This is a genomic window from Streptococcus sp. 79 (assembly GCF_013277425.1).
In the GTDB taxonomy this organism is placed as follows: Bacteria; Bacillota; Bacilli; order Lactobacillales; family Streptococcaceae; genus Streptococcus; species Streptococcus pseudopneumoniae.
On sequence record NZ_VMMW01000044.1, the window covers coordinates 1 to 40,962 of the forward strand.

At 40.7% G+C, this 40,962-nt stretch carries 41 protein-coding genes and 4 pseudogenes; 41 read left to right on the top strand and 4 right to left on the bottom strand.

The window, feature by feature from the left end; translation table 11 throughout:
* A pseudogene (locus HT729_RS07285) lies at positions 1-127 on the top strand (IS630 family transposase); the annotation flags it as partial.
* Between the two features lie 179 nt (positions 128-306).
* Here HT729_RS07285 and HT729_RS07290 read toward each other — a convergent pair.
* Positions 307-1,119 carry a Cof-type HAD-IIB family hydrolase gene (locus HT729_RS07290; protein WP_172931851.1) on the bottom strand — a complete coding sequence of 271 codons (813 nt, stop codon included), beginning with the start codon at positions 1,117-1,119 and terminating at the stop codon, positions 307-309.
* Positions 1,120-1,308: 189 nt separating this feature from the next.
* Between HT729_RS07290 and HT729_RS07295 the strand changes: the two genes are divergently transcribed.
* The 6 genes and pseudogenes from HT729_RS07295 (at position 1,309) to folK (ending at position 7,549) form a co-directional block, all read left to right on the top strand.
* Positions 1,309-2,727, top strand: coding sequence for an NCS2 family permease (locus HT729_RS07295; RefSeq protein ID WP_000359286.1), 1,419 nt, complete (start codon positions 1,309-1,311; stop codon positions 2,725-2,727).
* A gap of 58 nt (positions 2,728-2,785) precedes the next feature.
* A pseudogene (locus HT729_RS07300) lies at positions 2,786-3,494 on the top strand (lysostaphin resistance A-like protein).
* A 244-nt stretch (positions 3,495-3,738) separates the two neighbouring features.
* The gene (gene folP, locus HT729_RS07305) at positions 3,739-4,719 is read left to right on the top strand and encodes a dihydropteroate synthase (RefSeq protein ID WP_172931852.1); all 981 of its coding nucleotides are present in this window, start codon (positions 3,739-3,741) and stop codon (positions 4,717-4,719) included.
* A gap of 1 nt (position 4,720) precedes the next feature.
* On the top strand, positions 4,721-6,043 hold the full coding sequence (locus tag HT729_RS07310) for a folylpolyglutamate synthase/dihydrofolate synthase family protein (protein WP_172931853.1): 1,323 nt from the start codon (positions 4,721-4,723) through the stop codon (positions 6,041-6,043).
* Positions 6,024-6,578: a GTP cyclohydrolase I FolE gene (folE, locus tag HT729_RS07315; RefSeq protein WP_000380916.1), complete on the top strand. Its 555-nt coding sequence runs from the start codon at positions 6,024-6,026 to the stop codon at positions 6,576-6,578. The genes HT729_RS07310 and folE overlap by 20 nt, the downstream gene beginning before the upstream one ends.
* Positions 6,579-6,736: 158 nt before the next feature.
* Complete coding sequence (gene folK / locus HT729_RS07320; protein WP_172931854.1) at positions 6,737-7,549, top strand: 2-amino-4-hydroxy-6-hydroxymethyldihydropteridine diphosphokinase; 813 nt, start codon at positions 6,737-6,739, stop codon at positions 7,547-7,549.
* 77 nt (positions 7,550-7,626) lie between these two features.
* Here the strand turns inward: folK and HT729_RS12435 are convergent, their stop codons facing one another.
* Positions 7,627-7,749: a hypothetical protein gene (locus HT729_RS12435; RefSeq protein ID WP_258953693.1), complete on the bottom strand. Its 123-nt coding sequence runs from the start codon at positions 7,747-7,749 to the stop codon at positions 7,627-7,629.
* A gap of 6 nt (positions 7,750-7,755) precedes the next feature.
* A complete protein-coding gene (locus tag HT729_RS07325) occupies positions 7,756-8,073 on the bottom strand; it encodes a DUF960 domain-containing protein (protein ID WP_000886027.1) in 318 nt (105 codons plus the stop codon).
* Positions 8,074-8,417: 344 nt separating this feature from the next.
* Here HT729_RS07325 and rplM point away from each other — a divergent pair, with 344 nt between their 5' ends.
* From rplM to HT729_RS07460, 27 genes and pseudogenes are all read left to right on the top strand, one after another.
* Positions 8,418-8,864, top strand: coding sequence for a 50S ribosomal protein L13 (gene rplM / locus HT729_RS07330; RefSeq protein ID WP_016397194.1), 447 nt, complete (start codon positions 8,418-8,420; stop codon positions 8,862-8,864).
* A gap of 18 nt (positions 8,865-8,882) precedes the next feature.
* Entirely contained in the window at positions 8,883-9,275 is a 393-nt protein-coding gene (gene rpsI / locus HT729_RS07335; RefSeq protein ID WP_000075973.1) for a 30S ribosomal protein S9, read from the top strand.
* Between the two features lie 317 nt (positions 9,276-9,592).
* Complete coding sequence (locus HT729_RS07340) at positions 9,593-10,213, top strand: hypothetical protein (RefSeq protein ID WP_100104637.1); 621 nt, start codon at positions 9,593-9,595, stop codon at positions 10,211-10,213.
* A gap of 198 nt (positions 10,214-10,411) precedes the next feature.
* Positions 10,412-10,855 (top strand): tRNA (adenosine(37)-N6)-threonylcarbamoyltransferase complex ATPase subunit type 1 TsaE, encoded by a 444-nt coding sequence (gene tsaE, locus HT729_RS07345; RefSeq protein WP_050243134.1) that lies wholly within the window; start codon positions 10,412-10,414, stop codon positions 10,853-10,855.
* Positions 10,845-11,363, top strand: coding sequence for a GNAT family N-acetyltransferase (locus tag HT729_RS07350; protein ID WP_000455532.1), 519 nt, complete (start codon positions 10,845-10,847; stop codon positions 11,361-11,363). The genes tsaE and HT729_RS07350 overlap by 11 nt, the downstream gene beginning before the upstream one ends.
* 7 nt (positions 11,364-11,370) lie before the next feature.
* Positions 11,371-12,387, top strand: coding sequence for an LCP family protein (locus tag HT729_RS07355; RefSeq protein ID WP_000239274.1), 1,017 nt, complete (start codon positions 11,371-11,373; stop codon positions 12,385-12,387).
* 83 nt (positions 12,388-12,470) lie between these two features.
* Positions 12,471-13,727 carry a competence/damage-inducible protein A gene (locus tag HT729_RS07360; protein ID WP_000642684.1) on the top strand — a complete coding sequence of 419 codons (1,257 nt, stop codon included), beginning with the start codon at positions 12,471-12,473 and terminating at the stop codon, positions 13,725-13,727.
* Positions 13,728-13,781: 54 nt separating this feature from the next.
* On the top strand, positions 13,782-14,948 hold the full coding sequence (recA, locus tag HT729_RS07365; RefSeq protein ID WP_001085465.1) for a recombinase RecA: 1,167 nt from the start codon (positions 13,782-13,784) through the stop codon (positions 14,946-14,948).
* A 114-nt stretch (positions 14,949-15,062) separates the two neighbouring features.
* On the top strand, positions 15,063-16,433 hold the full coding sequence (locus tag HT729_RS07370) for an MATE family efflux transporter (protein WP_001036247.1): 1,371 nt from the start codon (positions 15,063-15,065) through the stop codon (positions 16,431-16,433).
* 374 nt (positions 16,434-16,807) lie between these two features.
* Entirely contained in the window at positions 16,808-17,758 is a 951-nt protein-coding gene (locus HT729_RS07375) for an N-acetylmuramoyl-L-alanine amidase family protein (protein ID WP_000401884.1), read from the top strand.
* 370 nt (positions 17,759-18,128) lie between these two features.
* Positions 18,129-18,473, top strand: coding sequence for a helix-turn-helix transcriptional regulator (locus tag HT729_RS12440; protein WP_001056000.1), 345 nt, complete (start codon positions 18,129-18,131; stop codon positions 18,471-18,473).
* Between the two features lie 12 nt (positions 18,474-18,485).
* Complete coding sequence (locus HT729_RS07385) at positions 18,486-19,232, top strand: ImmA/IrrE family metallo-endopeptidase (protein WP_306345051.1); 747 nt, start codon at positions 18,486-18,488, stop codon at positions 19,230-19,232.
* Positions 19,225-19,650: a hypothetical protein gene (locus tag HT729_RS07390; RefSeq protein WP_000204075.1), complete on the top strand. Its 426-nt coding sequence runs from the start codon at positions 19,225-19,227 to the stop codon at positions 19,648-19,650. Before HT729_RS07385 ends, HT729_RS07390 begins: the two co-directional genes overlap by 8 nt.
* Before the next feature lie 710 nt (positions 19,651-20,360).
* Positions 20,361-20,915 (top strand): PBECR4 domain-containing protein, encoded by a 555-nt coding sequence (locus tag HT729_RS07395; RefSeq protein ID WP_311141307.1) that lies wholly within the window; start codon positions 20,361-20,363, stop codon positions 20,913-20,915.
* A gap of 789 nt (positions 20,916-21,704) precedes the next feature.
* Positions 21,705-24,788 carry a YSIRK-type signal peptide-containing protein gene (locus HT729_RS07400; RefSeq protein ID WP_166731240.1) on the top strand — a complete coding sequence of 1,028 codons (3,084 nt, stop codon included), beginning with the start codon at positions 21,705-21,707 and terminating at the stop codon, positions 24,786-24,788.
* Positions 24,789-25,098: 310 nt separating this feature from the next.
* The gene (locus HT729_RS07405; protein ID WP_100104869.1) at positions 25,099-25,557 is read left to right on the top strand and encodes a DUF4231 domain-containing protein; all 459 of its coding nucleotides are present in this window, start codon (positions 25,099-25,101) and stop codon (positions 25,555-25,557) included.
* Between the two features lie 12 nt (positions 25,558-25,569).
* On the top strand, positions 25,570-26,178 hold the full coding sequence (locus HT729_RS07410) for a hypothetical protein (RefSeq protein ID WP_100104870.1): 609 nt from the start codon (positions 25,570-25,572) through the stop codon (positions 26,176-26,178).
* Positions 26,171-26,581 carry a hypothetical protein gene (locus HT729_RS07415; RefSeq protein WP_000595751.1) on the top strand — a complete coding sequence of 137 codons (411 nt, stop codon included), beginning with the start codon at positions 26,171-26,173 and terminating at the stop codon, positions 26,579-26,581. The genes HT729_RS07410 and HT729_RS07415 overlap by 8 nt, the downstream gene beginning before the upstream one ends.
* 10 nt (positions 26,582-26,591) lie before the next feature.
* Positions 26,592-28,007, top strand: coding sequence for a cholesterol-dependent cytolysin pneumolysin (gene ply / locus HT729_RS07420; RefSeq protein WP_100104871.1), 1,416 nt, complete (start codon positions 26,592-26,594; stop codon positions 28,005-28,007).
* Positions 28,008-28,583: 576 nt separating this feature from the next.
* The gene (locus tag HT729_RS07425; protein WP_000532877.1) at positions 28,584-29,300 is read left to right on the top strand and encodes a YebC/PmpR family DNA-binding transcriptional regulator; all 717 of its coding nucleotides are present in this window, start codon (positions 28,584-28,586) and stop codon (positions 29,298-29,300) included.
* Positions 29,301-29,476: 176 nt separating this feature from the next.
* Positions 29,477-29,947, top strand: a complete 471-nt coding sequence (locus HT729_RS07430; RefSeq protein ID WP_050223005.1) for a MarR family winged helix-turn-helix transcriptional regulator — start codon at positions 29,477-29,479, stop codon at positions 29,945-29,947.
* A gap of 16 nt (positions 29,948-29,963) precedes the next feature.
* A complete protein-coding gene (locus HT729_RS07435; protein WP_240164424.1) occupies positions 29,964-31,691 on the top strand; it encodes an ABC transporter ATP-binding protein in 1,728 nt (575 codons plus the stop codon).
* Positions 31,681-33,441: pseudogene (locus HT729_RS07440) on the top strand (ABC transporter ATP-binding protein). The gene HT729_RS07435 and the pseudogene HT729_RS07440 overlap by 11 nt, the downstream one beginning before the upstream one ends.
* Positions 33,442-33,675: 234 nt before the next feature.
* Positions 33,676-34,179, top strand: a complete 504-nt coding sequence (locus HT729_RS07445) for a phosphatase PAP2 family protein (protein ID WP_000800906.1) — start codon at positions 33,676-33,678, stop codon at positions 34,177-34,179.
* Between the two features lie 219 nt (positions 34,180-34,398).
* Positions 34,399-34,845 (top strand): LytTR family DNA-binding domain-containing protein, encoded by a 447-nt coding sequence (locus HT729_RS07450; protein ID WP_172931855.1) that lies wholly within the window; start codon positions 34,399-34,401, stop codon positions 34,843-34,845.
* 4 nt (positions 34,846-34,849) lie between these two features.
* Complete coding sequence (locus tag HT729_RS07455) at positions 34,850-35,524, top strand: membrane protein (RefSeq protein WP_000725711.1); 675 nt, start codon at positions 34,850-34,852, stop codon at positions 35,522-35,524.
* Positions 35,525-35,765: 241 nt separating this feature from the next.
* Positions 35,766-35,963 (top strand): annotated as a pseudogene (locus HT729_RS07460) (N-acetylmuramoyl-L-alanine amidase family protein); the annotation flags it as partial.
* Positions 35,964-35,987: 24 nt separating this feature from the next.
* On the opposite strand, the gene HT729_RS12445 reads toward HT729_RS07460, so the two are convergent.
* On the bottom strand, positions 35,988-36,119 hold the full coding sequence (locus tag HT729_RS12445) for a hypothetical protein (protein ID WP_264175841.1): 132 nt from the start codon (positions 36,117-36,119) through the stop codon (positions 35,988-35,990).
* A 93-nt stretch (positions 36,120-36,212) separates the two neighbouring features.
* Here HT729_RS12445 and HT729_RS07465 point away from each other — a divergent pair, with 93 nt between their 5' ends.
* The 7 genes from HT729_RS07465 (at position 36,213) to groL (ending at position 40,821) form a co-directional block, all read left to right on the top strand.
* Positions 36,213-36,512, top strand: a complete 300-nt coding sequence (locus HT729_RS07465) for a DUF4651 domain-containing protein (protein WP_001013971.1) — start codon at positions 36,213-36,215, stop codon at positions 36,510-36,512.
* A complete protein-coding gene (locus tag HT729_RS07470) occupies positions 36,509-36,826 on the top strand; it encodes a thioredoxin family protein (RefSeq protein WP_138699797.1) in 318 nt (105 codons plus the stop codon). The genes HT729_RS07465 and HT729_RS07470 overlap by 4 nt, the downstream gene beginning before the upstream one ends.
* Positions 36,827-36,841: 15 nt before the next feature.
* Positions 36,842-37,468: a YtpR family tRNA-binding protein gene (gene ytpR / locus HT729_RS07475; protein WP_138699796.1), complete on the top strand. Its 627-nt coding sequence runs from the start codon at positions 36,842-36,844 to the stop codon at positions 37,466-37,468.
* Between the two features lie 41 nt (positions 37,469-37,509).
* Complete coding sequence (locus HT729_RS07480) at positions 37,510-38,271, top strand: SDR family NAD(P)-dependent oxidoreductase (RefSeq protein ID WP_138699795.1); 762 nt, start codon at positions 37,510-37,512, stop codon at positions 38,269-38,271.
* 76 nt (positions 38,272-38,347) lie between these two features.
* On the top strand, positions 38,348-38,743 hold the full coding sequence (locus HT729_RS07485; RefSeq protein ID WP_000282467.1) for a single-stranded DNA-binding protein: 396 nt from the start codon (positions 38,348-38,350) through the stop codon (positions 38,741-38,743).
* Positions 38,744-38,898: 155 nt separating this feature from the next.
* The gene (gene groES, locus HT729_RS07490) at positions 38,899-39,183 is read left to right on the top strand and encodes a co-chaperone GroES (protein ID WP_000917330.1); all 285 of its coding nucleotides are present in this window, start codon (positions 38,899-38,901) and stop codon (positions 39,181-39,183) included.
* A gap of 15 nt (positions 39,184-39,198) precedes the next feature.
* The gene (gene groL, locus HT729_RS07495; RefSeq protein WP_138699794.1) at positions 39,199-40,821 is read left to right on the top strand and encodes a chaperonin GroEL; all 1,623 of its coding nucleotides are present in this window, start codon (positions 39,199-39,201) and stop codon (positions 40,819-40,821) included.
* Positions 40,822-40,962: the final 141 nt, after the last annotated feature.

Here is a 40,962-nt window from a genome sequence, read left to right on the forward strand (position 1 = left end):
TAAAGCCTTTCGAACTTTGGAAGATGTCATGAATCAACTTCAAGATGTTATACAAGGACTGGAGAAGGAGGTGATAACGTCCATCGTTAATCGGAGATGGACTAGAATGCTTTTTGAAAGTAGATGAGTATAACTGGTTGATGAGACTGTGAAAAGAGCATAAAGACCAGCTTGCAAGCTGGTCATACTCTTCGAAAATCTCTTCAAACCACGTCAGCTTCATCTACAACCTCAAAGCAGTGCTTTGAGCAACCTACGGCTAGCTTCCTAGTTTGCTCTTTGATTCTCATTGAGTATCAGTATAGGTTATAAGAATAAGTCTTGCAGGGTTTTGGCAACCCCATCTTGGTCGTTGGTAAGGGAAATTTGTTCATCTGCATAGGGGAGTAGCTCTGGATTGGCATTTTTCATGGCATAACCCTTCCCAGCAAAAGCAAGCATTTCGGTATCATTGTGCTCATCTCCAAAAGCAATCAAATCTTTTTTGTCACGGTTCATTACCTTGAGCAAGTAGTCCAAAGCAAAGGCTTTGTTGACACCTTTTGGGGTACACTCAAGGATATTGAGCGGACCTCCCCAGGTATTGATAGACAGTTGATGCTGGTAGAAGGCGTTCATGTCTTTTGCCAAGGCATATTTGTCACTGGCTCTGGTCTGCAAGAGGATACAGTTAGGGTCCTTGGTCACCAATTCAGGCTTGAATTGATCTTCAGGCTGGAAAGCTTCTACACCAAATAGTTTGGGATTAGCAATTTCTTCATTGGGATTTGTAATGTAAAATTTTTTACGATATTCTCCAGCGATAAAATCGGCTTGAATGTCCTCTGAACGTCGAACCATATCTAAAAGATATTTTTTGTCTACAGTCAAACACTTTTCAAAATCCCAAACTTGGTCTGGTAAATGAGTAAGGGAGCCGTTGAAATTAATCATAGGAGTGTTTAAGCCTAGTTCACGGTAGAAATCTTTTGACATGCGGTAAGGGCGCCCTGTCGTAATAATAACCTGATGGCCTTTTTCAGCAACTTTTTTGATGGTTTTTTTGGTAAAGTCAGAAATTTGACTGTCTGAGTTGAGTAGGGTTCCATCCAGATCTAGTGCAATAATTTTTTTCGTCATAGGGACCTTTCTAGTGTCTTTTCAGATAAGATGTCTACTATTATAACAAAAAGCAGGCAGAAAAGCAGATTCCAAACAAAAAATGAAATTGAATCAATTTCTTAAATAAATTAAACAAAGATATTGAAAAAGTGAATGATAAATGATATAATTCTATTATTGTTCGTAAAAATTAAAAGGAGATTGATAATGGACAAATTATTTAAACTAAAAGAGAACGGTACAGACGTTCGTACAGAGGTTCTCGCTGGTTTAACGACTTTCTTCGCAATGAGTTATATTCTCTTTGTAAACCCACAAATTCTTTCGCAAACAGGAATGCCTGCTCAGGGTGTATTCCTCGCAACGATTATCGGTGCAGTTGCTGGTACCCTGATGATGGCCTTCTACGCCAACTTACCATATGCTCAAGCGCCAGGTATGGGACTCAATGCCTTCTTTACCTTTACAGTTGTATTTGGGCTCGGTTATTCTTGGCAAGAAGCCCTAGCTATGGTCTTCATCTGTGGGATTATTTCATTGATTATTACCTTGACAAATGTTCGTAAAATGATCATTGAATCGATTCCCAATGCTCTTCGCTCAGCTATTTCAGCTGGTATCGGTGTCTTCCTTGCCTATGTAGGGATTAAGAATGCTGGACTTTTGAAATTCACGATTGATCCAGGCAACTATACTGTTGTAGGAGAAGGGGCTGACAAAGCTCAAGCAACGATTGCAGCAAACTCTTCAGCAGTTCCAGGATTGGTCAGCTTTAATAATCCAGCTGTTTTAGTGGCTCTTGCAGGACTTGCTATCACAATTTTCTTTGTTATCAAAGGAATTAAAGGGGGAATTATCCTCTCTATCTTGACAACAACTGTTCTTGCTATCGCAGTTGGTTTGGTAGATTTGTCTAGTATCGATTTTGCTAATAACCATGTTGGTGCAGCCTTTGAAGACTTGAAAACAGTCTTTGGTGCAGCTCTTGGTTCAGAAGGTTTGGGAGCTTTGATTTCAGATACTGCTCGATTGCCTGAAACCCTGATGGCTATTCTTGCCTTCTCATTGACAGATATTTTTGATACAATTGGTACCTTAATCGGTACAGGTGAAAAAGTTGGTATTGTAGCGACAAATGGTGAAAATCACCAATCAGCTAAGTTGGACAAGGCTCTTTACTCTGACTTGATTGGTACTTCAATTGGTGCCATCGCTGGTACTTCGAACGTAACGACTTATGTTGAGTCTGCTGCTGGTATCGGTGCAGGTGGACGTACTGGTTTGACAGCCTTGGTCGTGGCAATCTGTTTTGCGATCTCAAGCTTCTTTAGCCCACTTCTAGCGATTGTACCAACAGCCGCTACAGCTCCAATCTTGATTATCGTTGGGATTATGATGTTGGCTAGCTTGAAAAATATCCATTGGGATGATATGTCTGAAGCAGTTCCTGCTTTCTTCACATCTATCTTTATGGGATTCAGCTACTCTATCACTCAAGGGATTGCAGTTGGTTTCTTGACTTACACTTTGACTAAGCTTGTCAAAGGTCAAGCTAAAGATGTTCATGTCATGATTTGGATTTTGGATGCCTTGTTTATCCTGAACTACATCAGCATGGCCTTATAGTAGAATGACCCAGGGGGGATTTCCCCCTTTTTTTAATACAAAGTCTAGGAGATGAATGATGGAAGAGAAAAGTATGTGGAAAGAATTGTTGAATCGTGCAGGCTGGATTTTGGTCTTTTTGCTAGCGACAATTTTATATCAGGTTCCTTTAGGGGTTACTGCTATTTTAACTTTAAATGCAGTACCACTGTTACAGTCAGGACTGATAGTCGCTGGTATTTCAATTGTGGTTTTAGCGTTATTTATTATTGGAGCTCGTAAAACGCAATTAGCAAGTTTTAATTTTTCTTTTTTTTAGAGCTAAGGATTTGGCACGTTTGGGCTTGAGTTATTTAGTCATTATCTGTTCAAATATACTTGGTTCTATCTTGTTACAACTGTCAAATGAGAAGACAACAAGTAACCAGTCTCAGATTAATGATATGGTTCAAAATAGTTCTTTGATTTCTAGCTTTTTCTTGCTAGCATTGCTTGCTCCAATTTGTGAGGAAATCTTGTGCCGTGGGATTGTTCCTAAAAAGATTTTCAGAGGCAAGGAGAACTTGGGATTTGTAGTCGGTACGATTGTGTTTGCTTTATTGCATCAACCAAGTAATTTACCTTCTTTATTGATTTATGGAGGTATGTCGATCGTTCTATCTTGGACGGCTTACAAGACCCAGCGTTTGGAAATGTCTATCTTACTTCACATGATTGTGAATGGGGTTGCTTTCTGTTTGTTGGCTCTTGTGGTGATCATGAGTCGGATTTTAGGAATTTCTGTTTAATACTCAATGAAAATCAAAGAGCAAACTAGGAAACTAGCCGCAGGCTGCTCAAAACACTGTTTTGAGGTTGTAGATAAGACTGACGAAGTCAGTCACATATATACGGCAAGGCGACGTTGACGCGGTTTGAAGAGATTTTCGAAGAGTATAAAATTTTTGACAATTGCTTACTTGTTTCTACTGGGAAAAAGATGAATGCAATCGTGTCCATCTTTTTCTTTTTATGGTAAAATAGAGAAATAATATGATGAAAAGCCTTGAGGGAGTGACCGATATGTCAAGTAAAGCCAATCATGCAAAGACAGCTATTTGCGGAATTATCAATGTAACCCCAGATTCTTTTTCGGATGGTGGTCAATTTTTTGCTCTTGAGCAGGCACTCCAGCAGGCTCGTAAATTGATAGCAGAAGGTGCTAGTATGCTAGATATCGGCGGAGAATCGACTCGGCCGGGGCTGGGAAGCAGCTATGTTGAGATAGAAGAGGAAATCCAGCGTGTTGTTCCAGTGATTAAAGCGATTCGCAAGGAAAGCGATGTCCTTATCTCCATTGATACTTGGAAGAGTCAGGTGGCAGAGGCTGCTTTGGCTGCTGGTGCTAATCTAGTTAATGATATCACTGGTCTCATGGGTGATGAAAAAATGGCCCATGTAGTTGCAAAGGCTGGAGCGAAAGTAGTCATTATGTTTAATCCAGTCATGGCGCGACCTCAGCACCCTAGCTCGCTCATCTTCCCTCATTTTGGATTTGGACAAGCTTTTACAGAGGAAGAGTTAGCTGACTTTGAAACGTCGCCAATCGAAGAGTTGATGGAGGCTTTCTTTGAACGAGCCCTAGCGAGAGCAGAGGAAGCTGGGATTGCACAAGAAAATATTCTGTTGGATTCAGGAATTGGCTTTGGTCTGACCAAGAAAGAAAATCTGCTCCTTTTACGGGACTTAGATAAACTACATCAGAAGGGCTATCCAATCTTTCTTGGAGTGTCGCGCAAGCGATTTGTCATCAATATTCTTGAAGAAAATGGCTTTGAAGTCGATCCTGAGACAGAACATGGTTTCCGCAATCGGGACACGGCTTCGGCTCATGTAACCAGTATCGCTGCGAGACAGGGTGTGGAAGTGGTGCGCGTGCATGACGTAGCCAGTCACAAGATGGCAGTTGAAATTGCATCAGCCATTCGATTGGCTGATGAAGCGGAAAATTTAGATTTAAAACAATATAAATAAGATGAAAGAATTTGAAAATAATCAGTGGATTGCTAACTATCGGACGGATCAACCGCATTTTGGCTTGGAACGAATGGTGGAACTGTTAGCTTTGCGTGGCAATCCCCATCTCAAACTCAAGGTCATCCATATCGGAGGGACTAATGGCAAGGGCTCGACCATTGCTTTTTTGAAAAATATGCTAGAAAAGATGGGGCTGAGAGTTGGGGTGTTCAACTCGCCCTATCTCATTCATTATACAGACCAGATTAGCATCAATGGGGAATCCATTCCAGTGTCTAGGCTAGAAGCCCTCATGGCAGACTATCAGTCTTTACTGGAAGGGGAATCGGCTGCCAATTTGCAGGGGACAACCGAGTTTGAGATTATCACAGCTATAGCCTATGATTACTTTGCCGCAGAGCAAGTAGATGTGGCCATCATGGAAGTGGGCATGGGTGGACTTTTAGATAGTACCAATATTTGCCAGCCTATTCTAACAGGCATCACGACTATTGGATTGGACCATGTAGCCCTACTTGGTGACACCTTGGAAGCCATAGCAGAGCAGAAAGCTGGTATTATCAAACAAGGTATTCCCTTGGTGACAGGTCGTATTGCTCCAGAAGCTTTGGCTGTGATTGACCGCATTGCGGAAGGGAAAGATGCGCCGAGAATTGCCTATGGGAAAGATTATCAAGTTTGTCATCAAGAGAGTGTGGTGACAGGGGAAGTCTTTGACTATACCAGTTCTGTCAGACAAGGGCGCTTCCAGACAGGTTTACTTGGTTTGCACCAGATAGAGAATGCTGGGATGGCCATAGCTTTACTTGATACTTTTTGTCAAGAAGATGGTCGAGAGCTACCAGCTAATATCTTGATTGCTCAAGCCTTGGAAGAAACAAGTTGGCCAGGGCGTTTGGAAGTTGTGTCGAGAGACCCCCTGATGATTTTGGACGGAGCCCACAATCCCCATGCTATCAAGGCCTTATTGGCAACCTTGCAAGAACGCTTTGCGGATTATCATAAGGAAATCCTCTTTACTTGCATCAAAACCAAGGCCTTGGAGGATATGTTGGACTTGCTGGAAGAAATCCCAGATACCGAGCTTACACTGACACATTTTGACGATAGTCGGGCGACTGATGAAAGCGTGCTGGAAGAGGCAGCTAAGTCTAGAAATCTCAGCTACCAAGATTGGCAGGATTTTCTAGAGCAGAAATTGACAGATAAAAAAGAAGAGAAACAAACAGTTAGGATTGTCACAGGTTCCTTGTATTTCTTGAGCCAAGTGAGAGACTATCTGATGGAGAGGAAGAATGAAAATGGATACACAAAAGATTGAAGCAGCTGTAAAAATGATTATCGAAGCTGTAGGAGAGGACGCTAACCGTGAGGGCTTGCAGGAAACACCTGCTCGTGTAGCCCGTATGTACCAAGAGATTTTTTCAGGTCTTGGTCAAACAGCGGAGGAACATTTGTCAAAATCCTTTGAGATTATTGACGATAATATGGTGGTAGAAAAGGATATTTTTTTCCATACCATGTGTGAACACCACTTTCTACCATTTTATGGGAGAGCACATATTGCCTACATTCCAGATGGTCGTGTGGCAGGTTTGTCTAAGCTAGCTCGTACGGTTGAAGTTTATTCGAAAAAACCACAAATTCAAGAACGTTTGAATATCGAGGTGGCTGATGCCTTGATGGACTATCTAGGTGCTAAAGGAGCCTTTGTTGTCATTGAGGCGGAACATATGTGTATGAGCATGCGTGGTGTCAGAAAACCAGGCACTGCAACCTTGACGACAGTAGCTCGTGGTCTATTTGAAACAGATAAGGACCTCCGCGACCAGGCTTATCGTTTAATGGGACTATAATACTCTTCGAAAATCAAATTCAAACCACGTCAGCTTCCATCTGCAACCTCAAAACAGTGTTTTGAGCAGCCTGCGGCTAGCTTCCTAGTTTGCACTTTGATTTTCATTGAGTATAAAAAGAATCCGCTTGAAGCGGATTTTTCTAGAAAGGAATCATTATGGATCAACTGCAGATTAAGGATTTGGAAATTTTTGCCTATCATGGTCTATTTCCTAGTGAGAAAGAATTGGGGCAGAAGTTTGTTATTTCCGCAATCCTATCCTATGATATGACCAAGGCGTCGACAGACTTAGATTTAACGGCTTCTGTACATTATGGAGAACTGTGTCAGCAGTGGACGACTTGGTTTCAGGAAACGAGTGAGGATTTGATTGAAACGGTAGCTTATAAACTGGTGGCACGTACTTTTGAGACCTATCCTCTTGTCCAAGAAATGAAGCTGGAACTGAAAAAGCCTTGGGCGCCGGTTCATTTGCCACTAGATACTTGCTCCGTAACCATCCATCGCCGTAAGCAACGAGCCTTTATCGCCCTAGGAAGCAACATGGGGAATAAGCAAGCAAACTTGAAACAAGCCATTGAGAAAATGCGAAATCGAGGTATCCATATTCTCAAAGAGTCCAGTGTCTTGACGACGGAGCCTTGGGGTGGAGTGGAGCAGGATAGCTTTGCTAATCAAGTGATTGAAGTAGAAACCTGGTTACCTGCCCCAGTGCTATTAGAGACCTTGTTAGCTATTGAGTCAGAGATGGGACGGGTGAGAGAAGTACATTGGGGGCCTCGTTTGATTGATTTGGACTTGCTCTTTGTGGAGGACCAGATCCTTTATACAGACAACCTCATCTTGCCTCATCCTTATATAGCGGAACGCCTTTTTGTCCTTGAATCTCTTCAAGAAATTGCGCCTCATTTTATCCATCCTACCTTAAAGCAACCGATCCGCAACTTGTATAATGCTTTGAAAAAATAGAAAAAACTCTAGTTTTCAGTCGCTTGTAACTGAAGGCTAGAGTTTTTATACTCTTCGAAAATCTCTTCCAAACCACGTCAGCTTCCATCTGCAACCTCAAAACAGTGTTTTGAGCTGACTTCGTCAGTTCTATCCACAACCTCAAAGCAGTGCTTTGAGCAACCTGCGGCTAGCTTCCTAGTTGGCTCTTTGATTTTCATTGAGTATTAAAATAGGTCATTTTCTTCTGGGAGGAGGATAGTCTCTCTACCATCCATATCTAAAACCAGGACTCTTGGAGGATAAAGAGGGTCGAAAGGGTGGTTAAAGTCAAAATCAATGGCTGTAGGGAGGTGTTGACTTGAAAAGTGGAAGGTAATCTTTCCTTGGTTATTAAGCAATTGAAACTCGAGTTCTTCTTCCAATTCAAAGACATTTTTTAAGAAATGGTCGATGATATACCAAAAAGAGTCAATGATGTCATCAGGCAAGCTGGTAACAATGCCAAAACTAGCAGACCGCATGTGGGTATTGGTAAAAGCCATATCTCTGTCCCCTTTCTTTTCCCTTATCATACAGCAAATAGGATTAAAAATCAAGAAAAGGTGATTTTTTGAAAAGGATTTTAGCTACAGGGAAAAATTCCCAAAAATCTACCGAAGTTAATAGGTAAATTCCCAAATTAACTTGATTATATAACTTTCAGTTACTTTGAGAAGTTACCGAAAAATATTTTTCATATCTATTGACTTTTAGGGGTGAAATTTGGTATGATAGTAGGCGGTATTGTTTACCCCATTTGAAAGGCCCCGGAACCTTCCAAATACTTTTCGATGGGAAGGAACACCCATCATCGTAAACAAAAATCGAACTATATATAGGAGAAATCATGAACAAAACAACATTTATGGCTAAACCAGGCCAGGTTGAACGTAAATGGTACGTAGTTGACGCAACTGATGTACCACTTGGACGTCTTTCTGCAGTAGTTGCTAGCGTACTTCGCGGAAAAAACAAACCAACATTTACACCACACACTGATACAGGTGACTTTGTGATTGTTATCAATGCTGAAAAAGTTAAATTGACTGGTAAAAAAGCAACTGATAAAATCTACTACACTCACTCAAACCACCCAGGTGGATTGAAACAAATCTCTGCAGGTGAACTTCGTTCTAAAAATGCAGTACGTTTGATCGAGAAATCAGTTAAAGGTATGCTTCCACACAATACTCTTGGACGCGCTCAAGGTATGAAGTTGAAAGTATTTGTTGGAGCTGAGCACACTCACGTTGCACAACAACCAGAAGTTCTTGACATTTCAGGACTTATCTAAGGAAAGGAACAATAAAGTATGTCACAAGCACAATATGCAGGTACTGGACGTCGTAAAAACGCTGTTGCACGCGTTCGCCTTGTTCCAGGAACTGGTAAAATCACTGTTAACAAAAAAGATGTTGAAGAGTACATCCCACACGCTGACCTTCGTCTTGTCATCAACCAACCATTCGCAGTTACTTCAACTGTAGGTTCATACGACGTTTTCGTTAACGTTGTAGGTGGTGGATACGCTGGTCAATCAGGAGCTATCCGTCACGGTATCGCTCGTGCCCTTCTTCAAGTAGACCCTGACTTCCGCGATTCATTGAAACGCGCAGGACTTCTTACACGTGACTCACGTAAAGTTGAACGTAAGAAACCAGGTCTTAAGAAAGCTCGTAAAGCATCACAATTTAGTAAACGTTAATTCGAAAGAATTACTATACTTATACAGAGCACCTTTCGGGGTGTTCTTTTTTTATACTTTCTTACTAAATTGGTGCAATTGACACAGTTGTTGCGACTTTATACTCTTCGAAAATCTTTTCAAACCACGTCAGCTCTATCTGCAACCTCAAAACAGTGTTTTGAGCAACCTGCGGCTAGCTTCCTAGTTTGCTCTTTGATTTTCATTGAGTATTAGTCTCTCATGTTTGTTTAGCGTCTTAAAAAGACATTTGAGAAGATTAGAAACAGTTCTCTTTTTTCTCCTAGTATAATGATTGGTATGAAGGGAGAGAAAAGATGAAATCAATGAGAATCTTATTTTTGTTAGCTTTAATTCAAATCAGTTTGAGTAGCTGTTTCCTATGGAAGGAATGCATCTTGTCCTTTAAACAAAGTACAGCTTTTTTCATCGGAAGTATGGTCTTCGTTTCAGGAATCTGTGCTGGAGTAAATTATCTTTATACCCGTAAGCAAGAAGTCCATAGTGTCCTAGCCAGTAAGAAGTCGGTGAAGCTTTTTTACAGTATGTTACTTTTAATTAATTTGTTAGGGGCTGTTCTTGTCCTGTCAGATAACTTGTTCATCAAAAATACGCTGCAGCAAGAATTAGTTGACTTTTTATTGCCATCCTTCTTTTTCCTATTTGGACTAGATTTGCTGATTTTTTTACCCTTGAAAAAATACATGCGCGATTTACTTGCTATGCTAGATAGAAAAAAGACAGTGTTGGTGACTATTTTAGCCACACTTCTCTTCTTAAGAAATCCAATGACCATTGTCTCACTTCTGATGTATATTGGACTGGGTTTGTTTTTTGCAGCCTATCTTGTCCCAAATTCGGTCAAGAAGGAAGTTTCCTTTTATGGTCATATTTTCCGAGATCTTGTATTGGTCATTGCTACGCTCATTTTCTTTTAGAGAAAGCTTGTTTTTATGGATGTTATGATGGTAATACTCTTCGAAAATCTCTTCAAACTACGTCAGCTCTATCTGCAACCTCAAAACAGTGCTTTGAGCAGCCTGCGGCTAGCTTCCTAGTTTGCTCTTTGATTTTCATTGAGTATAAGTTTAGCAGGAAAATAGACACAAAAGAAAAGTTTTTGGTATAATAAGAGTATGTACACAAAAAATGAAGAAGAGCTACAATCCTTAGGGGAGCGTTTGGGTCATCTATTAGCAAAGAATGATGTTTTAATCTTAACTGGAGAACTGGGCGCAGGTAAAACGACCTTTACTAAAGGACTTGCGAAAGGATTGCAGATTTCTCAAATGATTAAAAGTCCCACCTATACTATCGTAAGAGAGTATGAGGGGCGTCTTCCGCTTTACCATTTAGATGTTTATCGTATTGGAGGAGATGCGGATTCTATTGATTTGGATGAATTTCTCTTTGGTGGAGGCGTGACTGTTATTGAGTGGGGAAATCTCTTAGGAGATGCCTTGCCAGATACTTATTTAGAATTGGAAATTCTAAAAGAAGCAGATGGACGTCGTTTAAATTTTCAGGCAAAGGGTTTGCGTGCAGAAAAACTCTTAGAGGAGCTTCAACATGGAGTATGAATTGCTCATTAGGGAAGCAGAGCCTAAAGATGCAGCTGAATTAGTGGCCTTTTTAAATCGTGTAAGTTTGGAGACAGATTTTACCAGCTTAGACGGAGATGGTATTCTCTTGACCAGTGAGGAGATTGAAGTATTCCTCAACAAGCAAGCTAGTTCGGACAATCAGATAACCTTACTTGCATTCTTAAATGATAAAATTGCTGGTATTGTAAATATTACAGCTGACCAGCGCAAGAGAGTCCATCATATTGGAGATCTCTTCATTGTGATTGGAAAAAGATATTGGAATAATGGATTGGGAAGTTTGTTGCTAGAAGAAGCGATAGAGTGGGCACAAGCAAGTGGCATTCTGCGTCGTCTCCAGCTGACTGTCCAAACTCGTAATCAAGCAGCAGTTCATCTGTATCAAAAGCATGGCTTTGTAATTGAAGGTCGCCAAGAGCGTGGAGCATATATAGAAGAAGGGAAATTTATCGATGTTTACTTGATGGGTAAACTGATAGATTAGTAGAAATATGGTTAAAAAAATTATTGGAATGGTGCTAGCTTTACTTTCTGTAACTGTAGTAGGAGCAGGTATTTTTGCTTATACTATTTATCAACAAGGGACAGAAACCTTAGCTAAAACCTATAAAAAAATCGGCGAAGAAACCAAGGTTATTGAAGCGACTGAACCTCTAACCATTCTGTTAATGGGAGTGGACACCGGAAATGCTGAACGAACTGAAACTTGGGTCGGTAGAAGTGATAGCATGATCTTGATGACAGTGAATCCTAAAACGAAAAAAACAACAATGATGAGTTTAGAGCGGGATATTCTGACCCGCATTGAATCAGGGAATGGTCAGGCTCATGAAGCGAAACTGAATTCAGCATATGCAGATGGTGGAGCAGAGCTTGCTATAGAAACCATTCAAAAAATGATGAATATCCATATTGATCGCTATGTGATGGTCAATATGAAAGGGTTACAAAAACTAGTGGATGCAGTAGGTGGTATTACAGTCAATAATACCCTAGGTTTCCCAATTTCTATCAGTGACCAAGAAGAATTTAATACCATTTCTATCGGTGTTGGGGAGCAACATATTGGGGGAGAAGAAGCCCTAGTCTATGCACGAATGCGTTACCAAGATCCTGAGGGGGATTATGGTCGTCAAAAACGTCAACGTGAAGTTATTCAAAAAGTCATGGAAAAAGCTCTCAGTTTAAATAGTGTTGGTCATTATCAAGAGATTCTAAAAGCTTTGAGTGACAATATGCAGACCAATATTGATTTGTCTGCAAAAAGTATCCCTAACTTGCTAGGCTATAAAGATTCATTTAAAACCATTGAAACTCAGCAGTTGCAGGGTGAAGGAGAGATGCTTCAAGGTGTTTCTTACCAGATTGTTTCGAGAGCCCATATGTTGGAAATGCAAAATCTACTCCGACGTTCTTTGGGACAAGAAGAAGTCACTCAGCTTGAAACCAATGCGGTCTTATTTGAAGATTTATTTGGCAGAGCACCTGTTGGTGATGAAGATAATTAACTTTTGATACAAATAAAAAATCAATCGTGGGAAATTTCCTGCGATTTTTTCAAAAAAATACGAATAGATAGGTAGGAGGAAACATGAAAGCAGAAATCATTGCTGTTGGAACAGAGATTTTGACAGGACAGATTGTCAACACTAATGCTCAGTTTTTATCAGAAAAACTAGCAGAGATTGGGGTAGATGTATATTTTCAGACGGCTGTAGGAGACAACGAAGCCCGTCTCTTGTCTTTGCTTGAGATTGCCAGTCAACGTAGCAGTCTGGTGATTTTGACAGGTGGTTTAGGGCCGACTGAGGACGATTTGACCAAACAAACTCTGGCTAAATTTTTAGGGAAAGAATTAGTCTTCGATCCTCAGGCTCAGGAGAAGTTAGATGTCTTTTTCGCCCAGCGACCAGATTATGCCCGAACACCGAATAACGAAAGACAAGCCCAAATTGTAGAAGGAGCGACTCCACTGCCAAACGAAACGGGGCTGGCTGTGGGAGGAATACTAGAAGTAGATGGAGTGACCTACGTTGTCCTTCCTGGTCCGCCAAGTGAATTGAAGCCTATGGTCTTAAACCAACTTCTACCCAAGTTGATGACGGGGAGTAAGCTGTATTCCCGGGTTCTTCGTTTCTTTGGGATTGGCGAGAGCCAGTTGGTGACGATTTTGGCTGATTTAATTGATAATCAGACCGATCCGACCTTGGCACCTTATGCCAAGACAGGAGAGGTAACCTTGCGTCTGTCAACAAAGGCTAGCAGTCAAGAAGAGGCGAATCAAGTGCTGGATATTTTGGAACATCAAATCTTGGATCGCCAGACCTTTGAAGGACTTTCTTTACGAGACCTTTGTTATGGTTATGGGGAAGAGTCCAGTTTAGCCAGCATTGTGGTAGAAGAACTGAAAAAACAAGGGAAAACCATCACGGCTGCAGAGAGTTTGACGGCAGGTCTTTTCCAAGCTAGGGTAGCGGATTTTTCAGGAGCTTCAAGTATATTTAAGGGTGGTTTTGTGACCTATAGCTTGGAGGAAAAATCAAAAATGTTGGATATTCCTGTCAAGGATTTGGAAGAACAGAGTGTGGTATCTGAATTTACAGCACAGAAGATGGCTGAGCAGGCACGAAACAAGACTCAATCTGATTTTGGAATTAGTTTGACTGGAGTGGCAGGGCCAGATAGCCTAGAAGGGCATCCAGCTGGGACAGTCTTCATAGGCTTGGCTCGAGAGCAAGGAACTGAGGTTATCAAGGTCAATATTGGAGGCAGAAGTCGAGCAGATGTACGTCACATTGCTGTTATGCATGCCTTTAACCTAGTTCGCAAGGCTTTATTAAGTGACTAACTTTTGATATAATAGTAGATAGGTCTGAGGATCATTAGAATGTAGGAGAATAGAATGGCGAAAAAACCAAAAAAATTAGAAGAAATTTCAAAAAAATTTGGGGCAGAACGTGAAAAGGCCTTGAATGATGCTCTTAAATTGATTGAGAAAGACTTTGGTAAAGGATCAATCATGCGTTTGGGTGAACGTGCGGAGCAAAAGGTGCAAGTGATGAGCTCAGGTTCTTTAGCTCTTGACATTGCCCTTGGTTCAGGTGGTTATCCTAAGGGACGTATCATCGAAATCTATGGACCAGAGTCATCTGGTAAGACGACGGTTGCCCTTCATGCAGTTGCACAAGCGCAAAAAGAAGGTGGGATTGCAGCCTTTATCGATGCGGAGCATGCCCTTGACCCAGCTTATGCTGCGGCCCTTGGTGTTAACATTGACGAATTGCTCTTGTCACAACCAGACTCAGGAGAGCAAGGTCTTGAAATTGCAGGAAAATTGATTGACTCAGGTGCTGTAGATCTTGTCGTGGTCGACTCAGTTGCGGCCCTTGTACCTCGTGCGGAGATTGATGGAGATATCGGTGATAGCCACGTTGGTTTGCAGGCCCGTATGATGAGTCAGGCCATGCGTAAACTTGGTGCTTCTATCAATAAAACCAAAACAATTGCTATCTTTATCAACCAATTGCGTGAAAAAGTTGGGGTCATGTTTGGAAATCCAGAAACAACACCTGGCGGACGTGCTTTGAAATTCTATGCTTCAGTCCGCTTAGATGTTCGTGGTAACACACAAATTAAGGGAACTGGTGACCAAAAAGAAACCAATGTCGGTAAAGAAACTAAGATTAAGGTTGTAAAAAATAAGGTAGCTCCACCGTTTAAGGAAACCGTAGTTGAAATTATGTACGGAGAAGGAATTTCTAAGACTGGTGAACTCTTGAAGATTGCAAGCGACTTGGATATTATCAAAAAAGCAGGAGCTTGGTATTCTTACAAGGATGAAAAAATCGGTCAGGGTTCTGAGAATTCTAAGAAATATTTGGCAGAGCACCCAGAAATCTTTGATGAAATTGATAAGCAAGTCCGTTCTAAATTTGGCTTGATTGATGGAGAAGAAGCTTCAGAACAAGATACTGAAAACAAAAAAGATGAAGCAGTTCAAGCAGATTCTGTGAATGAAGAAGTGACACTTGACCTAGGCGATGAACTTGAAATCGAAATTGAAGAATAAGCTGTTAAAGTAGTGGAGAAATCCGCTACTTTTTCGATTTTTGATTCAAGATTTCAGATTGACTATAGTTTGCTGTTTCTTGTGGCTCCACTAGAAAGCTGATGTAATAGCCTTATGAATAAAAAACGAACAGTGGACCTGATACATGGTCCGATTCTTCCTTCTCTCTTGAGTTTTGCCTTCCCAATCTTGCTGTCTAATATCTTTCAGCAACTCTATAACACTGCTGATGTCTTGATTGTTGGACGTTTTCTTGGACAAGACTCCTTGGCAGCGGTAGGGGCGACGACAGCGATTTTTGACCTGATTGTAGGTTTTACTCTTGGTGTTGGAAATGGCATGGGGATTGTCATTGCCCGTTATTATGGAGCTCGGAATTTCACTAAAATCAAGGAAGCAGTAGCATCCACCTGGATTTTAGGGGCTCTTTTGAGTGTTGTAGTGATGCTGCTGGGCTTTCTTGGTTTGTATCCTCTTTTACAGTACCTAGATACCCCTGCTGAAATCCTTCCCCAGTCCTATCAATATATTTCTATGATTGTGACTTGTGTCGGTGTCAGCTTTGCCTATAATCTTTTTGCAGGTTTGTTGCAGTCCATTGGGGACAGTCTAGCTGCCCTTGGATTTTTGATTTTTTCTGCTCTGGTTAATGTGGTTCTGGATCTCTATTTTATTACGCAACTGCATCTGGGAGTTCAATCCGCGGGACTTGCTACCATTATTTCGCAAGGTTTATCAGCGGTTCTTTGCTTTTATTATATCTGTAAGAGTGTGCCAGAACTTTTGCCTCAGCGCAAGCATTTCAAATGGGATAAGTCCTTGTACGCAGATCTCTTGGAGCAAGGTTTGGCTATGGGCTTGATGAGTTCAATTGTGTCCATCGGCAGTGTGATTTTACAGTCTTCTGTCAATACCTTTGGCGCAGTGATTATAAGTGCACAAACGGCGGCTCGACGCATTATGGCCTTCGCCCTTCTTCCGATGACTGCTATTTCTGCTTCGATGACGACCTTTGCTTCTCAGAATTTAGGTGCTAAGCGCCCAGACCGTATTGTTCAAGGCCTTCGAATCGGCAGTCGTTTAAGTATATCCTGGGCAGTTTTTGTTTGTGTTTTCCTCTTTTTTGCCAGTCCAGCCTTGGTTTCCTTCTTGGCTAGTTCGACAGATGGTTACTTGATAGAAAATGGAAGTCTCTATCTGCAAATTAGTTCAGCCTTTTATCCCATTTTGAGCCTCTTGTTGATTTATCGCAATTGTTTGCAGGGTTTGGGGCAAAAAATCCTTCCTCTGGTTTCTAGTTTTATCGAACTAATCGGGAAAATCGCTTTTGTGGTCTTGATTATCCCTTGGGCGGGCTATAAGGGAGTTATTCTTTGTGAACCCCTCATCTGGGTTACCATGACCATCCAACTGTACTTCTCACTGTTCCGTCACCCCTTGATAAAAGAAGGTAAGGCCATCTTGGCAACCAAAGTGCTCTCCTAGCTGTATTTGCTAATAAAATCCATTTCCTCTAGTGAAAATCGAAAAAACTTGTGCTGTTATCTTTAGTTTGGTCTTGAAAATAGTTTAACAGACTTTTGACTTCTTTTATATGATATAATAAAGTATAGTATTTATGAAAAGGACATATAGAGACTGTAAAAATATACTTTTGAAAAGCTTTTTAGTCTGGGGTGTTATTGTAGATAGGATGCAGACCTTATCAGTCCTATTTACAGTGTCAAAATAGTGCGTTTTGAAGTTCTATCTACAAGCCCAATCGTGACTAGGATTGTATTCTTTATGAGGTAGAAATAAAGGAGTTTCTAGCTCTGGATTGTAAAAAATAAGTTGTTTTAATTGATAAGGAGTAAAATATGGAAATTGATGTGAGTAAATTAAGAACAGATTTGCCTCAAGTCGGCGTGCAACCATATAGGCAAGTCCATGCCCATTCCACAGGCAACCGTAATTCAACGGTTCAAAATGAGGCTGACTACCATTACAGAAAAGATCCTGAATTGGGCTTCTTTTCTCACGTAGTCGGTAATGGTCGTGTTATGCAGGTAGGACCTGTTGATAATGGTGCCTGGGACGTTGGGGGCGGTTGGAATGCAGAAGGTTATGCACAAGTTGAACTGATTGAAAGCCATGAATCGAAAGAAGAGTTTCTGATTGACTATCGTCTCTATATCGAACTCTTGCGTAATCTAGCAGACGAGGCTGGGATACCTAAAACGCTTGATACTGCTGATTTAGCAGGTATCAAGACACACGAATATTGCACCAATAACCAACCTGACAACAACTCAGATCATGTTGACCCTTATCCTTATCTTGCAAGCTGGGGCATTAGTCGTGAGCAATTCAAGCAGGATATTGAAAACGGCTTGACGATTGAAGCAGGATGGCGACAGAACGATACTGGCACCTGGTATGTACACTCAGATGGTTCTTATCCAAAAGATAAGTTTGAGAAAGTTAATGGTACCTGGTATTACTTTGACGGTTCAGGATATATGCTTGCAGACCGCTGGAAGAAGCACACAGACGGCAACTGGTACTGGTTTGACCAGTCAGGCGAAATGGCGACAGGCTGGAAGAAAATCGCTGAGAAGTGGTACTATTTCGATGGAGAAGGTGCTATGAAAACAGGCTGGATCAAATACAAGGAGACTTGGTACTATCTTGATAGTCAAAATGGGGACATGGTTTCTAATGCCTTTGTCAAATCAAATGATGGCTGGTATTACCTTAAAGAAGATGGCACGATAGCAGAAAAACCAGAATTTACAGTCGAGCCTGAAGGCTTGATAACAGTAAAATAATAATGGAATGTCTTTCAAATCAGAACAGCGCATATTATTAGGTCTTGAAAAAGCTTAATAGTATGCGTTTTCTTGTGGAGATATTTCCTTCAATTTTTGCTACTATATTAAATAAAAATCAAAAAGCAAACTAGAAAGTTATGCTAAAATAAAATCTAAATTTGACAATGTAAATCGAGTCGGATAGCTTTAAGTACTGTTTTGAGGTTGAAGATACGATTTTTGATAGGAACTCATCAAATAGGTTTACTATCATCAATTTTGGATTTTTAAGCAGTATCAATAAATTGCTTCCTTGTTTTGTCATAATTTTTTTATTTAAAAAATTTATTTTATGACAAGAGTGTGCTATTCTTTTTATGAGAGGTGTATGAATATGATAAATGTATGTGATGTTGGAAAAAGAATAAAAGAACTTAGAATATCTTCAAATCTTACTCAAGATAAGATTGCTGAATATTTGTCTTTGAATCAAAGCATGATTGCCAAAATGGAAAAAGGTGAAAGGAATATCACGTCGGATGTTATTGAGAAACTATCTGCCCTGTTTTGCTGTACGGTTGAATATCTTTTGTTTGGCGAACAAGCTGAACAACAGTGTGTAATATCGTTTAGAAAAAATAAAATAGTAGACCAAGATCTTAAAGTTTTAGCGAAAATCAATAAAATTGTATTGAATCAATTTGAGATAGATCAGCTATTGGAGACAAAATAAATGATTGATAAAATGGATTTAAGTAATAAAGCTTCAAATCTTAGAAAAAAGTTGGGAGCTGACGGTGAAGCGCCGATAGATATTTTTAAATTGGTACAAAAGATAGAGAATTTGACGCTGGTATTTTATGGACTCGGAAAGAATATTAGCGGAGTCTGTTATAAAGGAACTCAGTCAAGTCTCATTGTAATCAATTCAGACATGTCATTAGGAAGACAAGGATTTTCTTTAGCACATGAACTGTATCATCTTTATTATGATGAGGTGAAGAAGAGTTCAGTCAGTCTTATCTTGATTGGTGAAGGAGATGAAACTGAAAGAAAAGCGGATCAGTTTGCTTCATATTTTTTAGTTTCCCCATCTTCACTGTATAGGATGGTTGAGGAAATCAGAGAAAATGCTAATAGAACTCATCTTGAAGTAGAAGATATTATAAAATTGGGTCAGTTTTATGGTATCAGTCATAAAGCTATGTTATATAGATTGCGGAATGATGGATACCTTGATGCAGAAGAAATTAAAAATATGGATATTAGTGTTATAGAGACAGCTTCAAGATTAGGCTATGATACAAGTTTATATCGTCCTTTGTCAGAAAGTAAAAAGGAAATGGTATTAGGACACTATATTAAATCGACTGAACAACTTTTAGAAAATAACAGAATTTCGCAAGGGAAGTATGAGGAACTGCTACTAGATGCTTTCAGATATGATATTGTATATGGGCTAGATGAAGAGGGGGAGTTGTCGTTTGACTAGTCGTGTATTTATTGATACAGATTGTATTTCAGCATTTTTATGGGTTGGCACTGAACATCTTTTAGAAAAGCTCTATTCGGGTAAAATTGTTATTCCACAAGAGGTGTATGATGAAATCAATATACCTACAATCCCCCATTTAAAATCTAGGATAGACCAGTTAGTAGCTAAGGGTTCAGCTGAGATTGTGAGCATAGACATTGGAACTGAAGAATACGCATTATATAGAAATTTAACAAGAAATCATGATAGTAACAAGGTTATTGGTAAGGGAGAAGCGGCTTCTATTTCCTTAGCGAAAAAGCATAACGGGATATTAGGAAGTAATAACCTAAGAGATGTTCAACCATATGTAGAAGAATTTTCTTTAGAACATATGACGACAGGAGATATACTGATTGAAGCGTTTAAAGCGTAATTTATTACTGAACAAGAGGGCAATCATATCTGGAATAATATGCTTAAAAAGAGAAGAAAAATTGGTGCAAATTCATTTTCAGACTATCTTCGTGGAAGTGTTCATCAAAATAGACAAAAATAAATTTGGATAAATCGAACTTACTATTCAGGAGGAATATGAGCAATTCGAAGAAGAAAAGTGTCAAATTGAGCCTATAAGAGTAGAAATGACCTACATAGGGGATGAGAGAAAAGTTGTCCTTGAAGTTTCCTTGAACGATCAGTCGCATGTCAAACGATATGTAGGGTAATGTGAGAAGGGATAGCGAGTAGTTTTTGGTTATTTTATCAAAAAACTTGTATTTTATCATACTGAATGATAAAATACAAGAAAAATAGTAGAATAAAGGAAAGCTTTTCTAAAATGTGTATCTCCCCACAGGATTCGTTCTTGTGGGATTTTTTTCGTTAAAGAAAGCGATAAATATTGACTTTTTGAAAGAAAGATGTCATAATTAAGTTGGAAAAAACGTAAAAGTATCACTTTTCTCGTTATCCCGACTCCCAAAACGTCGTTAAACCGCTCGGCAATCCATGGAGACATGGACACATAGTAGTAAGCACGCTATGTGGCTTGGCAGAGCTAAAAACTGTTCCCTTGCGATAAGCCTAATAAGCACAACATAGGGAGTTAGAGAAGCCGACTCTAATCATCCACTTTGGGCAGTAGTGAGAACTGCCCCGTGCTTTTTTTATTTTGAGAAAATATGGAGTTTGTCGTTGAAATTACTTGATTGTATTTTAGATTATCAAGAGAAATTCGATGGAAAAACATGTCAAGTATCAACGAATTATAAGCATTTAGAGACTTTCGAAGTAGATTTTTGCTTGACTGATTTACATCACTTATTTGGCTTGCACAAAATCACACGAGATTATGCTAGTCAAACAATACCTGCTATTCAAGCTGGTGTTTTTATTTTGGAAGATTTTAGAAATCATCCTATGTACAATGATGTAATCGAAAGGATATCTTTGTATAGTTTTATCGGTGATATCTTCTATTCTAAGATAACAAGTTGTTGTATCCTAGCCAAAGATTTATCTAAAAACACTATGAAGTTGGACGTCATATTTTTTGAAGATAGAAACAAAAGATCCGCAATTTTAGGTTTACGAAGAGATAAAAGTGGAATGTTTAAACCGGTTACTCTACATTTTACAAGCGCTAAGAAATATGCTAAAGTTCGTAAAACAGATGTGAAAGAAATTCAATGGTTATAAAAAACTTTTCGCAGGCTTCGGCTTGCGTTTTTTTGTTTGATAAAATTAAAAAAATGTGCAAAAATAAGTAGAATTGAAAACAGGAAAAAACACCTCCTTTCGATTCGCCAAGCCTCTTCGCAAGGCAATGAGGGGGCGGAGAGACGCGCTCGTCAACAGAAGTATCTCATTGGAAATGTTGCTCACTTTTTTAGTGAGCTTTTTATTTAAGGAATAGGAATGAAAAATAAGAAGTTAAAATTATACTCAATGAAAATCTCTTCAAACCACGTCAGCGTCGCCTTGTCGTAGGTATCTTACTGACCAAGCTAGTGATGGACTTAAATAGGTGGTTTGGAGCGTCCTAGCGGCTAGGAAATGCTGGCAATAGTCCTTTGCTGAGGATAGGGTGTTTCAATATTCAACACTCAACACTCAACTGTTGACCTAATTGATAGGAAGGGAATTACTATAAAATACTCAGGTTTCCATCATATTTCTTGAAACGATTGTGTAATTAAAATGTAACAATATTGTAATATTTATCACAGAGGATGCCGTGCATATATAAATGTAGTATAACTCTTGTCTCTTTGTTAAAAAATAGGCTGTATCAAAAGGTTTTATATGTCTCTGCATATATATATATATTGTCGCTTTTCCTTGCCTTTACTGACTCTATCTTGTCAGAGAGGGGATTGATTTGTATGTCAGAAGTGTTAGTATATAGTTGATACATTATCGTCTATCGGCTTTTTGTGCGCTTTTTAAGCTCGGGGAAGCTCTCAGACAAGGGAAGGATTTATGCTTATGTTTAGAAAAAGCAATAAGGATAACGGAGAGAAAATTTTCCGTTATTCCATTCGTAAATACCATTTTGGGGCTGCTAGTGTTGCGGTTGCGGCTCTGATGTTTTTTGCCAATGGGGTGCAAGCGCAGGCACCTGCAGTATCTTCGGCAACAGCCAGTGATGTAGTTGCTGGACCTGCTGGAAATTCAGATGGGGATCCGCAGGAGTCAGCTGGGGAAGAGCCAGAGAAGGTCTCTCAGACTGAACCGTCGGCTGAGCTCCAGTCTACAGGGGAGTCAAACTCTATAGAGACTAAAGCCGAGGACGCTAGTAAGGGACAGGAAACAGCTGACCTTGCTCCTACCAAACCAGAGACGAAGCCAGCTGCTCAAGAAACTTCTCAAGGAGGAGCAGTAAAAGAGCAAGACCAGCCCACATCTGCCACTAAAACGACAGAAGCTAAATCACTCCAAGGCAATCTGCAAGCTTTGTTGGAAAAACTAACTCTTAGCTCCATGAAAGCGCTCCACGATGAAGTGGAAGCAGGTCTAGCAGCAGCTAAGGCAGTTTTGGACGACCCAAATGCGACGCAAGTGCAGGTTGATGAGCAAGTTAAACTCATGGAAGACCTGACTCGTCGGGTCAATCAAGCCTTGGAGCCATCGCTACCAAAATTGACAGACTTGGGTGAAGCAAGTTCGACAAATAATAAGCTTAGCGCTCCAGATGGGGCTGTGACTGAGCAAGCAAGTAGTGGGAAGCGTCGTAAAAGAGGTGGGCCAATCGATCTTGAACCAGCTGCAAACCAAGTTAGTCCAACTGATGCAGGAAAGGAAGCAGCACCTGAAGCCAACTCTCAATCTACTCCACGAGAACTCCCAACCTACACCAATACGACAGAAGGTAAGAACGGCGCCTATGGACTAAAAAAGGAATTGGAGGATATCACCAAGGAACTTCGACGGTACGGAGCGTCGGAAGATAAAATCCAAGCAGCAAAAGCAGCAGCTGATAAGTTTAATGAAGCCTTTTCTAAGGGTGATACCATCAGCCAAGAAGATTTTGCAGCTGCCCTAGTCGACCTGAAAAAATCCCGAGACCTCATCGAAGGAGTGCTGGAAGAAAAATATGGAGAAGAGACTACAGGTGGAGGAGTAACCCCGCAACCACGTGATGGTGGCTACTCTGACTTTCGTAATGCTAACTATAGTGGAAGATCTGCAAGGGCGGCAAGAGCTGGCGAAAACTACTCTGAGGAATTTAAAAACGCAAAAGAAAGTTACTTTGAGAAATCAGGCAACAAGGGAAATTCTCCGTATGGTAGGTATACTTATGTCTATTATTCTGATAGAACACCTCGAAATAATGCAACACGACCAGTATCAGAGGCTGAAAATTATATCAAATATACAGTAACATCAACGAGCGATGGATTTCGTTGGCAATTAGAACTTAATAATGGATATAGGACGTTACCAGGTCATTCACAGGTGTGGTTTACTGTACCATCTGGACAAGAGTTCAAACATGGTACAGATGGGATTTCTATCTCTAACCAGGGTGGTGGTACTACAGCATATTCTCCAAATACTAGTGACATTTTATCATTGTTAAAAGTTAGTCAAGCACAATTTGGTAGACAAAAAGAAGGTACTCCACAACATGTTGGAGCTACTAATCGTTTTGGAATTCGTCCACTGCCGGCAGATAATTTGACACAGTTAGCTACTCAAGGGCCTAGAGGGACAAATCCCTATCGCAGAGATTATCAGAGCCAAGAGGAACGTAGTAGTGCGGATGAGAAATTTAGAATCATAAATTCTAGTACAGGACGTTTATTTTACTTTGAACTTCCCAATTCTAATCGAAAATATAAGATTACCTTTGAAACAAGAGGGAATAATGATATTAAAAAATTAGTTTATGCAGCTGGCATGAGATTTTTAGATGGTCATGAGTTGCTCCTTGCAAATCAGTGGCATGCCAGAACACGTACTGAAGCAGAAGAAGATGCTAAAGAGTTGAACGATGCTAAAACAAATGCAATTAGTGCAATCAATGCGGAAGCTGATAGAAAAAACAGAGAAATCGATAGTGCGAATCTATTACCAGCTGACGTAACTAAGTTGAAACAACAAGTGGAAGCAGCTAAAACGAACGGTATAACCGAAGTTAATAGAGCTACTTCACCACAAGACGTAACAACTAAGAAAGATACAGCAGTTGGTGCTATTACAGGTATTAGCTTAGACGAAGCTAAACGAAATAAAGCAGCTAAAGAGTTGAACGATGCTAAAACAAATGCAATTAGTGCAATCAATGATGATGGCGGTCAAGGCGATGCAAATAACCAAGATCAGCCTACTACTCCAAGCACTCCTGCTCATTCGGGAAATTCGACGGATCAAGCTACTGGTCCATCTGCTCAACAGAGGGGAACAGGAAATTCGACAGAAGCAGAGTCTTCACAAGGGCTATCTGAAAGTTCTGCGACACCACCAGCCCGTAGCCGGAGAAGTGTAGCTTTTGCTGGAGGCACTCAATCGAGTCAAGAGAAACAGGTTGATAAATCCGTCTTAAGAGATTTGATTCAAGACTTGGAAACTCGTTTGAAAGACTTGGATGGTATTGATCAATCTGTCATCGACGCTGCGAAGGTCATTCTCGGAGAAGGTCAAGAAGCCCTTAGAAATGCTGACTTGACAGAGGCAGGCTTGAAAGAGATGACTGCCAAGGTCAAAGAAGCTCTCGAATCCTTGAAAGGCAAGCAAACGACTAAGGATGAAGAAGAAATGAAAGAAACAAGCAAAGAGCAAGGTCATCTTCCATACGGTACCATGATTGCTAGCCTGCTCGCCCTTCTTGGTCTCCTTCTCTTCCTCATCGCGCGTCGCAAGAAAGAGTCAGAACTCAAGAAATTGACCAAGGAATTGACTAAGGTTCTGCAAGAAAGCGACCTTACAAATGTAGATGCCAAAGTTCTCGACCAAGCACGAGAAGCTCTCGCTCAAGCAGTTGCCTTCCTAGCCAATGAGAAAGAGTCTGACCACACAGAAGATGAGTTGATTGAGAAACTCAAAGCTATTCTTGCTCAGTTAAGATAAGCAAAGTTTAGACGAGTTGGAAACTAGCTAGAATAGTGATTGATAGAATGTTGGAAAACTCAATTTGAGGTGAACATTCAGAAAATCTTTCTCTGATAAAACGCATAATATCAAGCTTTTTAAGGCAAGATATTATGCGCTTTTATCATTTTGAAACTTTTTGTTCTATCTTATTTGTGATATTTTTCCCTTATTTCACAAATATTTCATATTTGGATTTTATAATAAGTTATAGTTCAGTTTTTACTATACTTTGATATTCAAATATGTTATACTATGATTATCAAAGTAAATGAAAGGAGTTACGAATATGACGCCAGAAGAAATGTACTTGACAGAGCGATTAGACGTACAGATAGCTCATTTTTTAAAGAAAAGCGTTCAACATCGTAGACGCTATAAGGTATTAAAAATAACAGAAATCGTGGCAGGTTTTCTCATAGCTGTCTTTTGTGCTATTCCTATGCCAGGTGATCGCTACCGTTTGATTTCGGTTGCCTTGTCCAGTTTAGGCTTGCTGTGTGAGGGGATTCTCAATTTGTATAATGCCAAGGAACACTGGATTTCTTACCAAAAAACTGCGCAACTCCTGGAGAGAGAAAAATTCCTCTATCAATGTCAAACGGAGAAATATGCAGGAAAAACCAAGGCTTTTGCTCTATTTGTCAAGACATGCGAAGGTATTATCTCAGAGGAAATCAACCAGTGGGAAAGTATCCAGTCAAAAGAAGTGGCAGCTAGTGCAGATGCTCCAGAGAAAAAAGAATAGGAGGTGGAGGAAATGTCTCAATCCAGCTACCTTTTGCCCTTGCTCTGGTTGAAAAAAGAAGCCGATAAGGAAAAGATGAGTGCGACCCAGTGCCAGATATTTTTCTTTTACTATCAACTGTTTGAACTCTTATTTGCTAGAGAAAGCGACTTGAGAGACTTATGTCTGGGAAGGCAAGGTTTTTATTTCTCGCAGTTAGAGAAAGATTTGCTTTCTGGAGTTTCCCAATTTCTAAAAAACTTGGAGGGAAAAGGGACTCTCAAGGCTAATCAAGAAGTATCAGCTCGCAAAGCCCTTTTTCTAGCCTTGACAACTAGCCAGTCAGATTGGCAGGAGTTAGCCCCTGTTTTTGATTTTTATCAGTCTGTCGGGAGACTTGAACATCCTTCTCTCTTGAGTTCTCAGGACAGACAAGATCTGATGTGGATTTACCAGTCAGCTTTGGAGAAGGATTATAGTGTCAAGGTAATTGGCGACAAGCATTTTGTATTGAAGAGACAAGATGCTACTAAATTGACAGGGCGCCAAACTCAAACTTTGGAAGCACTGAGTCAATCAGAAGACTTGGTCAATCCTGTCTATGTTACATTAGGAGAAAAGGGGGTACTCTTGCTTGATTAAGAGAGGAGATGTTGTAGCTCTTTATTTGCCTTTTCCAAGTATTAGTAGCGATTTGGCTGTGAAGAATCATATGTATATTTGTATTGACAACAGCATGACTAAAAACAAAGAGTTAGTTAAAAATCAGACCTTCAAACCAGCTCTCTTGACCAGACGTTTGGTCAAGAACTTTATGATAGAAGAGCCGGATCTAGCTCGTAATCCTTTTACAAGACCAACCTTGATTGACTTAGATAAGGTATTTATGTTGGATAATACGGTCATTCCGACTTCTTATCTAGCCAGACGGCGACGCAATGTCTCAGAAGAATTATACGAGGAAATTTTGGATCACTTAGTCCAACCACGGCTGATTTCGCTGAACAAGTCTGAGTTTATGCAACTCAATCCAGGAACTTATTAGGAGGTAGAAGATGACAAATAAAGCAGTAAATGACTTTATACTAGCTATGGATTATGATAAAAAGAAACTCTTGACCCATCAGGGAGAAAGTATTGAAAATCGTTTCATCAAAGAGGGGAATCAGCTACCCGATGAGTTTGTTGTTATCGAAAGAAAGAAGCGGAGCTTGTCGACAAACACAAGTGATATTTCCGTGACGGCTACCAACGATAGTCGCCTCTATCCTGGAGCACTTCTCGTAGTGGATGAGACCTTGTTAGAGAATAATCCCACTCTTCTTGCGGTCGATCGTGCCCCGATGACTTATAGTATTGATTTGCCTGGTTTGGCAAGTAGTGATAGCTTTCTCCAAGTAGAAGACCCCAGCAATTCAAGTGTTCGCGGAGCGGTAAACGATTTGTTGGCCAAGTGGCATCAAGATTATGGTCAGGTCAATAATGTCCCAGCTAGAATGCAGTATGAAAAAATCACGGCTCACAGCATGGAACAACTCAAGGTCAAGTTTGGTTCTGACTTTGAAAAGACAGGGAATTCTCTTGATATTGATTTTAACTCTGTCCATTCGGGCGAAAAGCAGATTCAGATTGTTAATTTTAAGCAGATTTATTATACAGTCAGCGTAGATGCTGTTAAAAATCCAGGAGATGTATTTCAAGATACTGTAACGGTAGAGGATTTGAGGCAGAGAGGAATTTCTGCCGATCGTCCTTTGGTCTATATTTCGAGTGTTGCTTACGGGCGTCAGGTCTATCTCAAGTTGGAAACCACGAGTAAGAGTGATGAAGTAGAGGCTGCTTTTGAAGCTTTGATAAAAGGAGTCAAGGTAGCTCCTCAGACAGAGTGGAAGCAGATTTTGGACAATACAGAAGTGAAGGCAGTTATTTTAGGGGGCGACCCGAGTTCGGGTGCCCGAGTTGTAACAGGCAAGGTGGATATGGTAGAGGACTTGATTCAAGAAGGCAGTCGCTTTACAGCAGATCATCCAGGGTTACCGATTTCCTATACAACTTCATTTTTACGGGACAATGTAGTTGCGACCTTTCAAAACAGTACAGACTATGTTGAGACTAAGGTGACAGCTTACAGAAACGGAGATTTACTCTTGGATCATAGTGGTGCCTATGTTGCCCAATATTATATTACTTGGGATGAATTATCCTATGATTATCAAGGTAAAGAAGTTTTGACTCCTAAGGCTTGGAACAGAAATGGGCAGGATTTGACGGCTCATTTTACCACTAGTATTCCTTTAAAAGGGAATGTTCGCAATCTCTCTATCAAAATTAGGGAGTGTACCGGACTTGCCTGGGAATGGTGGCGTACGGTTTATGAAAAAACCGATTTGCCACTAGTGCGTAAGCGGACGATTTCTATTTGGGGAACGACTCTTTATCCTCAGGTAGAGGATAAGGTAGAAAATGATTAGGAGAGAAGAATGTTTGCGACAAAAAGAGGCGATGATCTCTCTGCGAACATCTGAAAGTTTATCTCTTGCCTAGCGATTTCCATTGGAGTATGCTCGTGATGTTAAAATGAGTCTATCAAACAGTGGCTGTAAGAAAAAGTAAAAAGGGTAGTGAAACTCCTTGCTATACAGGGAATTAGCTACCTTTTGCTTGTTTTAGAAGCTCTTCTATTGATTTCTTAGAATACAATAGCGCCTATAAGAACTGTTGAATTTCAAAGTATTTACTTGAACTATGATATGTCTGGAGTAGACTGTCAATAAAAGGTGCAGTATGATTGTTTTTGTCGATTATATCTACAAACTCTAAACAGTAGTTTGAGCGGACTTTGTCAAACTTGGTAGAAACTTTCTATTTTCAGATAATGGTCTAGTTTGTTTTTTGAATGTTGATAAGGATAGAAAGGCAAGACCATCTTGGCAACAAAAGTGTCATCCTAGCTTGATTTACTGAATAAAATCTATTTCCTCTAGTGAAAATCGAAAAAACTTGTGTTATAATAAGAAAGATTAAAATGTGAAAAAAGGAGATTCCTAATGGGACGTAAATGGGCCAATATCGTAGCCAAGAAAACGGCTAAAGATGGAGCTAACTCTAAAGTATATGCAAAATTTGGTGTAGAAATCTATGTAGCAGCTAAAAAAGGTGATCCAGATCCAGAATCAAACTCAGCCTTGAAATTCGTTATCGACCGTGCTAAACAAGCTCAAGTGCCAAAACACGTTATCGATAAAGCGATTGATAAAGCAAAAGGAAACACAGACGAAACCTTTACAGAAGGACGTTACGAAGGTTTTGGACCAAATGGTTCTATGCTGATTGTTGATACTTTGACTTCAAATGTCAACCGTACAGCGGCTAATGTCCGTGCAGCTTTTGGTAAAAACGGAGGAAACATGGGCGCTTCAGGTTCGGTTTCATACCTCTTTGACAACAAGGGAGTTATCGTATTTGCAGGTGAAGATGCCGATGCAGTCTTTGAGCAATTGCTTGAAGCAGATGTGGATGTGGATGATGTAGAAGCAGAAGAAGGTACAATCACAGTTTACACAGCTCCAACTGACCTTCACAAGGCTATCGTTGCCCTTCGTGAGTCAGGTATCGAAGAATTCCAAGTGACTGAATTGGAAATGATTCCTCAGTCAGAAGTGGAATTGTCAGGCGATGACCTTGAAACCTTTGAAAAACTTTACAGCGTTCTTGAAGACGACGAAGACGTACAAAAAATCTACACAAACGTAGACGGGTTCTAAATTAACCTAGCAAACATGATCCTAAGTGAAAAAATCACTTGGGATTTTTTAAATCAAAAAAATAGTTCTCTAGGAAACTTTTTCTTGACATCTCTTTTCAAAGTGGTAAAATAGTTCTCACGGAAACTTATTTAGTTCCTAGGGGAACTAAATGTGATAGTTAGAAAGGAGTTTGTATGGACAAACCGATGTTAGTCTTTAAGCGTTTTGGTCATCAGATTCACCTCATGGTGCAAAAGGAAGCCAAACGTTGTGGTATTGAATTTATGGGTGGGCCTCAAGGTCAGGTTGTGCGTTTTTTGGATAATCGTGAGAAAAACCAAGACTTGGTCTTGATTAAAGATATCGAGCAGGAACTCAATATTACCAAGTCTGTTGCTAGTAATTTGGTCAAGCGTATGGTGCAAAATGGTTTGGTGGAATTGGAGGCGAGTCCTGTTGATAAGCGGGCAAAATTTGTTTGTTTGACGGACAAAGCACGTTCTCAAATGCAGCAGGTTAAGGCCTTCTTTGAACGCATAGACAAGCAGTTGATGGAAGACATTGATGAAGATGAATTACTGATTTTTGAGAAAGTTCTCGGTCAACTACAGGCAAATATCGAGAGAATAGGAGGAGAGAATGAAGAAATTAGCCAAACGAATTAGTAGGAAATAATGGGGGATGATTTTACTAGCCATTCTCTTTACCTGCCTTTCGGTCTATCTGGAGTTGGAAGTGCCGACTTATATCTCGAAAATTACGGATTTGCTAGGTAGTCAAGGAACTAATTTAGATGAGTTGTGGCAGCCGGCAAGCATGATGGTGGGAATGTCCTTTCTTGCCTTCTTGTCCGTAGTTGCAGTTGGATTTTTTGCATCCAGAGTGGCAGCTTCTTATACTAGTAGGTTGAGAAGTGATATTTTTAACCGAGTTTTAGACTACTCGCAGACAGAGATTAAGAAATTCTCTATTCCTAGTCTTCTAACTCGTACTACCAATGATATTACTCAGGTTCAGATGTTGATTACTATGGGCTTGCAAGTAGTTACGCGTGGTCCGATTATGGCTATCTGGGCTATCGGAAAGATTTTAGGTCATTCAGAATACTGGCTCTGGGCCGTTCTTGTGGCAGTAATTGTCAATGTTTTGATGACGACTGTTTTGATGACGCTAGCCTTTCCAAAACAGTCCTTGATTCAAAGTCTGACAGATAAGCTGAACAGTATCACTCGTGAGAGTTTAACAGGTATTCGTGTCGTTCGCGCCTACAATGCTGAAGAATACCAAAATGAAAAATTTGCAGCAGCAAACGATGAATTGACACGCTTGAATTTGTTTGTCAACCGTCTTATGGCTATTTTGAACCCTATCATGATGGGGATTTCAAGTGGTTTGAGTGTGGCGATTTACTGGATTGGGGCTTATGTGATTAACGACGCTGCTCCGATAGCACGTCTGCCTCTCTTTAGTGACATGATTGTTTTCATGTCTTATGCCATGCAGGTTGTCATGGGCTTCCTTCTCATGGGGGCGCTCTTCATCGTTCTTCCCCGAACTATGGTCTCTGCTAAGCGGATTAATCAAGTTTTAGATTTGCATTCGTCTATCCAAAACTCTGCTCAAGTGCAGCTGGCTGATGAAAACCTCAAAGGTCAGGTCGAGTTTAAGGATGTGACCTTCCGCTATGCGGCAAATTCAGAGGCAGTTATCGAGCATGTTAGCTTTAAAGCAGAAGCTGGTCAAACAGTGGCCTTTATTGGGTCAACAGGTTCTGGTAAATCAACTCTGGTCAATCTGATTCCACGTTTCTACGATGTGTCAGAAGGAGAAATTCTGGTGGACGGTGTCAATGTTCAAGACTATGACTTGAAAGATTTGCGCAACAAGGTTGGTTATATTCCTCAGAAAGCGGTTCTCTTTTCAGGTGATGTCAAGGGCAATCTAGACTTTGGACAAAGTCAAGAAACACCACTTAGTGAGCAGGCTATGTGGCAAGCCTTGGAATTGGCCCAGTCTAAGAACTTTATCGAAGACAAGGAAGAGGGCTTAGAGTTAGAAGTGGCCCAAGGAGGAACCAACTTCTCAGGGGGGCAAAGACAGCGTCTGGCAATTGCGCGCGCCTTGGCTCGGAAGCCAGAAATCCTCATCTTTGATGACTCCTTCTCAGCCTTGGACTACAAGACAGACCGTGTCCTACGCCAAGAGCTAGCAGAGAAAACCAAGTCTATGACCAAGCTTATCGTCGCACAGCGTATTTCAACGATTATGGATGCAGATTTGATTTTGGTCTTGGATCAAGGTAAAGTCGTGGGCCAAGGCACCCACAAGGAACTTCTAGCAAACAATGAAGTTTACCAAGAAATTGCCTACTCACAACTATCGAAGGAGGAATTGGAACATGGAAAATAAAAAACTGTCGCTCTGGAAACAGAGTAAACCCTATCTTGCAGGTCTCCAGTTTGCCCTTCTGATAGCCTTTCTAGCAACAATCGTATCCAATATCATTACTGTATATGGTCCAACCCGTATCAAGGAAATGACCAATATTATTGCAAGTGGTCTGGAAACAAGTGTGGATGTCGCGGCGGTTGCAGCTATTGGTGGTTTTTTAGCCGTGATTTATGTGATTGGACTTCTATCAAATTATTTGCAGGCCTTTCTGTTTACAACAGCCATTCAACGTTTTTCAGAGCGTTTGAGAAGAGCTATTGCAGAGAAAATCAATAGCCTACCATTGGGATATTTTGATGGACATTCTCAGGGAGATACCTTGTCTCGTGTGACCAATGATGTTGATACTGCAGCCCAGTCCCTTAATCAAAGTCTGGGAACAGTTCTCTCATCTAGTTTATTGGTCTTAGCAGTCTTGGTAACCATGTTTGGGATGAACTGGATTTTAGCCTTGGTAACGGTTGTTTAAACCCTTGTTGGATTTGTATTTGTATCCGTCTTTATGGGCAAATCCCAGAGCTTCTTTAAGAGTCAGCAACAAGATTTGGCAGCTGTCAATGGCTATGTGGAGGAAATGTACTCTGGCCATAATGTGGTGACCAGTTACAATGCTATCGAGAGCACGAAAGAAGAATTTGCAACATTAAATCATCGTCTGTATGACAGTATCTGGAAGTCTCAGTTTATTTCAGGAATTATGATGCCGATTATGGTGTTTATTGGGAACTTTAGCTATGCCTTGGTGATTATCGTTGGTGCAGCCTTGGCTCTGAATGGGCAGATTAGTATCGGGATTATCGTTGCCTTTATGGCTTACGTTCGTATCTTTTCTCAGCCCCTTTCACAAATTGCCCAAGGGATTACTAGTTTGCAGCAGGCTAGTGAAGCCATGGGACGTGTCTTCGAATTTCTAGCTGAAGAGGAAATGGGAGACGAATCCCATAAAGAAAGACAATTGAGCGATATGAAAGGTCAAGTGGTCTTTGATCGAGTTTCCTTTGGTTACACACCAGAGAGAACTATCATCCATGACTTTTCTGCGACCGCTCATGCAGGGCAAAAGGTTGCCATTGTCGGACCGACTGGAGCTGGTAAGACAACCATTGTCAATCTTTTGATGAAGTTTTATGAGATTGATAAGGGGAGTATCCGTATCGATGGTGTGGATACCAAGGATATGAAGTGTTCGGAAGTACATGATGCCTTTTCAATGGTCTTGCAGGATACTTGGCTCTTTGAAGGAACCATTCGCGACAATCTTACCTATAACCAAACAGGTATTAGTGATGAGCGCGTGATCGAAGCCAGCAAGGCTGTAGGGATTCACCACTTTATTATGACCCTACCAGATGGTTACGATACCATCTTGGACGATACAGTGACCTTGTCTGTCGGGCAAAAACAACTCTTGACCATTGCTCGTGCTTTGCTGAAAGATGCACCGCTCCTAATCTTAGATGAGGCTACCTCTTCTGTTGACACCCGTACAGAGGAATTGATTCAGAAAGCTATGGATCGTTTGATGGAGGGCAGAACTTCCTTTGTCATCGCCCACCGCTTGTCAACCATCCGTAATGCTGATCTTATTCTGGTTATGAAAGATGGAAATATCATTGAGCAAGGAAATCATGATGCGCTGATGGCACAAGCTGGTTTCTACGCTGACCTCTACAACAGTCAATTTACAGAAGACGAAGTGGAAGAGTAAATCGAAAGAAGGCTTGACGGCCTTCTTTTTCTGCACTATACTAGAAGACAAGTGCTTCCCTATAAGCAATACTCTTCGAAAATCTCTTCAAACCGCGTCAGCTTCGCCTTGTCATAGGTATATGAGTCTTATTTACAACCTCAAAGCAGTGCTTTGAGCAGTCTGTGGCTAGCTTCCTAGTTTGCTCTCTGATTTTCATTGAGTATAAAATTTGAGTAGGTAATGAGAAAATATATGAAAAATTATCAAGAATGGTATGACCACATTGCTGGTAACATTGGAAATAAGCCCTTTCTTCTGAGCTTGTTAAGAACTTTCAATCGGTTCATGACGGTAGTTATGCCTATAGTTTATCTGACCTTGTTAGCCACTACCTGTCTCCAAGAAGGACTTGGAAAACAGACCGGGATCTATTTGTTTATTCCAGCGTCAGGTTTTGTGATTTTGTCCTTTCTTCGCAAGAAAATCAATGCCCCTAGGCCTTATGAGGAATGGGATATTAAACCCTTGCTTGACAGAGATAGTCCTGGTCAGTCTATGCCCAGTCGTCATGTCTTTTCAGCAACCATTATCTCCATGGCTTGCTTGCATGCTAGTCTAACTATGGGGATGATTTGTTTGACATTATCAGCCCTCCTCGGTCTAGTGAGAGTCTTAGGTGGAGTGCATTATCCCAAGGATGTAGTAGTTGGTTATATTTGTGGTCTTGTGTGGGGTGTGCTTTTCTTTCTATTTTGACCTGTAAGTTAATACTCAATGAAAATCAAAGAGCAAACTAGGAAGCTAGCCGCAAGCTGTACTTGAGTACGGTAAGGCGACGCTGACGTGGTTTGAATTTGATTTTCGAAGAGTATAAGGCGGTCCTAGAACCACTTACGTGCCTAAAGTAACCACTTGCTTTTTTGCTCTTGTTTTCTTATTTTTCCTTTGATATAGTAGAGTCAGAAAGGAGATGGAATGAAGTTACGAATCGAAATTGACAGTAATTTAGAGGAAACTGAAATTATCATAAAGGCGGCAGCCCTGACAGATGAGATTGCGGATTTGCAACGTCTCTTGCAAGAGTCCAAGTCTCCTCGGTTGATTTTTTACAAGGGGACGGGTGAGTACTACTTAGACTTGTCGGAAATTCTCTTCTTTGAGACAGAAGGTAGCAAGATTTACGCCCATACCCAGAAAGACGCCTACGAGGTTCGGCTTAAACTCTATGAGTTAGAGGCTATCCTTCCTCGTTATTTTAGTCGGGTATCCAAGTCAACGATCGCTAATATTCGGCAAATCTATTCGGTGGACAAGTCCTTTTCAGGAACGGGCACCATTTCCTTTTATCAGACCCACAAGGAGGTTCATGTGTCACGGCATTACCAATCCCTCCTAAAAGAAAATCTAAGAAACATGAGGTAAGAACATGAAAAAGAAAGCATTTGGTATTGTGTTGCTTATTTTGGCGGCTTTAATATTATTACAAGGAAATTTTGGAATCCCTTCTCTGGGAGGGCATATTTGGCCCTTGCTTGGTATTGCATTTTTTGCCTATCAATCAGTTGAAGCTTTGCTTCGTCGTCATCTGACATCAGCAGTTTTTACAACTTTTGTAGCTCTCATGATTGCTAATCATTTTTATGACATTTTACCGATTCCAAATCAGTCATTGTTCTGGGCTAGTATTTTAATCGTAATGGGTGTCAGCGTACTCACTCATTCTAACAGAACTTGGAACGGGAAAAAATGGTGGTATGATGGTGAAAAGACCATTCTTACAGATAAGGAAGTCGCTTTTGGGACTGGGACTTTCTACAAGCAAAATCAAGAATTGGTAGAAGACCAAGTAGAAGTTGGCTTCGGAAATGCCAAGATATATTACGACAATGCAGAGATTTTAGGAGACACTGCAACCCTGAAAGTAGAAGTTGGTTTTGGCAATGCAGTTATCTATGTTCCCCAACATTGGAGAGTTGATTTGAAGGTGGAAACTTTCTGTGGTGTAGCCAAGGCAGATGCCCCTCTAGCCCCAACCAGCAAAACCTTGATTATCCGTGGAGATGTGGCCTTTGGGAAGTTGGGAATTGTCTACGTTAAATAAAAAATCTTCACTTCAATCATCAAAATAGGCGTACTAAGAGTAGGAAATTGAAGCCTTGCTCTGATTTCAGTTCTATGGTTGTTAGACTTTAAAAAATGAAATGTTGCCTTTAAAAGTTGTATATTTTTCGATATTTTGGCTCTTACGTTTGATGTATCTATGTCCTACAGCGTGGATGATGTAGTGTAAAATGCTTTAAAAAAATGAAGGATATTGGACAGTTTTTTGAACCTTTAATTGCTCAGGAGCCATGAAAGCAAGCGCTTGGGTTTATGACAAGGGAAAATGGTACTATGTAAGTTCTTCTGGTGCCATGATTGCGAATGATTGGGTCAAAGATAATGGCAAGTGGTATGATCTAGCTTCATCAGGTAAGATGCTTCGCAATACCTACACACCTGATGGTTACTACGTTGGCAACTTAGGTGCCTGGCAATAAGAATAATACTCTTCGAAAATCTCTTCAAACCACGTCAGCTTCATCAACAACCTCAAAACACTGTTTTGAGCTGACTTCGTCAGTTCTATATACAACCTCAAAGCAGTGCTTTGAGCAACCTGCGACTAGTTTCCTAGTTTGCTCTTTGATTTTCATTGAGTATAAGAAGTCCTTTTCCTTAAAGGAAGAGGCTTTTTACTTGCTTTTCTGCTGCTTCCTCATTTGTCCTAAAGCCTTTTTTGTGTTAAAATGAATGGTATGAAAGCTAAAAAAATGTGGATGGCAGGTCTGGCCCTGCTTGGTATTGGGAGCCTTGCCCTTGCTACGAAAAAAGTTGCAGATGACCGTAAGCTCATGAAGACTCAGGAAGAGTTGACAGCGATTGTGCGAGACCATTTTTCAGACATGGGGGAAATTGCGACCCTCTATGTTCAAGTCTATGAAAGCAGTCTAGAGAGCTTGGTTGGTGGCGTCATTTTTGAGGATGGCCGTCATTATACCTTTGTCTATGAAAATGAAGACCTAGTCTATGAGGAGGAAGTCTTATGATACAACCAGCAAGTTTAGAAGAATTAGCATCTTTAGTGGAAAAAGATGGGAAGAAGGTTTTCCTTTTTGTAGCAAACTGGTGTGGCGATTGTCGTTATATCTATCCTGCCTTGCCAGAAATTGAGGAGACCAATCCAGAGTTCACCTTTATTCGTGTGGACCGAGACCAGTATATGGATTTGGCTAAACTCTGGGATGTTTATGGAATTCCTAGCCTTGTTGTTCTAGAAAAGGACAAGGAAATTGGTCGTTTTGTTAATCGCGACCGTAAAAGTAAGCAACAAATTAACGACTTTTTAGCAGGACTGAAATAGGAGAAAAAGAAAACAATGATTTTTACATACAACAAAGAACATGTCGGTGATGTCCTTATGGTCATCGTGAAAAATAGCGGAGATGCCAAACTGGATGTAGAACGCAAAGGCAAGGTAGCCCGTGTTTTTCTCAAAGATAATGGGGAAACAGTGGCTTGGAATATTTTTGAAGTTTCAAGTTTATTTGAAATTGCAGAGTTCGGTCAAGTCTTTTTGACAGATGAGCAAGTCGCTCGTTTGAACCAAGAATTGCAGGCGGAAGGTTTTAAAGAAGAAATTATCAATGACAAGGAACCTAAGTTTGTTGTTGGTGAAATTGTCGAGATGGTAGCTCATCCAGATAGTGACCACCTCAACATCTGCCAAGTTGCAGTATCAAGTGACAAGACTGTACAAATCGTTGCAGGGGCTCCTAATGCGCGTCTTGGGTTGAAAACCATTGTGGCTCTTCCTGGAGCTATGATGCCCAAAGGCAATCTTATTTTCCCAGGTGAACTTCGTGGTGAAAAGAGTTTTGGCATGATGTGCAGTCCTCGTGAATTGCATCTGCCAAATGCTCCGCAAAAACGTGGTGTTATTGAATTATCAGAAGACCAAGTTGTTGGAACTCCATTTGATCCAGCTAAACACTGGACCGCCTAAGAAGCTGTTAGTATCTGATAGACCAGCTAGAAGGAAATGAGATGGCAAAAAATGTAGTAATTACAGGAGCGACATCAGGTATTGGTGAAGCGATTGCGCGTGCTTATCTGGAGCAGGGTGAGAATGTCGTTCTAACCGGACGACGGACAGACAGACTAGAAGTCCTCAAGTCGGAGTTTGCAGAAGCTTTCCCAAATCAAAATGTCTGGACCTTTCAACTAGATGTGACGGATATGATCATGGTAAAGATTGTCTGCTCTGATATTCTAGAAACGATAGGTCAGATTGATATTCTGGTCAACAATGCCGGACTGGCTCTAGGCTTGGCACCCTATCAGGACTATGAAGAGTTGGATATGTTGATCATGCTGGATACCAATGTCAAAGGTTTGATGGCAGTCACTCGCTCTTTCTTGCCAGCAATGGTAAAAGCCAATCAAGGACATATCATCAACATGGGGTCAACCGCAGGAATCTACGCCTATGCTGGTGCCGCTGTTTACTCAGCTACCAAGGCAGCGGTTAAGACCTTTTCAGATGGTCTGCGAATTGATACCATCGCAACGGATATCAAGGTGACGACCATTCAGCCTGGAATTGTCGAAACAGATTTTTCGACGGTACGTTTTCATGGTGACAAAGAGCGGGCTGCGACGGTTTATCAGGGAATCGAAGCCTTGCAGGCACCAGACATTGCAGACACAGTAGTCTATGTGACCAGTCAACCTCGTCGTGTTCAGATTACAGATATGACCATTATGGCCAATCAACAGGCGACAGGTTTCATGGTTCATAAAAAATAAAAAATTTTCTCGAAAAGTTACAAATTTCTGTAACTTTTTTTGATTTCCTGCGAATAGATAAGTAGGAGGAAAAAATATGTATAATAAAGTTATCATGATTGGACGTTTAACGTCTACACCAGAATTGCACAAAACCAACAATGACAAGTCAGTAGCGCGAGCGACTATTGCAGTCAACCGTCGTTACAAAGACCAAAACGGGGAACGTGAAGCTGATTTTGTTAATATGGTTCTATGGGGCAGACTAGCAGAAACCTTGGCAAGCTATGCAACCAAAGGTAGTCTTATTTCTGTGGATGGAGAATTGCGTACCCGTCGCTTTGAGAAAAATGGTCAAATGAACTATGTGACTGAAGTACTTGTTACTGGATTCCAACTCTTGGAAAGTCGTGCTCAACGTGCCATGCGTGAAAATAATGCAGGTCAAGACTTGGCAGACCTAGTCTTGGAAGAGGAAGAATTGCCATTTTAAGAATTAAAAAGTCTGAGTTGGTCTCAGGCTTTTTATCTTGAGAAAGTCAGACTTTTTTCTTGACTATTTCTGACCAAGTGATACAATAGAATTATGAATTAGCACTCAAGTTCAAAGAGTGCTAATAATATCTATCTCATTATGGAGGAAATCAGATGTTGAAACCATTAGGGGACCGTGTGGTCTTAAAAATAGAAGAAAAAGAACAAACCGTTGGGGGCTTTGTCCTTGCAGGCTCAGCCCAAGAAAAAACCAAAACAGCCCAAGTTGTGGCTACTGGACAAGGTGTTCGTACCTTGAACGGTGACTTGGTTGCTCCAAGTGTTAAAACTGGAGACCGTGTCTTAGTTGAAGCCCACGCAGGTCTTGATGTCAAAGATGGCGATGAAAAGTATATCATCGTAGGCGAAGCTAACATCTTGGCAATCATTGAAGAATAGAAGGAGAAAGTAAGTATGTCAAAAGAAATTAAATTTTCATCAGATGCCCGTTCAGCTATGGTCCGTGGTGTCGATATCCTTGCAGATACTGTTAAAGTAACCTTGGGACCAAAAGGTTGCAATGTCGTTCTTGAAAAATCATTTGGCTCACCCTTGATTACCAATGACGGTGTGACCATTGCCAAAGAAATCGAATTAGAAGACCATTTTGAAAATATGGGTGCCAAATTGGTATCAGAAGTAGCTTCAAAAACCAATGATATCGCAGGTGATGGAACTACAACTGCAACTGTTTTGACCCAAGCAATCGTCCGTGAAGGAATCAAAAACGTCACAGCAGGCGCAAATCCAATCGGTATTCGTCGTGGGATTGAAACAGCAGTTGCCGCAGCAGTTGAAGCTTTGAAAAACAACGCCATCCCTGTTGCCAATAAAGAAGCTATCGCTCAAGTTGCAGCCGTATCTTCTCGTTCTGAAAAAGTTGGTGAGTACATCTCTGAAGCAATGGAAAAAGTTGGCAAAGACGGTGTCATCACCATCGAAGAGTCACGTGGTATGGAAACAGAGCTTGAAGTCGTAGAAGGAATGCAGTTTGACCGTGGTTACCTTTCACAGTACATGGTGACTGATAGCGAAAAAATGGTGGCTGACCTTGAAAATCCGTACATTTTGATTACAGACAAGAAAATTTCCAATATCCAAGAAATCTTGCCACTTTTGGAAAGCATTCTCCAAAGCAATCGTCCACTCTTGATTATTGCGGATGATGTGGATGGTGAGGCTCTTCCAACTCTTGTTTTGAACAAGATTCGTGGAACCTTCAACGTAGTAGCAGTCAAGGCACCTGGTTTTGGTGACCGTCGCAAAGCCATGCTTGAAGATATCGCCATCTTAACAGGCGGAACAGTTATCACAGAAGACCTTGGTCTTGAGTTGAAAGATGCGACAATTGAAGCTCTTGGTCAAGCAGCGAGAGTGACCGTGGACAAAGATAGTACGGTTATTGTAGAAGGTGCAGGAAATCCTGAAGCGATTTCTCACCGTGTTGCGGTTATCAAGTCTCAAATCGAAACTACAACTTCTGAATTTGACCGTGAAAAATTGCAAGAACGCTTGGCCAAATTGTCAGGTGGTGTAGCGGTTATTAAGGTCGGAGCCGCAACTGAAACTGAGTTGAAAGAAATGAAACTCCGCATTGAAGATGCCCTCAACGCTACTCGTGCAGCTGTTGAAGAAGGTATTGTTGCAGGTGGTGGAACAGCTCTTGCCAATGTGATTCCAGCTGTTGCTACCTTGGAATTGACAGGAGACGAAGCAACAGGACGCAATATTGTTCTCCGTGCTTTGGAAGAACCTGTTCGTCAAATCGCCCACAATGCAGGATTTGAAGGTTCAATCGTTATCGATCGTTTGAAAAATGCTGAAGTTGGTACAGGCTTCAACGCAGCAACTGGCGAGTGGGTCAACATGATTGAAGAGGGAATCATCGACCCAGTTAAAGTGAGCCGTTCAGCTCTTCAAAATGCAGCATCTGTAGCCAGCTTGATTTTGACTACGGAAGCAGTTGTAGCCAATAAACCAGAACCAGTAGCTCCGGCTCCGACAATGGATCCAAGCATGATGGGCGGCATGATGTAAGCTTTCTATAGAAAACAACTTATAAAAAACACAAAAGGAGGGAATGCCTACCCCTCCTTTTTATGCTATTCACTTCTAAATTGATTTGAGCTCTCCTAATTTATATGATAAAATAATACTGTACTAAAATCAAAAAACATC

Bases quoted from the DNA above. Each gene is read 5' to 3' on its own strand.
- groL (WP_138699794.1), top strand. From the start codon at position 39,199: ATGTCAAAAGAAATTAAATTTTCATCAGATGCCCGTTCAGCTATGGTC.
- rpsI (WP_000075973.1), top strand. From the start codon at position 8,883: ATGTCACAAGCACAATATGCAGGTACTGGACGTCGTAAAAACGCTGTT.
- HT729_RS12435 (WP_258953693.1), bottom strand. From the start codon at position 7,749: ATGAAAATCAAAGAGCCAACTAGGAAGCTAGCCGCAGGTTGCTCAAAG.
- HT729_RS07435 (WP_240164424.1), top strand. From the start codon at position 29,964: ATGATTTTACTAGCCATTCTCTTTACCTGCCTTTCGGTCTATCTGGAG.
- HT729_RS07375 (WP_000401884.1), top strand. From the start codon at position 16,808: ATGGAAATTGATGTGAGTAAATTAAGAACAGATTTGCCTCAAGTCGGC.
- HT729_RS07370 (WP_001036247.1), top strand. From the start codon at position 15,063: ATGAATAAAAAACGAACAGTGGACCTGATACATGGTCCGATTCTTCCT.
- HT729_RS12440 (WP_001056000.1), top strand. From the start codon at position 18,129: ATGAATATGATAAATGTATGTGATGTTGGAAAAAGAATAAAAGAACTT.
- rplM (WP_016397194.1), top strand. From the start codon at position 8,418: ATGAACAAAACAACATTTATGGCTAAACCAGGCCAGGTTGAACGTAAA.
- HT729_RS07485 (WP_000282467.1), top strand. From the start codon at position 38,348: ATGTATAATAAAGTTATCATGATTGGACGTTTAACGTCTACACCAGAA.
- HT729_RS07450 (WP_172931855.1), top strand. From the start codon at position 34,399: ATGAAGTTACGAATCGAAATTGACAGTAATTTAGAGGAAACTGAAATT.
- HT729_RS07355 (WP_000239274.1), top strand. From the start codon at position 11,371: ATGGTTAAAAAAATTATTGGAATGGTGCTAGCTTTACTTTCTGTAACT.
- HT729_RS07325 (WP_000886027.1), bottom strand. From the start codon at position 8,073: ATGGCTTTTACCAATACCCACATGCGGTCTGCTAGTTTTGGCATTGTT.
- HT729_RS07295 (WP_000359286.1), top strand. From the start codon at position 1,309: ATGGACAAATTATTTAAACTAAAAGAGAACGGTACAGACGTTCGTACA.
- ytpR (WP_138699796.1), top strand. From the start codon at position 36,842: ATGATTTTTACATACAACAAAGAACATGTCGGTGATGTCCTTATGGTC.
- HT729_RS07480 (WP_138699795.1), top strand. From the start codon at position 37,510: ATGGCAAAAAATGTAGTAATTACAGGAGCGACATCAGGTATTGGTGAA.
- HT729_RS07455 (WP_000725711.1), top strand. From the start codon at position 34,850: ATGAAAAAGAAAGCATTTGGTATTGTGTTGCTTATTTTGGCGGCTTTA.
- HT729_RS07425 (WP_000532877.1), top strand. From the start codon at position 28,584: ATGGGACGTAAATGGGCCAATATCGTAGCCAAGAAAACGGCTAAAGAT.
- tsaE (WP_050243134.1), top strand. From the start codon at position 10,412: ATGTACACAAAAAATGAAGAAGAGCTACAATCCTTAGGGGAGCGTTTG.
- HT729_RS12445 (WP_264175841.1), bottom strand. From the start codon at position 36,119: ATGAAAATCAAAGAGCAAACTAGGAAACTAGTCGCAGGTTGCTCAAAG.
- folK (WP_172931854.1), top strand. From the start codon at position 6,737: ATGGATCAACTGCAGATTAAGGATTTGGAAATTTTTGCCTATCATGGT.
- HT729_RS07360 (WP_000642684.1), top strand. From the start codon at position 12,471: ATGAAAGCAGAAATCATTGCTGTTGGAACAGAGATTTTGACAGGACAG.
- HT729_RS07410 (WP_100104870.1), top strand. From the start codon at position 25,570: ATGTCTCAATCCAGCTACCTTTTGCCCTTGCTCTGGTTGAAAAAAGAA.
- recA (WP_001085465.1), top strand. From the start codon at position 13,782: ATGGCGAAAAAACCAAAAAAATTAGAAGAAATTTCAAAAAAATTTGGG.
- ply (WP_100104871.1), top strand. From the start codon at position 26,592: ATGACAAATAAAGCAGTAAATGACTTTATACTAGCTATGGATTATGAT.
- HT729_RS07445 (WP_000800906.1), top strand. From the start codon at position 33,676: ATGAAAAATTATCAAGAATGGTATGACCACATTGCTGGTAACATTGGA.
- HT729_RS07430 (WP_050223005.1), top strand. From the start codon at position 29,477: ATGGACAAACCGATGTTAGTCTTTAAGCGTTTTGGTCATCAGATTCAC.
- HT729_RS07405 (WP_100104869.1), top strand. From the start codon at position 25,099: ATGACGCCAGAAGAAATGTACTTGACAGAGCGATTAGACGTACAGATA.
- HT729_RS07310 (WP_172931853.1), top strand. From the start codon at position 4,721: ATGAAAGAATTTGAAAATAATCAGTGGATTGCTAACTATCGGACGGAT.
- HT729_RS07385 (WP_306345051.1), top strand. From the start codon at position 18,486: ATGGATTTAAGTAATAAAGCTTCAAATCTTAGAAAAAAGTTGGGAGCT.
- HT729_RS07350 (WP_000455532.1), top strand. From the start codon at position 10,845: ATGGAGTATGAATTGCTCATTAGGGAAGCAGAGCCTAAAGATGCAGCT.
- HT729_RS07470 (WP_138699797.1), top strand. From the start codon at position 36,509: ATGATACAACCAGCAAGTTTAGAAGAATTAGCATCTTTAGTGGAAAAA.
- HT729_RS07465 (WP_001013971.1), top strand. From the start codon at position 36,213: ATGAATGGTATGAAAGCTAAAAAAATGTGGATGGCAGGTCTGGCCCTG.
- folP (WP_172931852.1), top strand. From the start codon at position 3,739: ATGATGAAAAGCCTTGAGGGAGTGACCGATATGTCAAGTAAAGCCAAT.
- HT729_RS07290 (WP_172931851.1), bottom strand. From the start codon at position 1,119: ATGACGAAAAAAATTATTGCACTAGATCTGGATGGAACCCTACTCAAC.
- groES (WP_000917330.1), top strand. From the start codon at position 38,899: ATGTTGAAACCATTAGGGGACCGTGTGGTCTTAAAAATAGAAGAAAAA.
- HT729_RS07400 (WP_166731240.1), top strand. From the start codon at position 21,705: ATGTTTAGAAAAAGCAATAAGGATAACGGAGAGAAAATTTTCCGTTAT.
- HT729_RS07340 (WP_100104637.1), top strand. From the start codon at position 9,593: ATGAAATCAATGAGAATCTTATTTTTGTTAGCTTTAATTCAAATCAGT.
- folE (WP_000380916.1), top strand. From the start codon at position 6,024: ATGGATACACAAAAGATTGAAGCAGCTGTAAAAATGATTATCGAAGCT.